52 protein-coding genes and 1 riboswitch (1 of these 53 only partly in view) are annotated in these 57030 nt (G+C 70.8%); of the genes, 18 read left to right on the forward strand and 34 right to left on the reverse strand.

Annotated elements, in window-relative coordinates:
• Positions 1-91: 91 nt before the first annotated feature.
• From ABFX50_RS15350 to mraZ, 18 genes are all read right to left on the reverse strand, one after another.
• Positions 92-2251 (reverse strand): hypothetical protein, encoded by a 2160-nt coding sequence (locus ABFX50_RS15350; RefSeq protein WP_346146920.1) that lies wholly within the window; start codon positions 2249-2251, stop codon positions 92-94.
• 57 nt (positions 2252-2308) lie between these two features.
• Positions 2309-3184 carry a DivIVA domain-containing protein gene (locus tag ABFX50_RS15355; RefSeq protein ID WP_346146922.1) on the reverse strand — a complete coding sequence of 292 codons (876 nt, stop codon included), beginning with the start codon at positions 3182-3184 and terminating at the stop codon, positions 2309-2311.
• A 55-nt stretch (positions 3185-3239) separates the two neighbouring features.
• Positions 3240-3524, reverse strand: coding sequence for a YggT family protein (locus tag ABFX50_RS15360; RefSeq protein ID WP_183659086.1), 285 nt, complete (start codon positions 3522-3524; stop codon positions 3240-3242).
• A gap of 77 nt (positions 3525-3601) precedes the next feature.
• Positions 3602-4105, reverse strand: coding sequence for a cell division protein SepF (locus ABFX50_RS15365; protein ID WP_183659084.1), 504 nt, complete (start codon positions 4103-4105; stop codon positions 3602-3604).
• Between the two features lie 136 nt (positions 4106-4241).
• The gene (locus ABFX50_RS15370) at positions 4242-4943 is read right to left on the reverse strand and encodes a YggS family pyridoxal phosphate-dependent enzyme (protein WP_346146925.1); all 702 of its coding nucleotides are present in this window, start codon (positions 4941-4943) and stop codon (positions 4242-4244) included.
• 143 nt (positions 4944-5086) lie between these two features.
• The gene (gene ftsZ / locus ABFX50_RS15375; protein WP_346146927.1) at positions 5087-6472 is read right to left on the reverse strand and encodes a cell division protein FtsZ; all 1386 of its coding nucleotides are present in this window, start codon (positions 6470-6472) and stop codon (positions 5087-5089) included.
• A 193-nt stretch (positions 6473-6665) separates the two neighbouring features.
• A complete protein-coding gene (locus ABFX50_RS15380; RefSeq protein WP_183659078.1) occupies positions 6666-7328 on the reverse strand; it encodes a cell division protein FtsQ/DivIB in 663 nt (220 codons plus the stop codon).
• Positions 7325-8731 carry a UDP-N-acetylmuramate--L-alanine ligase gene (gene murC / locus ABFX50_RS15385; protein ID WP_346146929.1) on the reverse strand — a complete coding sequence of 469 codons (1407 nt, stop codon included), beginning with the start codon at positions 8729-8731 and terminating at the stop codon, positions 7325-7327. Before murC ends, ABFX50_RS15380 begins: the two co-directional genes overlap by 4 nt.
• Positions 8728-9813 carry an undecaprenyldiphospho-muramoylpentapeptide beta-N-acetylglucosaminyltransferase gene (gene murG / locus ABFX50_RS15390; RefSeq protein WP_183659074.1) on the reverse strand — a complete coding sequence of 362 codons (1086 nt, stop codon included), beginning with the start codon at positions 9811-9813 and terminating at the stop codon, positions 8728-8730. Before murG ends, murC begins: the two co-directional genes overlap by 4 nt.
• Positions 9814-9850: 37 nt before the next feature.
• Entirely contained in the window at positions 9851-11167 is a 1317-nt protein-coding gene (gene ftsW, locus ABFX50_RS15395; protein ID WP_183659072.1) for a putative lipid II flippase FtsW, read from the reverse strand.
• Positions 11164-12522: a UDP-N-acetylmuramoyl-L-alanine--D-glutamate ligase gene (murD, locus tag ABFX50_RS15400; RefSeq protein WP_346146932.1), complete on the reverse strand. Its 1359-nt coding sequence runs from the start codon at positions 12520-12522 to the stop codon at positions 11164-11166. Before murD ends, ftsW begins: the two co-directional genes overlap by 4 nt.
• Entirely contained in the window at positions 12519-13577 is a 1059-nt protein-coding gene (gene mraY, locus ABFX50_RS15405; protein WP_346120800.1) for a phospho-N-acetylmuramoyl-pentapeptide-transferase, read from the reverse strand. The genes murD and mraY overlap by 4 nt, the downstream gene beginning before the upstream one ends.
• Positions 13574-15019, reverse strand: a complete 1446-nt coding sequence (locus ABFX50_RS15410; RefSeq protein ID WP_346146933.1) for a UDP-N-acetylmuramoyl-tripeptide--D-alanyl-D-alanine ligase — start codon at positions 15017-15019, stop codon at positions 13574-13576. Before ABFX50_RS15410 ends, mraY begins: the two co-directional genes overlap by 4 nt.
• Complete coding sequence (locus ABFX50_RS15415) at positions 15016-16548, reverse strand: UDP-N-acetylmuramoyl-L-alanyl-D-glutamate--2,6-diaminopimelate ligase (RefSeq protein WP_346146935.1); 1533 nt, start codon at positions 16546-16548, stop codon at positions 15016-15018. Before ABFX50_RS15415 ends, ABFX50_RS15410 begins: the two co-directional genes overlap by 4 nt.
• 40 nt (positions 16549-16588) lie before the next feature.
• Positions 16589-18319 carry a peptidoglycan D,D-transpeptidase FtsI family protein gene (locus tag ABFX50_RS15420; protein ID WP_487047381.1) on the reverse strand — a complete coding sequence of 577 codons (1731 nt, stop codon included), beginning with the start codon at positions 18317-18319 and terminating at the stop codon, positions 16589-16591.
• A gap of 491 nt (positions 18320-18810) precedes the next feature.
• Positions 18811-19281, reverse strand: coding sequence for a cell division protein FtsL (ftsL, locus tag ABFX50_RS15425; RefSeq protein WP_346146939.1), 471 nt, complete (start codon positions 19279-19281; stop codon positions 18811-18813).
• Positions 19268-20197, reverse strand: a complete 930-nt coding sequence (gene rsmH / locus ABFX50_RS15430; protein WP_346146940.1) for a 16S rRNA (cytosine(1402)-N(4))-methyltransferase RsmH — start codon at positions 20195-20197, stop codon at positions 19268-19270. The genes ftsL and rsmH overlap by 14 nt, the downstream gene beginning before the upstream one ends.
• Positions 20198-20473: 276 nt before the next feature.
• Positions 20474-20905: a division/cell wall cluster transcriptional repressor MraZ gene (mraZ, locus tag ABFX50_RS15435; protein WP_183659059.1), complete on the reverse strand. Its 432-nt coding sequence runs from the start codon at positions 20903-20905 to the stop codon at positions 20474-20476.
• A 459-nt stretch (positions 20906-21364) separates the two neighbouring features.
• On the opposite strand from mraZ, the gene ABFX50_RS15440 reads away from it, so the two are divergent.
• The 3 genes from ABFX50_RS15440 to ABFX50_RS15450 are packed head-to-tail and all read left to right on the forward strand — an operon-like array spanning position 21365 to position 25994.
• Positions 21365-22342, forward strand: coding sequence for an AAA family ATPase (locus tag ABFX50_RS15440; protein WP_183659058.1), 978 nt, complete (start codon positions 21365-21367; stop codon positions 22340-22342).
• On the forward strand, positions 22342-23592 hold the full coding sequence (locus tag ABFX50_RS15445) for a DUF58 domain-containing protein (RefSeq protein ID WP_346147084.1): 1251 nt from the start codon (positions 22342-22344) through the stop codon (positions 23590-23592). The genes ABFX50_RS15440 and ABFX50_RS15445 overlap by 1 nt, the downstream gene beginning before the upstream one ends.
• Positions 23589-25994 carry a transglutaminase TgpA family protein gene (locus ABFX50_RS15450; protein WP_346146942.1) on the forward strand — a complete coding sequence of 802 codons (2406 nt, stop codon included), beginning with the start codon at positions 23589-23591 and terminating at the stop codon, positions 25992-25994. The genes ABFX50_RS15445 and ABFX50_RS15450 overlap by 4 nt, the downstream gene beginning before the upstream one ends.
• Positions 25995-26049: 55 nt before the next feature.
• Here the strand turns inward: ABFX50_RS15450 and ABFX50_RS15455 are convergent, their stop codons facing one another.
• The 3 genes from ABFX50_RS15455 to ABFX50_RS15465 all read right to left on the reverse strand — a co-directional run bounded on the left by ABFX50_RS15455 (position 26050) and on the right by ABFX50_RS15465 (position 28716).
• Complete coding sequence (locus tag ABFX50_RS15455; protein ID WP_183659052.1) at positions 26050-26448, reverse strand: DUF3040 domain-containing protein; 399 nt, start codon at positions 26446-26448, stop codon at positions 26050-26052.
• A gap of 205 nt (positions 26449-26653) precedes the next feature.
• Complete coding sequence (locus ABFX50_RS15460) at positions 26654-27895, reverse strand: DNA polymerase IV (RefSeq protein WP_183659050.1); 1242 nt, start codon at positions 27893-27895, stop codon at positions 26654-26656.
• Positions 27896-27960: 65 nt separating this feature from the next.
• Entirely contained in the window at positions 27961-28716 is a 756-nt protein-coding gene (locus ABFX50_RS15465) for a methyltransferase (protein ID WP_346146944.1), read from the reverse strand.
• A 197-nt stretch (positions 28717-28913) separates the two neighbouring features.
• Between ABFX50_RS15465 and ABFX50_RS15470 the strand changes: the two genes are divergently transcribed.
• Entirely contained in the window at positions 28914-29825 is a 912-nt protein-coding gene (locus tag ABFX50_RS15470; RefSeq protein WP_346146946.1) for a cation diffusion facilitator family transporter, read from the forward strand.
• 16 nt (positions 29826-29841) lie between these two features.
• Here the strand turns inward: ABFX50_RS15470 and ABFX50_RS15475 are convergent, their stop codons facing one another.
• The 4 genes from ABFX50_RS15475 to ABFX50_RS15490 form a co-directional block, all read right to left on the reverse strand.
• On the reverse strand, positions 29842-30180 hold the full coding sequence (locus tag ABFX50_RS15475) for an MmcQ/YjbR family DNA-binding protein (RefSeq protein WP_346146948.1): 339 nt from the start codon (positions 30178-30180) through the stop codon (positions 29842-29844).
• Between the two features lie 101 nt (positions 30181-30281).
• On the reverse strand, positions 30282-30692 hold the full coding sequence (gene nusB / locus ABFX50_RS15480) for a transcription antitermination factor NusB (protein WP_183659042.1): 411 nt from the start codon (positions 30690-30692) through the stop codon (positions 30282-30284).
• Entirely contained in the window at positions 30693-31253 is a 561-nt protein-coding gene (gene efp, locus ABFX50_RS15485; protein WP_183659040.1) for an elongation factor P, read from the reverse strand. It abuts the gene before it with no gap.
• 24 nt (positions 31254-31277) lie between these two features.
• Complete coding sequence (locus tag ABFX50_RS15490) at positions 31278-32309, reverse strand: M24 family metallopeptidase (RefSeq protein ID WP_346146950.1); 1032 nt, start codon at positions 32307-32309, stop codon at positions 31278-31280.
• 132 nt (positions 32310-32441) lie between these two features.
• On the opposite strand from ABFX50_RS15490, the gene ABFX50_RS15495 reads away from it, so the two are divergent.
• From ABFX50_RS15495 to ABFX50_RS15515, 5 genes are all read left to right on the forward strand, one after another.
• Positions 32442-34154 carry a glycoside hydrolase family 9 protein gene (locus tag ABFX50_RS15495; RefSeq protein ID WP_346146951.1) on the forward strand — a complete coding sequence of 571 codons (1713 nt, stop codon included), beginning with the start codon at positions 32442-32444 and terminating at the stop codon, positions 34152-34154.
• 217 nt (positions 34155-34371) lie between these two features.
• A complete protein-coding gene (locus tag ABFX50_RS15500) occupies positions 34372-35238 on the forward strand; it encodes an AAA family ATPase (protein WP_346146953.1) in 867 nt (288 codons plus the stop codon).
• Positions 35231-36310 (forward strand): vWA domain-containing protein, encoded by a 1080-nt coding sequence (locus ABFX50_RS15505; RefSeq protein WP_346146954.1) that lies wholly within the window; start codon positions 35231-35233, stop codon positions 36308-36310. The genes ABFX50_RS15500 and ABFX50_RS15505 overlap by 8 nt, the downstream gene beginning before the upstream one ends.
• The gene (locus ABFX50_RS15510) at positions 36291-37379 is read left to right on the forward strand and encodes an XdhC family protein (protein ID WP_346146956.1); all 1089 of its coding nucleotides are present in this window, start codon (positions 36291-36293) and stop codon (positions 37377-37379) included. The genes ABFX50_RS15505 and ABFX50_RS15510 overlap by 20 nt, the downstream gene beginning before the upstream one ends.
• A complete protein-coding gene (locus tag ABFX50_RS15515) occupies positions 37379-37945 on the forward strand; it encodes a nucleotidyltransferase family protein (RefSeq protein WP_183659030.1) in 567 nt (188 codons plus the stop codon). Before ABFX50_RS15510 ends, ABFX50_RS15515 begins: the two co-directional genes overlap by 1 nt.
• A gap of 89 nt (positions 37946-38034) precedes the next feature.
• On the opposite strand, the gene ABFX50_RS15520 is transcribed toward ABFX50_RS15515, so the two are convergent.
• Positions 38035-38922 (reverse strand): endonuclease/exonuclease/phosphatase family protein, encoded by an 888-nt coding sequence (locus tag ABFX50_RS15520; protein ID WP_346146958.1) that lies wholly within the window; start codon positions 38920-38922, stop codon positions 38035-38037.
• Positions 38923-39026: 104 nt separating this feature from the next.
• Here ABFX50_RS15520 and ABFX50_RS15525 point away from each other — a divergent pair, with 104 nt between their 5' ends.
• The gene (locus ABFX50_RS15525; RefSeq protein ID WP_346146960.1) at positions 39027-40067 is read left to right on the forward strand and encodes an LLM class F420-dependent oxidoreductase; all 1041 of its coding nucleotides are present in this window, start codon (positions 39027-39029) and stop codon (positions 40065-40067) included.
• Here ABFX50_RS15525 and ABFX50_RS15530 read toward each other — a convergent pair.
• Positions 40048-41397: a PIG-L family deacetylase gene (locus ABFX50_RS15530; RefSeq protein WP_346146962.1), complete on the reverse strand. Its 1350-nt coding sequence runs from the start codon at positions 41395-41397 to the stop codon at positions 40048-40050. The genes ABFX50_RS15525 and ABFX50_RS15530 overlap by 20 nt on opposite strands.
• 258 nt (positions 41398-41655) lie before the next feature.
• Between ABFX50_RS15530 and ABFX50_RS15535 the strand changes: the two genes are divergently transcribed.
• The 4 genes from ABFX50_RS15535 to ABFX50_RS15545 all read left to right on the forward strand — a co-directional run bounded on the left by ABFX50_RS15535 (position 41656) and on the right by ABFX50_RS15545 (position 46743).
• On the forward strand, positions 41656-43893 hold the full coding sequence (locus ABFX50_RS15535) for a glycosyltransferase family 4 protein (protein WP_346146964.1): 2238 nt from the start codon (positions 41656-41658) through the stop codon (positions 43891-43893).
• 95 nt (positions 43894-43988) lie between these two features.
• Positions 43989-44051 (forward strand): putative leader peptide, encoded by a 63-nt coding sequence (locus ABFX50_RS51325; RefSeq protein WP_350655493.1) that lies wholly within the window; start codon positions 43989-43991, stop codon positions 44049-44051.
• Positions 44052-44146: 95 nt separating this feature from the next.
• Positions 44147-45436, forward strand: coding sequence for a dicarboxylate/amino acid:cation symporter (locus ABFX50_RS15540; RefSeq protein WP_183659022.1), 1290 nt, complete (start codon positions 44147-44149; stop codon positions 45434-45436).
• A gap of 182 nt (positions 45437-45618) precedes the next feature.
• Positions 45619-46743, forward strand: a complete 1125-nt coding sequence (locus ABFX50_RS15545; RefSeq protein WP_346146965.1) for a hypothetical protein — start codon at positions 45619-45621, stop codon at positions 46741-46743.
• Between the two features lies 1 nt (position 46744).
• Here the strand turns inward: ABFX50_RS15545 and ABFX50_RS15550 are convergent, their stop codons facing one another.
• The 7 genes from ABFX50_RS15550 to ABFX50_RS15580 form a co-directional block, all read right to left on the reverse strand.
• On the reverse strand, positions 46745-47194 hold the full coding sequence (locus tag ABFX50_RS15550) for a PH domain-containing protein (RefSeq protein WP_183659018.1): 450 nt from the start codon (positions 47192-47194) through the stop codon (positions 46745-46747).
• Positions 47195-47241: 47 nt separating this feature from the next.
• Positions 47242-47709: a 6,7-dimethyl-8-ribityllumazine synthase gene (gene ribH, locus ABFX50_RS15555; RefSeq protein WP_183659016.1), complete on the reverse strand. Its 468-nt coding sequence runs from the start codon at positions 47707-47709 to the stop codon at positions 47242-47244.
• Complete coding sequence (locus ABFX50_RS15560; RefSeq protein WP_346146967.1) at positions 47706-48911, reverse strand: bifunctional 3,4-dihydroxy-2-butanone-4-phosphate synthase/GTP cyclohydrolase II; 1206 nt, start codon at positions 48909-48911, stop codon at positions 47706-47708. The genes ribH and ABFX50_RS15560 overlap by 4 nt, the downstream gene beginning before the upstream one ends.
• Entirely contained in the window at positions 48908-49531 is a 624-nt protein-coding gene (pnuC, locus tag ABFX50_RS15565; protein WP_346146969.1) for a nicotinamide riboside transporter PnuC, read from the reverse strand. The genes ABFX50_RS15560 and pnuC overlap by 4 nt, the downstream gene beginning before the upstream one ends.
• A complete protein-coding gene (locus ABFX50_RS15570) occupies positions 49528-50118 on the reverse strand; it encodes a riboflavin synthase (RefSeq protein ID WP_346146971.1) in 591 nt (196 codons plus the stop codon). Before ABFX50_RS15570 ends, pnuC begins: the two co-directional genes overlap by 4 nt.
• A complete protein-coding gene (ribD, locus tag ABFX50_RS15575) occupies positions 50118-51260 on the reverse strand; it encodes a bifunctional diaminohydroxyphosphoribosylaminopyrimidine deaminase/5-amino-6-(5-phosphoribosylamino)uracil reductase RibD (RefSeq protein WP_346146973.1) in 1143 nt (380 codons plus the stop codon). Before ribD ends, ABFX50_RS15570 begins: the two co-directional genes overlap by 1 nt.
• A 103-nt stretch (positions 51261-51363) precedes the next feature.
• Positions 51364-51494: riboswitch (FMN riboswitch) on the reverse strand.
• A 215-nt stretch (positions 51495-51709) separates the two neighbouring features.
• Positions 51710-52519 (reverse strand): oxygenase MpaB family protein, encoded by an 810-nt coding sequence (locus tag ABFX50_RS15580; protein ID WP_346146975.1) that lies wholly within the window; start codon positions 52517-52519, stop codon positions 51710-51712.
• Positions 52520-52742: 223 nt separating this feature from the next.
• On the opposite strand from ABFX50_RS15580, the gene ABFX50_RS15585 reads away from it, so the two are divergent.
• The 4 genes in view from ABFX50_RS15585 to ABFX50_RS15600 are tightly spaced (at most 54 nt apart) and all read left to right on the forward strand, a layout consistent with a single transcriptional unit that may run on beyond the window.
• Complete coding sequence (locus tag ABFX50_RS15585; protein WP_346146977.1) at positions 52743-53735, forward strand: ABC transporter permease; 993 nt, start codon at positions 52743-52745, stop codon at positions 53733-53735.
• A 7-nt stretch (positions 53736-53742) separates the two neighbouring features.
• Positions 53743-55521 carry an ABC transporter substrate-binding protein gene (locus tag ABFX50_RS15590; RefSeq protein WP_346146979.1) on the forward strand — a complete coding sequence of 593 codons (1779 nt, stop codon included), beginning with the start codon at positions 53743-53745 and terminating at the stop codon, positions 55519-55521.
• A gap of 54 nt (positions 55522-55575) precedes the next feature.
• Positions 55576-56556 (forward strand): ABC transporter permease, encoded by a 981-nt coding sequence (locus ABFX50_RS15595; protein ID WP_183659002.1) that lies wholly within the window; start codon positions 55576-55578, stop codon positions 56554-56556.
• Positions 56556-57030, forward strand: the start of a protein-coding gene (locus ABFX50_RS15600) for an ABC transporter ATP-binding protein (protein WP_346146982.1). 518 nt of this gene lie beyond the right edge of the window; only the first 475 of its 993 coding nucleotides appear in the window; it begins with the start codon at positions 56556-56558; the stop codon falls past the right edge of the window. The genes ABFX50_RS15595 and ABFX50_RS15600 overlap by 1 nt, the downstream gene beginning before the upstream one ends.

A 57030-nucleotide genomic window follows, 5' to 3' on the forward strand; every position in this document is an offset into this window, starting at 1 on the left:
GAAATCCGACCGCTGAGGCTGTCGTGAGACGAGGGTCAGTCGTGCGGCGGAGGTCAGCCGTGCGGGGCTGACCTGGCCTGCGAGACCGATGTCAGCTGACCCGCTGGTGGTCGAGCTGACAGACCGCGCACGGGGTGAGCCCCTTCGCCTCCGCCTCCGCCTTCTGCATCGACTGGACGCTGCTCGGCTCCGCCCCCTTGACCAGAGGGCAGGACGAGCTGTGGAAGCGGCGCGTGGCGCCGATCACCTTGACGACGCCGGGACGGTCGAGCCTGACCGTGTCGTTCGCCTCCGAAGGCGTGTCCTCCTCGGAGTCGGCGGGTGCGCCTGCCGTACCCGAGGGCGTGGAGGAGGTGGAGCCGGAGGCGACCGGAGGCCCGGCGCGCCCGGGTGCGGTCGCCTCCGGTTCCACCGGCTCTGTGTCCAAAGACTCCGGACGGTCGAACCACCCGCCGCCGGACTCCGCGGACCGGGCACCGCCGCTGTGGCCCTCGGGGTCGCTCTCCTGGCCGGGGGTGGAAGTTTTGGAGTCCGTCTTCGGCACGGGGGCGGCCATGGGCGGCCGCAGCCTCTGAGTCATCTCGGACGAGGCGGCCTCGGACCCGCCCTCCTCCGAGCCCCCGCCCCGCACACCACCGACAGAAGACCCACCCTGCCCCGGACGAGCAGGAGAACCGCCCTGCGCCGGACTGGAGGGAGATCCGCCCTGCGCCGGACGAGGAGACGACCCGCCCTGCGCGGGACCGGCGGGAGATCCGCCCTCACCCTCGCCGGCTCGCGAGTCGCTCTGGGCGGGATCCGACGGGGAGTCGGCCTGCGCGGCGCCCGGCCGGGAGCCGCCTTGCGTGCCACCCTCCGAGCGGGTAGCGCGCTCGGGGGACGTCTTCGAGGAACCCGCCGCTGTGCTGCTCTTCGTCGTCTCGGGAGAAGGCCTGCCGGCGGACGGGGGCGCTACCGCGCCTGGGGTACCCGCCACGAGCCTGCCGGGCGCGGGCTTCGGCTGCGATCCGCCCGCCGCCTCGGGACGCCGGGCAGCCGCGCCCTCGGAGGGCTCGGTGGATCCGCCCTCGGGGCGCGGGGACGCAGCGCCCTCGGACCGCTGAGCGGCCTGCGCTTCGGAGCGCTGAGAGGGCGTGGGAGCGCCTGCGGGCCTCGCGCCGGGCGAAGGGTCGCCCTTGGGACCGTCACCGGCGGAAGGGGCCCCTGCGCCTGCGGCAGGACGCTGCTCGCGGGTGGGCTCGGCCGAGGTCGCCTCGGCTCGCTTGGCCGCACTCTCGCGTGGTCCGTCCGCCCCTACGCGGGAGCTGTCGTCACGCTCGGAGGAGGACACCGCCTTTGAGGCCGGCGACCCCGGACGGGCGGAGGGCGCGTCACCGCGCGAAGGCGAGGCCTCGGCGCGGGAAGGAGAGGACTCAGGGCGCGAGGACGGAGACGAAGACTCGGCCCGTGAGACCGGGGACTCGGCGCGGGAGGCCGCGGGCGCGACGCCGGAAGACGGCGACTCGGCCCTGGAGGCCTGCGACTCGACCCTGGAGGAGGAAGACCCGGAGGCGCCTGAGATGCCGGAAGGGCCTTGCGGGACGCCGGGCTGGCCGGGGGAGGTGGCAGGGCGGCCGACGGGGTCGGTGTCCCTGCTGGCGGAGGCGGCCGGATAGGGGGCGCGGCCGACACCTGGCTGTTCGGGGGCAGGGGGGACCTGCCGCCCGCCGAGCGCGGCGTCGGGCAGGCACGTCGTGCAGGGCGTGAAGCCCTCCTCGCGCGCCTCCTCGTAGGTGAGCTCCTCGTGATCCCGTCCGCTGAGCTGACGGCAGCCCGCCACGTGGTAGCGCTTGCGTCCGGGGATCACCATGACGATCGCGTCGGGCGAGATGCCGCGCGCCGTGACGGGCCTTGGACGAGGCGCCTGGTTCGGGAGGGTGACCGTCTGCTGCCTCAGCCCCGTGGGGGCGGGGGCCGGCGGCCTGGGCTGGGGGGCCATCGGCTGCGGCGCCGTACCCGCAGGAGCGACGCCCGCAGGCGTCACCGCCGTCGGGGCACCGGGCGCGGACGGCTCCCGCGGCGCCTGCGCCCCGGCACCACCGCCGCCGGGGAACAGCTCGTGACGCCGCAGGAACGCCCCGATCACCAGGAAGAGCGCGGACAGCACGCTGACCACGATCGACCACATGATCAGGAACGGTTCAGCCATGACGAAGCCCGCGATCAGCAGGATGACCGCCGCGAGCACCAGACCAGCGCTGATGAGGATCACAGGGGGCTCTTTCGAGTGACGGATCAGAAGCGAATCTGACCCGTTACCTTACCGGCGTTAGCGGCGGTCGTTGTGCGGGCCGTCGGCACCCTGGAAGGCACCCTGGTGCTGCGACTGGTCGCCACCGAAGGGGTTGGGCCCACCGGCGAGAGGCTGCTGGCCGCCCTGCGGCACCGAGTGGGTCATGGCGGGGGCGCCACCGCCCATCGGAGCGCTGGGGATGACGGGGAAGCCGCCGCTGCCGCCCTCCGCGGAGACGTTCAGCTCGGCGAGCTGGTTCTCCAGGTAGAGCTTGAGCCTGCTGCGGTACTCACGCTCGAAGCTGCGAAGCTCCTCGACCTTGCGCTCGAGCTCGTCGCGGGTCTGCACGAGGGAGCCCATGGCCTGACGGTGGCGCTCCTGGGCGTCGCGCTCCAGCGTCTCGGCGCGGGCACGGGCGTCACCGATGACCTGCTCGGCCTGGCGGCGAGCCTTGGTCAGGATGTCGTCGGCCTCGCGGCGGGCGCGGGTGACGGTCTCGTCCGCCTCGCGGCGGGCGTCGGCGATCGCCTGGTCGGCCGTCTGCTGGGCGAGGGCGAGCACGCGGGCCGCGGTGTCCATGTTGTCCTCGGCGGGAGGCATGCTCATGGCCACGGGAACCGGCTGCTGCTGCGGCGGGGCCTGCATGGGCTCCGGCTGCGGCGGCGCCATCATCTCCGGCTTGGGCTGCTCCTGCACCGGCGCGGAGGCCATCGGCATGCTCATGCCACCCGGCACCTTGCCGCGCAGGCACTCGGCCAGCTTGGCGCGCAGCTCCTCGTTCTCTTGGATCAGGCGGTCAAGCTCAGCCTCGACTTCGTCGAGGAAGGCATCCACCTCTTCCTCGTCGTAACCCGGTCGCAACCGGGTGGTACTGAATTGCTTGTTCCGCACATCAGCGGGCGTCAGCGGCATCTTTTTGGTCTCCTTGGCGCGCTCGGAGTCTGTCCGGAGGGACGGTACCCGGTCACTACAGCGCGGACACGAGTTGGATCATGACCAAGACCACAATGAAGAGCACTGTGAAGCTTAGGTCAAAGGCCACCGTACCCAACCGGAGGGGAGGAATGAAACGGCGGAGAAACTTGAGAGGTGGGTCTGTTGCGGTGTATGTGGCTTCGGCCAGCACCAGAACGAACCCCGAAGGCCGCCACTGCCGGGCGAACGCCTGCACCGTCTCAAAGATCATTCTGCCGATGAGCAACACCAGGTAGAGAGACAGGACAACGACCAAGATCTCGCCAACGATCCCCACAGTCCGGCCGCGCCTCCACTTCTGGGTGCCCCTCCCGGTCTCGAGGACCCGGTCGGGTAGATAGTCATACAGAGACTCTAGCTCTGGTTGAAGAATCCGCGTTCCGCGATTCGGGCCTTGTCCTCGGCGGTCACCTCGACATTGGCAGGGGACAACAGGAACACCTTGTTGGTAACACGTTCGATGCTGCCGTGTAGGCCAAAGACGAGACCTGCCGCAAAATCGACCAGTCGCTTGGCATCGCTGTCAACCATCTCGGTCAGGTTCATGATGACCGGGGTGCCGTCGCGGAAGTGCTCGCCGATCGTGCGCGCCTCGTTGTAGGTGCGCGGATGCAGCGTCGTGATGCGAGCGAGGTCTGTGGTGCGGCGCTCCAGCACGGTCGTCGCCGGCCTGGGCGCGGGGACGCCGGGGTCGGTGTCGTCTTCGCGCTCGTGCACCGCCGGGGTGCGGTCCTGCTCGGCCCGACGCGACTCCTCCTCGTAGTCGTAGTCGTCGTCGGCGTAGGTCTCGTACCTCTCGTAGCGGTCGTCCTCCACGAGACCGAGGTAGACCGCCATCTTGCGCATCGCGCCGGCCATCGCTAAGTCGTCCTCCTGCTCATGGTCGCACTCGCTCGAGCGATCCACACTCGAGGCGGCAGCCGTACCCCCTTGGAGCTCACCGCTGATCGACCTCTACTTCGTCCGCGGACCCCAAGGCCCACTTGAGGGGACATTACCTGACGAAGGGCTTGCGACGACCGAGCAACGCCGTACCGACTCGCACGTGTGTCGCCCCGTGCGCCACGGCTTCGGCCAGATCGCCGCTCATCCCCGCTGAGATTATGGTCGCACCAGGATGCCCGGCCTGTACGGCCAGCGCCAGATCCCGCAGCCTCGCGAACGCCTTGCCCGGTTCCTCCCCGAGCGGCGCGACCGCCATGAGCCCGCCGAGCCGTACGCCCTCGGTGGCCGCGATCTCGTCGGCCAGCCCGAGCACGTCGGCGGGGCGTGCCCCGCCGCGTCCGGGGTCGTCGTCGAGCGCGACCTGCACGAGGCAGCCGATCTCCCGCTCCGCCCTTACGGCCTCGCGCCCGATCGCCGCCACCAGCCTGGAACGGTCGACGGAGTGGACCAGGTCGGCGTAGCCCACCACCGAGCGCACCTTGTTGGTCTGGAGCTGACCGACGAAGTGCCAGGTGAGCGGCAGGTCGGCGCAGGCGAGGGCCTTGTCGGCGGCCTCCTGGTCGCGGTTCTCGCCCACCTCGGTCACGCCGAGCCCGGCCAGGATCCGCACGTCCTCGGCCGGGTAGGTCTTGGTCACCGCGATCAGCGTGACCTCCTCGCGGGGGCGCCCCGCGGCCCTGCAGGCCTCGGCGATCCGCTTCTCGACCTCGGCCAGACCCGCCGCGATCTGATTTTTGCGAGCTATGTCCACAAGAAACCCATCGTGCACCCTTTGCGGTGGGACCGCGAACCCAGGCAGCCCCGAGACGCACCGAACCCCCACCGCGTCGACCCTGAGGTCTCGCAGCGGGGGTGTGATCCCCTCCCCCGGACCCTCGGGCCGGGTGAGGAATCTCACTTCAGGAAGTCGGGCACGTCCAGCTCCTCCTCCTGCTCCTCGAAGACCACCGGACGACGCCGGCCTGGCTCCGACATGCGGGAGGAGATCGGGGTGGGCGGGTTGGTCACCTCGGGCGCGGGCCTCGGGATAGAGACCGGCGGCGCGGGCGGCTCCTCGACCGGCGGCGGCGCGGCGGCCGCGGGCGCGGGGGCAGGAGCGGGAGCAGGCGCGGGCGGGGGCGTCTCGACGACCCGCAACGGCGCGGTGCGCGGCTCGGGCCGTACCGCGAGGCGCGGCTCGGGGCGCGGCTCGGGCCTGGGCGGCTCGAGCTTCACGCTGGGCGCGGGAGCGGGCGCGGGACGCACCGGCGCGGCGACCGAAGGCGCCGCGGGCGGCGCGGCGGCGGGCCTGGGCTGCTGGCGCGGCTGCTGCATCGCGGGCTTCTCGACGGGAGCGATCTCGTCGAAGCCCGCGGCGATGACCGTGACGCGGACCTCGTCGCCGAGGGCGTCGTCGATGACCGTACCGAAGATGATGTTGGCGTCGGGCGCCGCCGCGTTCGAGACGAGCTGGGCCGCCTCGTTGATCTCGAACAGGCCCAGGTCCGACCCGCCGGCGATCGACAGCAGCACGCCGTGCGCGCCGTCGATGGAGGCCTCCAGCAGCGGGCTGGAGACGGCCATCTCGGCCGCGGCGACCGAGCGGTCGTCGCCCCTGGCGTGGCCGATGCCCATCAGCGCCGAGCCCGCGCCCGACATGACCGACTTGACGTCGGCGAAGTCGAGGTTGATCAGGCCGGGCGTGGTGATCAGATCGGTGATGCCCTGGACACCGGACAGCAGCACCTGGTCGGCCGCCTTGAAGGCGTCGAGGACGCTGACCTGCCTGTCGGAGATCGACAGCAGTCTGTCGTTGGGAATGACGATGAGGGTGTCGACCTCGTCGCGCAGGGTCTCGATCCCCGCCTCCGCCTGCATGGCGCGGCGGCGGCCCTCGAAGCTGAAGGGCCTGGTGACGACTCCTATGGTCAGAGCACCGAGAGACCGGGCGATGTTGGCCACGACCGGGGCACCGCCTGTGCCCGTGCCGCCGCCCTCGCCCGCCGTGACGAAGACCATGTCGGCCCCCTTGAGGACCTCCTCGATCTCCTCGCGGTGGTCCTCGGCCGCCTTGCGACCCACATCGGGGTTGGCGCCGGCCCCGAGGCCGCGCGTGAGTTCCCTGCCCACGTCCAGTTTGACGTCGGCGTCACTCATCAGCAGCGCCTGGGCGTCGGTGTTTATCGCGATGAACTCGACGCCCTTGAGTCCCTCCTCGATCATCCGGTTGACGGCGTTCACTCCGCCGCCGCCAATGCCGACGACCTTGATGACCGCGAGGTAGTTCTGCGGTGCTGCCACGACGAGGGGCCTTTCCGCTCGTTGACTTGCCATTTCAATGGTGCTCGAAAACTCTCAACCTCAAGTTGAGATTTAGATTTATGTCAACCTGAGGATTGATACGGACAGTAGGAGTCCCCTACCGGGCGGGTCAACTAACCGCGCCGCAAGCCCGTCCGGCGTGTCGCGCGCTGTCCTATTCGCGACCAGCTTCTCATTTCATGGAGACGACGTCGGGCGAACTGACGTCGTACACCCTGGCCGTGCGCGGGAGCAGCGCCTCGAGGACGCGAGCCTTGTCCTCGCCCCTGTCGGCCCCGCCCCATATGACCGTTCGTCCGTTGGTGAGCCTGAAGGAGATGCCCTCGGGCGAGGTGGCGCGCACCTCGTCGATCTTCATGAGCAACGCCTCGGGCAGCCCGCCGATGACCTTGATCGCGGCCACCGTCGCGGGGTCACCAGGCCCTGGTCGATCCACTCTCAGCACCGGCAGCTCGGGCGGGGCGCTCGGGCGCACCTCGGTGACCACGCCCTTGCGATCGATCAACGCAGCCTTGTCGCCCACGGGGACCACCGCGACCGGCTGGCGCTCGACCACCTCGATCTTGAGCGTGCTCGGCCACGCCCGCTCGACCCTGGCCGAGGCGAGCCGCCTGATCGCCAGCACCCTGCCCTCCACCTCGCCCAGATCGACGGTCGCCAGCGGGTGCAGCGGAGCCACGCCCGCCTGCTTCTCGATCTGGTCGGCGGGCACTGTGAGATTTCCCACGATCTCCACCGACCTGACGCCCAGGACCGGCGAGAAGAACACCAGCCACACCGTGCTGCCCACCACACCGGCGGTGAGCAGCGCAACGAACGCCTGCCTGGCCTTCACCTCGCGGACAGCTCCGCGACGATCTTCGGCCCGAGCTCGGTCACGTCTCCCGCCCCCATGGTCAGCACGATGTCGCCGGCCCTGGCCAGCTTGGCCACCAGGGCAGGCACGGCGGCCTTGTCGGGCGCGTAGGCCACCTGCTCCTCGGTCAGCGGCACCCTGGAGGCCACCATGGCGCCGGAGACGCCCGGCTCAGGGTCCTCCCTCGCGCCGTAGACGTCGAGCACGACCGCCACGTCGGCCAGGCCGAGGGCGGCGCCGAACTCGTCGGCGAAGAACCTGGTGCGGGAGTAGAGATGCGGCTGGAAGACCGCGACCACCCTGCCGTCGCCCGAGTAGGAGGCGACCACGTCACGGGCGGCGCGCAGGTCGGCGGCCAGCTCAGTCGGATGGTGGGCGTAGCTGTCGAAGACCGCCACGCCGCCCGCCTCGCCCTTGGCCTCGAAGCGCCGCTTGGCCCCTGTGAAGGCCGTCAGGCCCTCCCTGATCACCTCGAACGGCAGGCCGAGCTCGTCGGCCACGGCGATGACCGCGGTGGCGTTGAGCGCGTTGTGGGCGCCGGGGACCGACAGGCGGACCTCACCCTTGCCGACCACCTCGAACAGCACGCCGAACCCGTCGGGCCGCACCTCGGCGATCCGGTAGTCGGCGCCCTCGGCCTCGCCGTAGGTGACCACGCGAAGGCCGCGCCCGCGGGCGGGCTCGATCAGCGCGGCGGCGCCCGGGTCGTCGGCGCACACCACCAGCGTGCGCCCGATGCGCTCGACGAAGCGCGCGAAGCTGTCGTAGACGGCCCGCGGATCGCCGTAGTTGTCGAGGTGGTCGGCCTCGACGTTGGTGACGACCGCGATGTCGGGCGCGAGCATGAGGAAGGAGCCGTCGCTCTCGTCGGCCTCGGCCACGAACACCCCGCCCGAGCCCTCGTCGGCGCCGAGCCCCGTGGTGACGAGCTGGCCGCCCACACAGTAGGACGGGTCGGAGCCGCACTTCTGCAGCGCCACCGTCAGCATCGAGGTCGTGGTGGTCTTGCCGTGGGTGCCGGCGATCGCCACGCCGGTGCGGCCCGCCATGACAGAGGCCAGCGCCGCGGCCCTCGGGATGACGCGAAGACCCTGCTTGATGGCCTCGCCCAGCTCGGGGTTGGAGTCGCGGATCGCGGTGGAGACGACCACCGTGTCGATGTTCTTGATGTGGGAGGCGGCGTGGCCGATGTGCACGCTGGCGCCGAGCTCACGCAGCTCGGTCACCATGTCGGAGCCGCGGGCGTCGCTGCCGGACACCTTCACGCCCCGCTTGAGCAGGATGCGCGCGATGCCCGACATGCCGGCGCCGCCGATGCCGATGAAGTGCACCCTGCCGAGCTCCTCGGCCGCCACGGGGGCGACCAGCCGTACCAGGCTCATGAGCGACCTCCCACGATCTCGAGCACCTTGCGGGCGAGGGCGACGTCGGCGTCCCTGCGCCCCATCGCCGCGGCGGCCTCCGACATGGTCGCGACCCGCTCGGGGTCGCGGAGGATGGGCAGCACGTTCTGGATGATCCAATCAGGTGAAAGGTCGGAGTCGTCGATCACGAGCCCACCGCCTCGCTGGGCGATCGGCGTGGCGTTGAGCCGCTGCTCGCCGTTGCCGTGCGGCAGTGGCACGTAGGCGGCGGGCAGACCGACGGCGGTCAGCTCCGCGCAGGTCATCGCCCCGCTGCGGCACAGGGCGAAGTCGGCGGCGGCGTAGGCGAGGTCCATGCGGTCCACGTAGGGCAGCACGACGTACTGAGGGTCGCCAGGAGGCGGCTCCTGCTCCAGGGCGTTCTTCGGGCCGAGCACGTGCAGCACCTGCACGCCCGCCCTGCGCAGCACCGGCCCCGCCGCCAGCGCGGCCTGGTTGAGCGAGCGGGCGCCCTGCGAGCCGCCGAAGACCAGCAGCGTCGGCAGGTCGGTGCGCAGCCCGAACCACGAGCGGGCCTTGTCGCCCATCGACAGCCTGTCGAGCTGGACGATGTCCCTGCGCAGCGGGATGCCGATCAGCTCGGCCTTGGCCATGGTGCTCTGCGGGTGCCCGGTGAAGACGTGGTCGGTCAGGCGCGCGCCGAGCCTGTTGGCCAGCCCGGGACGGGCGTTGGCCTCGTGGACGACGATCGGCAGCCCGCGCCGCCTGGCCGCCAGGTAGGCGGGGGTGGCGACGTAACCGCCGAAGCCGACGAGGATGTCGGCGCTCGTCCTGTCCATGATGGACGCCGCGGCGTTGATGGCGCCCGCCAGCCGCCCGGGAACGGTGAGCAACTGTGGCGTGAGCGCCCGCGGAAGCGGCACGGCGGGCACGAGCTGCAGCTCGTAGCCCCTGGCGGGCACCAGCCTGGTCTCCAGGCCGCGCTCGGTACCGAGACACGTCACGCCGATGCCTGGCTCCAGCCGGCGCAGCGCGTCAGCCAGGGCCAGAGCCGGTTCGATGTGACCGGCCGTCCCGCCACCGGCGAGGACCACCCTCATGTCGGTTACTCCCTACTGATGAGAAACGTGCCGCGCCTTAACGTTCCGCATCTGGCCCGACTCGTCCAGTAGGCACGTTTCTTGTCGGTCGTCTCGGTCGGCCCCGCTGCGCACCCCCCAGGCCCAGCCAGCTTAGAGCCCGCGCGGCCGGTCCGGGGCCACGCGCGGCCAGAGCCTCCCTGGCGCCCGGTTCGCGTTTGGCGAATGACAACAACATGCCAAGCGCGGCGAGCGTCGGCAACAGCGCCGAGCCTCCGTAGGAGACCAACGGCAGCGGGATGCCCGTGATGGGCAGCACGCCGATGACGGCGCCGATGTTGACGATGGCCTGCCCCGCGACCCACGCGACCACGGCCGAGGACGCCAGCCTGATGAAGGGATCGTTGACGCGCATCGCCACCCGCAGGCCCGCGTAGCCGAGCAGGCCGAACAGCGCGATCACCGACAGCGTGCCCATCAGCCCGAGCTCCTCGCCGAGGATGGAGAAGATGAAGTCGCTCTCGGCGTGGGGGATCCAGCTCCACTTCTGACGGCTGCTGCCCAGTCCGAGCCCGAACCAGCCGCCCGAGCCCATCGCGATCTGCCCCTGCACGGCCTGGTAGCCGGCGCCCTGGGCGTGGCCCCACGGGTCGAGCCAGCCGGTGATGCGGTCGGACCTGTAGCCCTCCGTGGTGATCATGAAGATGACCGCCACCGTCATCATCGCGATGATGCCGCCGAACAGCTTGATCGGCGCGCCCACCACCCACAGCAGCGACAGGAAGATCAGCATCAGCACGAGCGTGGTGCCGAGGTCGCGGCCGAGCATGACCATGACGGCCAGGATCGCGGTGCCTGGCAGCAGCGGGATGAGCAGGTGGCGCCACTCGATGCGGCCGCCGCGCGCCTTGCGGGCCAGCAGGTCGGCCCCCCACAGCGCCAGGCCGAGCTTGGCCGGTTCGGACGGCTGCAGGTAGATGGGGCCGACGTCGATCCAGCGCTGCGCGCCGAGCTGCGACTCGCCTGCGAAGATCACGATGCCGAGGCCGATGATCGACAGCGCCATGAGCGGGTAGCCCGCCCATCTGAAGAAGCGGTGCGGCAGCCGGGAGCAGACCCACATCACCGGCACGCCGAGCCCGGCCGACATCGACTGCTTGACGAACCAGTAGAACGGGTCGCCCGTCTTCTGCAGCGCCTCGATGCTGGAGGCCGACAGGACCATCATGAGCCCGAGCGCCAGCAGCAGCGCGCTGCACCCGATGATCAGGTAGTAGGTGGTCAGCGGCCGGTCGAGCAGCTCCCTGAGCGCGGCGGCCTGCTCCTTGGCCCAGCCGGTGGGGCCCTCGACCGGGCTGTCGGCCGCGGTGCTCACGCCTTCTCCTTCAGTTTCCTCACGGCGTGCGCGAAGGCCTCCCCCCGAGCAGGGTAGTTCGCGAACATGTCGAGGGAGGCGGCGGCCGGAGCCAGCAGCACGGTGTCCCCGGGGGCGGCGAGCCTGGCGGCTTCGGTGACGACACGGTCCATCACCCCAGTGTCTCGATCAGCCAGGTCCACCACAGGGACATTCGGCGCGTGTCGCGCGAGTGCCTCGGCGATCCTCGCCCTGTCGACGCCGATCAGCACCACGCCACGCAGTCTCGGCGCCGCCTGGCGGACGAGGTCGTCGACGTCGAGGCCCTTGAGCTGCCCTCCCGCGATCCACACGATCGAGGGGTAGGCGGCCAGCGAGGCGGCGGCGGCGTGGGGGTTGGTGGCCTTGGAGTCGTCGATGTAGTCGACCTCGCCCGTCCTGCCCACATGGGTCATGCGGTGCGGGTCGGGGACGAAGTCTCGCAGGCCCTGCCGTACCGCCTCGGTCGGGACGCCGAAGGCGCGGGCCAGCGCGGCGGCGGCCAGGGCGTTGGCGACGTTGTGCGGGGCGAAGGGGCGCACGTCGTCGAGCGTGGCGAGCTCCTCCGCCTGCCGTACGGGGTCGGCCACGTAGGCGCGGTCGACCAGCAGGTCCTCCACCACGCCGACCTGGCCTGGCCTCGGTACCTGGAGGGTGAAGCCCACGGCCCCCGCGTACGGCTCGGCGAGCGCGGCGGCGATCGGGTCGTCGGCGTTGTAGACCACCGTGCCCGCCCGCTCGAAGATGCGGGCCTTGGCCCTGGCGTACTCCTCGAGGGTGCCGTGCCAGTCGAGGTGGTCGGGGGCGATGTTGAGGATGGCGGCGGCGTGCGGGGCCAGGCTGCTCGACCAGTGCAGCTGGAAGCTCGACAGCTCGACCGCCAGCACGTCGTAGGGGCCGGCCACGGCCTCGACGACGGGCACGCCGACGTTGCCCACCGCCAGCGCCTTGCGCCCCGCGGCCAGCAGCATCGAGGTCAGCATGCGCACGACGGTGGTCTTGCCGTTGGTGCCGGTCAACGCCAGCCACGGCGCGGCCCGCTCGGGGCGCAGCCGCCAGGCCAGCTCCACCTCGCCGACCACCTCGACGCCCGACTCGAGGGCGGCGGCGATCAGCGGGTGGTGCGGCGCCCAGCCCGTGGTGACCAGCGAGGAGGCTTCCGCGGGCAGCTCGGTCGCCCCGAAGCGCACCTCGACACCGAGCTCGGCCAGCTCCGCCGCGACGACGCGCTGGCGCTCCCCCTCGACGCCTTCGAGGACGACGACGCGCTCTCCCCGCGCGGCCAGCACCCTGGCCGCGGCGGTTCCCGAGACGCCGAGTCCGGCTACGACGATCATGACTTGGGCATCCACTCCACGTAGAACAGGCCGAGGCCCACGGCCGCGCACAGCCCTGCGATCAGCCAGAACCTGATCACGATCGTGGTCTCCGCCCAGCCTTTCAGCTCGAAGTGGTGCTGCAGCGGAGCCATGCGGAAGACCCGTTTGCCGGTCATCTTGAAGAAGCCGACCTGGATGATCACCGAGCAGGTGATGATGACGCACATCCCGGCCAGGATGATCAGCAGCAGCTGGGTGCGGGTGGTGATGGCCAGCCCCGCCAGGACTCCGCCCAGGGCCAGCGAGCCCGTGTCGCCCATGAAGATGCGCGCGGGAGGGGCGTTCCACCACAGGAAGCCGATCAGCCCGCCGAGCACGGCCGCGGCGACCACCGCCAGGTCGAGCGGGTCGCGCACCCAGTAGCAGTTGGGTCCGAGGTTGTCGATGCAGTTGTTGCGCAGTTGCCAGTTGCCGATCAGCACGTAGGCGCCCAGCACGGTGGCCGTGGCGCCGGAGGCCAGGCCGTCGAGGCCGTCGGTCAGGTTCACCGCGTTGGAGAAGCCGACGATCATGATGAGCACCCAGAGGGTGAAGAAGAAGATGCCGATCGCCGGGCCGAAGTCGCGCAGGAAGGACAGCTTGTCCTGGGCGGGGGTGATGCCGTAGACGTTGGGGAAGCGCATCACGAGCACCGCGAAGACGGCGCCGACGACGAGCTGGCCGAGCGCCTTGGCGCCGCTGCGCAGGCCGAGGCTGCGCTGCTTGTAGATCTTGATGAAGTCGTCGAGGAAGCCCACGGCGCCGAGGCCCGCCATGAGGAACAGCACCAGCAGCCCCGAGACGGTCGGGGGTTCGAGCGTGGCCAGGTGGGAGGCGGCGTAGGCGAGCAGCGCGGCCAGCACGAAGACCGTGCCGCCCATGGTGGGCGTGCCCTTCTTGCTGAGGTGCGCCGAGGGCCCGTCGTCGCGGACCTCCTGTCCGTAGCCTCGCCGGGAGAAGAGTCTGATCGCCAGGGGGGTGCCGAGCATCGACAGGATCAGGCCCACCGCACCGGCGATGATGATGTTGGTCACTTGGTGGCCCTCCCAAGGACCAGCTCGGCAGTGCGCTGCAGGTTCATGGCGCGCGGCCCCTTCACCAGCAGCACGTCGCCCGGCCTGAGCCAGGCCGAGACCTGCGCCGCGGCGGCCTCGGCGTCGGCCACGTGCACGATCGGCGGGCCCTGCCTGAGTTCCGGCCCGCCGCCCGCGCCCAGGCCCTCCACGGCGGCCTGCTCGGCGGCCTCGACGGCGGCGAAGGCCCCGCGCAGCATGGGTTCGGCCCCCGGCCCCGCGACGACCAGCCCGCTCAGCCCCGAGGCGCCCGCGAGACGGCCGACGCCCTCGTTGAGCTCGTCGCTCTCCTCGCCCAGCTCGCGCAGGGCGGCGATGACGGCGAAGCGGCGCCGGCCCTTGCCGAGCACGTCGAGGGTGTGGAAGGCGGCCCGCATCGAGTCGGGGTTGGCGTTGTAGGCGTCGTTGACGACGGTGACTCCGTTGGGGCTCTCGGTGACCTCCATGCGCCACTTGCTGCGCGGCTCGGCCTCCGACAGCTCCTCCGCGATGGTCGCCACGGGCAGGCCCAGCTCGTAGGCGGCGGCCGCGGCGGCGAGGGCGTTCTCCACGACGTGCTCGCCGTACAGCCTGAGCGCGACGTGGGCGGCGCCCGAGGGGGTGCGCAGGGTGAAGGAGGCGCGCCCGCGCTCGTCGATGACGACGTCCTCGGCGCGGACGGCGGCGTCCTCGCCACGGCCGAAGTAGGTGACCCTGGCGGCGGTACGGGAGGCCATCTGGCGCACCAGCGGATCGTCGGCGTTGAGCACCGCCACCCCGTCGGACGGCAGCGCCTCGACCAGCTCGCCCTTGGCCTGGGCGATGGCCTCCTTACCGCCGAACACGCCGAGGTGGGCGGTGCCGACGTTGAGGACCACGCCGATGCGCGGCGGCGCGACGCGCGCCAGGTGCGCGATGTCGCCCACGTAGCGCGCGCTGAGCTCCAGCACCAGGAACCTGGTCTCGTGGTCGGCCTTCATCACGGTGAGCGGATGGCCGATCTCGTTGTTGAACGAGCCGACGGGCGCGATGCTGGGACCCATCCGCGCCGTCAGCCTGGCCAGCAGGTCCTTGGTGGTCGTCTTGCCCGCCGAGCCGGTGATGCCGATGGCGGTGGCGGCGGGCAGCGCCGCGGCCACGGCCGTGCCGAGCGCGGCCAGCGCGGCGAAGATGTCGGTCACGATCACCGCGGGCACCTCGACCGGCCTGGTCGCCAGCACCGCCACGGCGCCCGCCTTGATCGCCTCGGCGGCGAAGTCGTGGCCGTCGGCGCGAGCGCCCTTGATCGCCACGAACAGGGATCCCGGCTCGACCGCCCGTGAGTCGATCACGACGGGGCCGCGCACCACGGCGCGAGGGTCGGCCATGCCCGACAGAGCGCCCGAGGTGATCTCGGCGACCCTGGCCAATGGCAACGGGATCATAGGTTCTTCCTGCTTTCCTTGCGTGCGTCGATCGCCCCCGCGACGACGGCCCTGTCGTCGAAGGGGATCACCTCACCTGAGATGTACTGGCCCTGCTCGTGGCCCTTGCCCGCCACGACGACCACGTCACCGCGCTGGGCGTGGCCGATCGCCAGGCCGATGGCCGCCGCCCTGTCGGGCTCGACGACCACGTGGGCGCGCTCACCGGGCGGCACCTGTAGCGCTCCGTCCATCATCGCGGCAAGGATCGCCAGCGGGTCCTCGGAGCGGGGGTTGTCGCTGGTGAAAATCGCCACATCGGCCAGCCTCGCGGCCGCCTCGCCCATGAGCGGGCGCTTGCCCTTGTCGCGGTCGCCGCCGCAGCCGAGCACGATGGTCAGCCTGCCCGCCGTGACGGCGCGCAGCGACTCGAGCACGGACTCGACCGCCCCCGGCTTGTGGGAGTAGTCGACCACGGCCTGGAACTCACAGCCGGCGTCGGTGACGCGCTCCATCCTGCCCGGCACGCCCGTCATCGAGCCGACCCCGTGGACGGCCGCGCGCAACGGCACGCCCGCCTCGACCAGGGTGACGATCGCGCCGAGCGCGTTGGCGACGTTGAAGGGGCCCGGCAGCGAGATCGCCACGTCGTCCTCGACTCCGCCTGGGCCCACCACCCTGAAGGCGCTGCCGTCGGCGCCGAGCCTGACGTCGAGCGCGCGCCAGTCGGCCCCGGGGTCGCCCGTGGCGGAGAAGGTGGTCATCGGGATCGTGGCGCGGTGCAGGAGCTCGCGGCCGTGGGCGTCGTCGAGGTTGGTGACGCCCGTCCTGCTGAACTCCGGCTGGAACAGCCTCGCCTTGGTGGCGAAGTAGTCGTCGAGGTCCTTGTGGAAGTCGAGGTGGTCCTGCGAGAGGTTGGTGAACAGGGCCACGTCGTAGAAGACGCCGTCGACCCTGCCGAGCGCCAGCGCGTGGCTGGAGACCTCCATGGCCGCGGCCGTGACGCCGCGCTCTCGCATGAGGGCGAACAGGGCGTGCAGGTCGGTGGCCTCGGGCGTGGTCAGCTTGGGCTCGATGACCACGTCGCCCGCGTGGATCTCCACGCCGCCGACCAGGCCCGTGGTGTGGCCCGCGGCGCGCAGCCCCGCCTCCAGCAGGAAGGTGGTGGTCGACTTGCCGCTGGTGCCCGTCACGCCGAGGACGGAGATGTCGTGGGCGGGCTGGCCGTACACCCAGGAGGCGATCTGGCCGAGCACGAGGCGGGGGTCGGCGAGGACGAGGACAGGCAGGCCGGTGGCGGCGGCGGCCTCACGGCCCGCGGGGTCGGTCAGGATCGCCACCGCGCCGCTCGCCATCGCCTGCGGGGAGAAGTCGGCGCCGTGGGCGGTGTTGCCCGGCAGGGCGACGTAGAGGTCGCCAGGAAGGACCTGGCGCGAGTCGATCGTCACACCTGTGACGGCGGCCAGCGGTGAGCGTGAGCTGCCTGACGGAGCGTCAAGCATGGCCGCCAGCCCGCTCAGCGGGCGCGGCGGGCTGGTCTTGGGACGCATAGACGACGGGGGACGCACGGCGAGAGCGTACCCTCCCTGTTCAGTGTCCGGCGCCGATCCGCGCGGGTGACGCGGACGGGCCTGTGGGCGGAATCTTCCTGCTCTTGATGGCGAACGTCATCACGTCCTTGAACACAGGGGCCGCGATGTGCCCGCCGTAGATGTCCTTGGCCGGCTTCTGCACCACCGCGAGCACCACGAGCTCGGGCTTGTCCGCGGGGGCGAAACCAACGAAGGAGGCGGTGTAGCCGTTGTAGCGGCCCAATTGCTGATCGTATCGGTTCGCGGTGCCTGTCTTGCCCGCCACCCTGTATCCGGGGATGGCTGCCAGGGTACCGGTGCCCTCGGCGCTGACCGCCCCCTCGAGCATGGCGGCGATCTCATCTGCCGTGTTCTGACTGACCACCCTGGTCTGCCTGCCCGGCTTGCCGGCGACGAACCTGCCGTTCTCGTCGGTCATGCCCGCCACGATCTGCGGCTGCACCCTGACCCCGCCGTTGGCGATGGTCTGGTAGACGCTCGCGGTCTGCAGCGCGGTCACCGACACGCCCTGACCGTAGGCCACCGTGCAGCGCTGGGTGCCCGACCAGGTCGTGTGATCGGGCAGCAGCCCCGCCTCCTCGCCCGGCAGGCCGAGGCCGGGCCGCGCGCCGAAGCCGAAGTTCTTGAGCATCGTGTACAGGCCCTGGTCGCCGATCCTGCGCGCGGCCTGGATGGTGCCGACGTTGCTGGAGGTCTCGACGATCTGCTTGAACGTCATCACCTCCGTCTTGTGCGGGTGGGAGTCCTTCAGCGTCTGGTCGGCGCACCTGATGTGGTCGGCCACCTTGAAGGTCGTCTCGGGCGTGACGGCGCCCGCCTCGATCGCCGCGGCGGCGGTGATGACCTTGTTGGTGCTGCCGGGCTCGAAGACCTCGGCCACCGCGCGGTTGACGAAGGACCTGTCGGGCGCCTTCTGCCAGTTGTTCAGGTCGAGTTCCGGAGCGTTGGCCATGGCGACGATCTGGGCGGTCTTGACGTCCATCACGATCACGGTGCCGCTCAGCGCCCCGCTGGCGGCGACCTGCTCGGTGATGGCCTTCTGGGCGGCCCACTGGATGTCGCGGTCGATGGTCAGCCTGACGTCGCGGCCCTCGATCGGGGCCTGGCGCTGGCTGCGGGTCATCGGGATGCGCTGGCCGTCGCGGCCCTGCTCCATGCTCTGCTTGCCGTCACGTCCGGCGAGCACGGAGTTGCGCATCTGCTCGACGCCCTCGAGGCCGGTGCCGTCGTCGCCGACGAAGCCGATCAGCGTGCCTGCGAGGTCGCCCGCGGGGTAGGTCCTGCGGTAGGTCTTCTTGGTGGTGACCGTGGGCAGCTCCTGCTCCAGCAGCCTGTCGGCGACCAGGGGGTCGACGTCGCGGGCCAGGAGCTCGTAGCGCGAGGTGGTCTTGGCCAGCTTCGCCGCGATCTCGGCGGGGGGCTTGTTCAGCTCCTTGGCCAGCACCGCGGCCACGTGGGCGCGCTTGCCCGGGAGCACCTTGCTCGGGTCGATCGCGATCTCGCGCGCCTCGACCGTGACGGCCAGCTCGTGGCCGTTGACATCGGTGATGGAGCCGCGTTTGGCCTTGATGGTCTCGCTGACCACCCGCTGCTGGGCGGCCCTGGCCTCGTAGACCTTGGAGTCGAGGCCCTGCAGCTGGATGAGCCGTCCCGCGAAGATCGACAGGATGAACGTCATGCCGATCAGGCCGATGTTGATGCGCCTGCGCGGATTGCCCAGGCGCAGCACCAGCGGAGGACGCGGGGGGCGGGGCGGCGGCGGAGGCCTGCGCCCCTGCCTGCGCGGGTCGGAGCGCGGCGGGCCCTGGGGCGGGCCCTGCCTGGAGTCCTGCCTGGGGTCCTGGCGAGGGCCGCGCCGCTGGGCGCCCGCCCTCGGCTGGGGCACGGTGTCCTCGGAACGGACGCGCCTGCTCTCCTGCGCCGCCGCCCCTGTGAGCCCTCGGGGCAGGTCGAAGGGGTCGTCCGGGCGCGCCTGCCGTCCTTCTGGGCGGTCGGGCTCGTCCTTGCGGGGACGGGGCGCGTCGTCGGGAGCGCCGCGGCGGCCGGCGTCGTCCGGCCTGTTGCGGCGGGGCGGCTCGTCGGGCGAGGGACGGCCCGCGCCGCCCTGCCGTCCCGGCCTGCCAGGACCCGCGGGCGTACGACGAACGGCGCCGGGCCCTCCCTGAGAGCCGGCGCCGGCGCCGCCACGGCCGGGACCCTGCCCCCGGCCGCCTGACTCCCTCACCTGTCCTGGCCTACCTCGATCGAACCGACCGTCGGGTCCCACTTCTCGCCCTGCAGTTCGGCGTCGCGCGCGAGCTGGGCAGGCTGCTCCTTCTTGGCGTTGGCCTGCCTGAGCGCCTCGTTCTCCCGCTGCAGCTGGGCGGTCTCCTCACGCAGCGTGTTCTGGGTGAAGGAGTCGCGGTTGAGCACCGTGTTGAGCAGCAGCAGGCTGATCAGGCCGCCGCAGAGCAGGCCGACGACGAGCAGCACGAAGGGCGCGCGCTGCTTGCGCGACATCGGCCGCCGCACGCGCGCGGGCTTGGCCGCGCTCGCCTCCGCGGGGCGCGTGCGCGCAGTGGAGGGACGGGTCGCCGTCCGATCCACCGCGGGCGCGCTCGGCCTGCGGGCTCCGGTCCTAGCCGGAGCGGTCCTGGGCGCGCCGGCCCTGGCGGGCGCTCCCCGCCTGATCTCCTGCTCAGTACTCGTCAACACGGATCCTCTCTGCCGCCCTTAGCCGGGCCGAGGCCGCCCGCGGATTGCGGGCGAGCTCTTCGTCAGTCGGGAGCTCGGCTCCCCTCGTCAGGAGGCGGAACCGCGGCTGGTGAGCCGGCAACGGGACGGGCAGCCCCGGCGGGCTCGTGTCCCTGGTTCGCGCCGCGAGAACCTGCTTGGTCAGCCGGTCCTCAAGGGAGTGGTAGGAGAGAACGACGACTCTCCCACCCAGCGCCAGCGCGTCGAGTGAGGCTGGGAGCGCCGTCTCGAAAGCGGTCAGCTCCGCGTTGACCTCGATACGCAACGCCTGGAAAGTACGTTTTGCGGGGTTGCCCCCGGTACGCCGGGTCGCGGCCGGAATCGCTGCACGGACGATGTCGGCGAGCCGCTTAGTCGACGTTATGGCCTCCTTGGCCCTTTCCTTGACAATGAGCGCCGCGACACGCGGCGCGAACCTTTCCTCCCCGTAGTCGCGGAGGATGCGGGTCAGCTCTCCCACGGAGTAGGTGTTGACCACCTCCTCCGCCGTGAGCGACTGCTCGGTGTCCATGCGCATGTCGAGCCTGGCGTCGTAGGAGTAGGCGAAGCCTCGCTCGCCCTCGTCCAGCTGAGGGGAGGAGACGCCGAGATCGAACAGGACGCCGTCGATCACGGGCCTGCCCGCCCTCGCCAGCACCTCGGACATGTCGTCGGAGGAGGCGTGGACCAGCGTGACCCGGTCGGCGAAGGGAGCGAGCCTGCGCGTGGAGAACTCGATCGCGAAAGGATCGCGGTCGATGCCGATGAGGTGAAGGGAGGGATGCGCGGCGAGAAGCGCCTCCGAGTGACCGCCGAGGCCGAGGTTGGCGTCGACCACCACCGGCGAGGGCCCCGCCAACGCGGGGGCCAGGAGCTCCAGCACCCGCTCGAGCATCACCGGAACGTGACCACCCGTGCCCGCAGTGTTGCCATCTCCGTGCATTACTGAAACCCCCCTCCTGCTGAATGCGTCCGTACTCGCGGATGACGCTACGGCCCGCCCCCGGTGTCCCGCTCATGGGTCCCCACCCGTAGCCGTCCGGCCAGGTCCCCATCCGCACCCGCTTCGTGGACGCCTGCCATCTGACACCGGGGAAGGTGCATCAGCTGGCGGGCGAGTGGTTGCGGGTGGAGACCTCGCCGAACGACATCACCGACGGATCGGCCGTGACTAGAGAATCCCTGGCAGCACCTCCTCCGAGAGATCGGCGAAAGCCTGCTCCTGGTCCACCAGATAGGTGTCCCAGGCCTGTTGGTCCCAGATCTCCAGACGGGTGTTGGCTCCGATGACCACGCAGTCACGCTCCAGCCCCGCGTACCGCCTGAGGGCCTGCGGAATCGTGATGCGCCCCTGCTTGTCGGGAGTCTCGTCGGACGCGCTGGCGAAGAAGACACGGCTGTAGTCCCGGACCGCCTTGGCGGTGACCGGGGCAGTGCTGAGAGCCTCGGTAATGCGCTGGAACTCCCCCACGGGAAAGACGTAGAGGCATCGCTCCTGGCCTTTGGTGATCACAAGACCCTCCGCCAGCTCCTCACGGTACTTAGCCGGCAGGAACAGCCGTCCCTTGTCGTCAAGACGCGGTTGATGGGTGCCGAGGAACACCGGCCCCACCTCCCGTGCCTCATGAAGCGCTCAGCGCTGGTGCACCGGCCCTCCACTGCGCACCACCATACTCCACTTCTCCCCACCGTCAACTGATTCGAACTGTCTTCGGCCGCCGTTTCTCACGCGTTTACGCAGGTCAGAGCGGTGGAGTGGGGTGGGGGGCGGTGGGCGGCGCCGAGACGGCGCGGGCGTGTCGAACGCCGAAATGATCGGTGAATACCGGGCGACCGCGCCGGCCGTGGAGGAAAGTGGAGGAGCCGTGTCACCGGATTCGCACCACTATGCGACAAGAACCGGACGGATCGCCTGAACACTGTGGCTGTTCGCCGAATATCCACAAAAGTCGCTCAAGAACCCTCCTCGTCGTAGGGTCGTACACACAATGAAAAGGAATGGCAAGGCTCCCGCAATAGCAGCCCGAGCGGACGGTCGTTGCACTTCTCTCATGGAGGCCTGGTGGCAGTAACCCATGACGTCTCTCCCCAGCTCGACGAGCTGGTCTCCACCGCGCACCGGATTCGGCAGGCGATCGAATCGGTGATCGAGGGGAAGAGCGACGCCGTCCGGCTGACCCTCACCGTGTTGCTGTCGGAGGGCCACCTTCTCATCGAAGATGTCCCGGGCGTCGGCAAGACCATGCTGGCCAAGGCGTTGGCGCGCTCCATCGACTGTCCTGTCAGGCGTGTGCAGTTCACCCCCGACCTGCTGCCCAGCGACATCACGGGAGTGAGCGCCTACAACCAGCAGACGAGGGAGTTCGAGTTCAAGCCCGGCCCGATCTTCGCCAACATTGTGGTCGGCGACGAGATCAACAGAGCCTCGCCCAAGACACAGTCGGCGCTGCTGGAGTGCATGGAGGAGCACCAGGTGACCGTCGACGGCGTCACCTATGAGCTCGACTCCCCCTTCATGGTGATCGCGACCCAGAACCCCATCGAGATGGAGGGCACCTATCCCCTTCCCGAGGCGCAGCGCGACAGGTTCACCGCCAGGGTGGCGATGGGCTATCCCGAGCCCGCCGCCGAGCTGGAGATGCTCGACGTGCACGGCGGCACCTCCCCGCTGGACAAGCTGCAGCCCGTCGCCACCACCGCCGAGGTGCGCGCGCTGATCGAGGCCGTGCGCGGGGTCTACGTCTCCCAGCCGGTGAAGAAGTACGCCATCGACCTCGTGACGGCCACGCGCCACTCCCCCGACCTGCGTCTGGGCGCCTCGCCCAGGTCCACGCTCCAGCTGGTGCGCGCAGCGAGGGCGCACGCCGCGCTGTCGGGTCGCGACTACGTCATCCCCGACGACATGCAGGAGCTGGCCATCCCCGTCCTGGCCCACCGGCTGCTGCCGAGCATCGAGGCGCAGGGTCAGCGCCGCATGCCCGAGCAGGTGGTCACCGAGCTCGTACGGCGGGTGCCCGTGCCGGAGACCCGAGCGTCGTGATGGCCGGACTGCGCGCGCTCACCTCCAGGGGCAGGTCGTTCCTGGCCTCGGGGGTGGCCGCGCTGCTGATGGCGCTGCTGCTCGGTGAGCACGACCTGCTGAGGATCGGCGTGCTGATCATGTCGCTGCCGCTGCTCGCAGCGTTGGTCGTGGCCAGGACCCGCTACCGGCTGAGCTGCGCCAGGCGCCTCGACCCTCCCAGGAGGGAGGTGGGCGGCGAGGCGACCGTCACGTTGCGGCTGGAGAACGTCACCCGCCTGCCGACCGGACTGTTGCTGATCGAGGACACCGTTCCCTACGCCCTCGGCGCCAGGCCCAGGTTCGTCCTGGACAGAGTGGAGTCCAAGGGCGTCAGGGAGATCGACTACCGCGTCCGCTCCGACCTGCGTGGCCGCTACACCATCGGCCCCCTGTCGGTACGGATCACCGACCCCTTCGGCCTGGTCGAGCTGACAAGGGCGTTCACCATCAGCGACACCCTCGTCGTGACGCCCCAGGTGGTCGCGCTGCCGCACGTGCGCCTGTCCGGGGAGTGGACCGGCGGCGGCGACAGCCGTACGAGGAGTGTGGCGGCGGCGGGCGACGACGACGTCGCCCCTCGCGAGTACCGGCAGGGCGACGACCTGCGCAGAGTGCACTGGCGCTCCACCGCCCGCTACGGCGAGCTGATGGTGCGCCGTGAGGAGCAGCAGTGGCAGAGCAGGGGGGCGCTGCTGCTCGACACCCGCAGGCACGCCCACCGCGGCGAGGGTCCCCGCTCCTCCTTCGAGGTGGCCGTCTCCGCCGCCGCCTCGATCGGCCTGCACCTGGCCCGTGAAGGACTGGGCGTGCGCCTGGTCACCGACCAGGGGCCCGAGCACCTGAGCGAGAGCGGGGTCGGCTGGTCGCTGCTCGACACGCTCGCCGTGGTGCGCAACAGCCCCGCCAGGTCGCTGGAGCTGGGCATCAACGCGCTGCGCCAGGGCGGAGGCGACGGCCTGATCGTCGCCGTGCTCGGCGCCGTGGACCCCGAGGAGGCCAGGGAGCTGGCCAAGGTCAGGCACGGCGGCGCGACGGGCGTGGCCGTCCTGCTCGACGTGGAGGGCTGGGAGGCAAGGGAGTACGGCTCGGCCGACCGCAGGCAGGCGGTCGAGGCGGTGCTGGCCGGGTCGGGCTGGCGGATCGTCACCCTGCCCGCGGGCACCTCCCTCGCCACTGTCTGGCCGAGCGCGGGTGTCAAGACCCGCTTCGCCGTGGGAGGTGCGGCATGAGGCTGCCCATCTGGTCGGGTGTCGCCACCCTGGCGGTGTCGCTGACGCTCTATCCGCTGTTCGCAGGCGGCGCGTGGCTGTGGGGCTCGCTCGGAGCGGTCCTCGCCGTCACCGTCGCGGGTGTGGTGAGCAGCAGGCTGACCCTCCCCGGGTGGGCGGCGCCGGTGCTCGGCCTGGTCGCGCTCGGCGTCTACCTCACCGCCGTCTACACGGGTGAGAAGGCGTGGGCGCTGCTGGTGCCGACCAAGGAGTCGGCAGGGGCGCTGCTCGACCTGCTGGCCACGGGCTTCGCCGACATCCAGCGCTTCGCCGCCCCCGTGCCCGACGACCCCCCGATCTCCATGCTCACCACCGCGGGCGTCGGGCTCATCGCGATCGTCGTCGACCTGTTCGTCACCCGCCTGCGCAGGGCGGCACTGGCCGGCCTTCCGCTGCTGGCGCTGTTCACGGTGCCCGCCGCGGTGCTGCCCGACCCGATCGGCTGGCCCGCCTTCATCCTCGGCGCGCTCGGCTTCACCAGCCTGCTGATCGCCGACGGCCGCGAGCGCGTGGGGCACTGGGGCAGGGCCGTCCTGGTACGGCGCAGCCGCGCCGCCGGGAGCGGCAACCAGGAGACGGCCGACACCCGCGGGCTGCGCCTTTCCGGCAAGCGCATCGGGTTCACCGCGATCGCGCTGGCAGTGGTGGTGCCCGCGCTGCTGCCGACGCTCGAGCCCGACCCGCTGTTCGGGTTCGGGGTGGGCGGCGGCGGCAAGGGCAAGGGCGGCACCATCAGCGTGCCGGACCCTGTCGCCAACCTCAGGGGGCGGCTGCAGCTGCCCGAGAACACCGCCGTTCTCTCCTACACCAGCAGTGACGACGCGCCCCGCTATCTGAGGATCTACGCCCTCGACGTCTTCGACGGCGAGCGCTGGACGATGACCAAGATGAAGGGCCGGCCGGAGAACAGGGTCGACCAGGGTCCGCTCCCGCCGCCGCCAGGCCTCGCGCCCTCGACCAAGACCTCGAGGGTCGAGACCGACATCCAGATCAGCGACGACGTCGACCCGCTGGAGTTCCTGCCGCTGCCGTACCCGCCGCAGCTGGTGAGGGCGGAGGGAGACTGGCGCGCCGACGTCGACTCGCTGATGGTCTTCTCCTCGGGCGACCTGGCCAGCGGCCTGCAGTACCAGGTGGTCAGCACCGAGCCGGAGCCGACCGCCGACCAGCTCGACGCCTCCTCGGAGCGTCCCGAGATCGACCCTCGCTACGTGCAGCTGCCCGAGCTGCCCACGCTGATCAGGGAGCTGGCCACGGAGATCGTGGCCGACAGCCCGACGAAGTACGAGGCGGCGGTCAAGCTCCAGCAGTTCTTCACCAGGACCGGCGGCTTCACCTACAGCCTGGAGACCCAGGGGCACAACACCGAGGCGCTGACCGACTTCCTCATCCAGAGCAGGACGGGCTACTGCGAGCAGTTCGCCTCGGCGATGGCGGTGCTGGCCAGGTCGATCGGGATCCCCGCGAGGGTGGCGATCGGCTACACGGGCGGGACCAAGATCGAGAGCCGCTGGGAGGTGCGCACGCACGACTCGCACGCCTGGCCCGAGCTGTACTTCGAGGGGGTGGGCTGGCTGGCCTTCGAGCCGACGCCCGCGGGCAGCGCGGGACAGGGCACCGCCCGCGTCCCCGACTACTCGCTGCCGAGGCCCGCCGAGACCACGCCGAGCACCGACGACCCGAGCACGAGCCCCACCACGGGCTCCGACACCCCCTCGGGCGCGCCCAACAGCCGCGACAGGCTGAGGGAGCTCGACCCCGAGGGCGTCTACAGCGGCCCGATCACGCCGGTGGAGACCACGCCGCTCTGGGTCACGATCGGCCTCGGGGTGGCCGCGCTGCTGGTTCTGCTGCTCATCCCCGCGATGGTCAGACTGGTGATCAGGAACCGGCGGGTACGGGCGCTGACCTGGAAGATCTCAGGACCCTCCGACGAGGTGACGGCCAGGGCGGAGAAGGTGGACCGCTCGGTCGCCGCGGCCTGGGCCGAGCTCGACGACGTGCTGTGCGACTACGGGATGGCGCGGGCGCCGAGCGAGACCCCGAGGGCGCTGGCCCGCCGGCTCACCCAGCAGCACGAGTTCGACGCCGAGGCGGCCGGAGCGATCACCGCGATCGCCTCCGCCGTGGAGCGGCTGCTGTTCGCGCGCGACCCCGGCTCGATCACGCCGTTGAAGAGGGAGCTGCGGATCGTACGGCGGGCGCTGGCGGCCACGGCCTCACGCGGCAGGCGGATCAGGGCGACGCTGCTGCCGCCCTCCACCCTGCTGCGGATGCGCGGCATGGGAGAGAGAGTGCTGGACGGCTTCGACCGCCTGGAGAACATCAGGCTCTGGAGCAGGGCAGCACGAAAGAACGCCTGACCCTCGTATCGTGCGGCCGTTCCTCGGACGGAGCGGCCGCACGATCAGGTAAGGATCAGCGCTCGTCGTGACGACGGCGCCAGCGTTCTTCCATGCGTTCCATGAAACTTCCCCGGTTGCCCCGGCGCTGGCCCTTGCCCGGCGTTGGCACGCCGGACCCGGACGCACCGGAGTCACCGAATCCGTTCATGCGCTTCCAGCTGGACAGACCCCACAGACACGCGGCGAGCATGACCACGAAACCGCCGACGCCGAGCGGGATCTGGGCGATCACGACGCCGACCATCATCACGACGATGCCCAGCGCAAAGCCGATGGAGGCTTTGACCAGGCGTCGCTTGTAATGGCTGCGCGGATCGCTGATCCGAACGGTATTGGCCCACTTCGGGTCCTCGGCGTAGAGGGCCTGCTCGATCTGGTCGAGCAAGCGCTGCTCGTGCTCAGAGAGCGGCACGGCGCCTCCCAAGGACGGCCCCATTTCGGGGAAGACGGCAACGGACGACACGGGGTGTCCGAACCTCGCGGTCGGTTATCCCCAGAATACGAGGCTGTAGACGTAGGCGAAAGAAAACGTCCAACGTAGACCAAACCGGAGGTGACGTCATAGCTCTAGACATGCCTATTCTCCCCCACCCTCCGAGATGTCGCGACATCGGGCGTCATGCCTCCATTTCATCAAGTCGTCCCCGGACTAGTGAAGCCGGGACCACCGCATCGGGGCCGAATCTTCTGATCGCTTTGTCCATCGCTCGTTCGGCCTCCCTCCAGCCGGTCTCCTTCTCACCCAGGCTGAGCTGGTGAGATGCCGACTCGGCCGGCTTGAGGTTCTCCATGCGGACCCCGACAAGCCGGAGCCTGACCCGCTCGAGCCCGGCCGCCGCGAAGAGCTCGCAGGCCGTCGCGTAGATCTCCTGCGCGACGTCGGTAGGCTCACGCAGCGTCCGCGACCTGGTGATCGTGGAAAAATCGGCGCGGCGCAGCTTCACACTTACTGTTCTGCCCACATGGCCGCCCGCACGCACCCTGGCGGCCACCCGTTCGGACAACCGCAGAAGTTCGCGCTTGATCACCTCGGGATCGTCGACGTCGGCGGCGAACGTCTCCTCCGCGCCGATGCTCTTGTCAGGCACGTGCGCGGTCACGGGGCGCTCGTCGCGGCCCCACGCCAGCGCGGCCAGGTGGGTGCCGGCCGCGTGGCCGAGCTCTCGCTGCAGCGTCGTCAGCGGAACCCTGGCGAGATCGCCCACGCTCCTGATGCCGAGGCGCACCAGCGCCTGCTCGGTGCGCTCGCCCACGCCCCACAGGGCGCTGACGGGCAGCGGATGGAGGAAGTCGACCACCTTGTCGGCGGGCACGACGAGCAGGCCGTCGGGTTTGCACTGCTTGGAGGCGAGCTTGGCGACGAACTTGCTGCTGGCCACGCCGACCGAGCAGGTGATGCCGAACCTGTCGAGCACCTCGGCGCGGATCCTGGCCGCGATGTCGGCGGGCGAGCCCAGCCTGCGCCTGGCGCCCGCCACGTCGAGGAAGGCCTCGTCGGAGGCGATCGGCTCCACCAGCGGGGTGATCGAGTGGAAGATCTCCATCACGCCCTTGGAGACCTCGGAGTACTTGCCGTGGCTGGGCGGGATGATCACGGCCTGGGGACACATCCTGCGGGCCCTGCTCATCGGCATGGCCGAGTGCACGCCGTACTGCCTGGCCTCGTAGGTGGCGCTGAGCACCACGCCGCGGCCGGCGGGCGAGCCGACGATCACGGGCCGGCCCCTCAGCTCGGGACGGTCGAGCAGCTCGACGCTGGCGAAGAAGGCGTCCATGTCGACGTGGAGGATCGGGCACGCGCTGTCATCGGCCCCGATCCTGGCGACGGGGCCGACTCCGGTGATCTGCTTGCGCGACACGACGTGATTCTACCCGAACATTCGTTCGACAGACCTCCGCGTGCGGAGGACGTCCGGCGAGGGCCTCACCGGTGGCCCAGGACGTGCAGCTGGGTGGCGATGTCGCGCAGCACGGGATGCGTGGCCGCGGCCTGCTCCAGCGCGATCAGGGCCTCGGCCGCGCCGGGCTCGCCGTCGACCAGGCGGCTCGGCACGAGGTCGGCGAAGACCCTGACGCCGTGCACCTCCCCCACCTGGAAACCGGTCGCCGAGAGGAGCTCAGCGAGCGTCTGAGCGGTGAACCTGCGCGGGGTGGGGTCACGGTCGCCCCAGCGCCCCTGCGGGTCCTCCAGAGCTGCTCTGGCCTCGTCGAAGTGCCCGGCAAGCGCCCTGTGGATGGCGCTGGCGACGGGGTTGGCCGCCAGCACGCTGACCGCGCCTCCGGTGCGCAGCAACCCCGCCACGGCGGTAAGCGCGGAGGTCGGGTCCTCGACGTACTCCAGCACGCTGTGGCACAGCACCAGGTCGGCGCCGTCGCGGGGCAGGAGCTCACCGAGGTCGGCCGCGTCGCCCTGCATGGCCCGCACGCCCACCCCCCGCTCGGCCGCCCTGCGCTCGAGCGCGAACAGCGAGTCGGGGCTCGGGTCGACCACGGTGACGGCGTGGCCCAGTTCGGCCAGCGGGACGGCGAAGCCGCCCGTGCCGCCTCCCGCGTCGACGATGTCGAGCCGCTCGCGGCCCGTCTCCCGCGCCCTCGCGGCCAGCACCGCCCGCAGCGCGTCCCAGACGACGGCGGTGCGCACCGCCGGGGTCGCCTGCTTGGTGATGCTCTCAGCACGCAACGTCGGCTCGCCTCCTCGATTCCTCCGCGCTGGTGGCCCCGAACGCGATGTCCGCAGGGGTCGGCCCCGCGCGGCTGCCGTCCGCACAGGGGTGCTCCCCCTGTCGCGGCCCGCCCCCGCGAGGGAGAGCACCGCGACACGGGCCAGCCTACGCCGTCAGGAGCGGGCTGGGCATACTAGATCACGGGGAGGTCACGGTGGGCGGTGGACACGGGCACGGGCAGGCGAGCGCCACGGCGCGGCACCACGGCAGGCTGCTGGTCGTCGTCGCGATCACCTCGCTCGTCTTCGTCGTGCAGGTGGTCGGCGGCATCGCGGCCAACAGCCTGGCGCTCATCTCCGACGCGCTGCACGTGGCCACCGACATCACCGGCGTCCTCATGGCGCTGATCGCCTCGCACTTCGCCGCGAGGCCCGCCTCCGAGCGGCGCACGTTCGGCTACTACCGCCTGGAGATCCTCGCGGCGATGGTGAACGCGATCGTGCTGTTCGGCATCGCGATCTGGGTCTTCAGCGAAGCGTGGACGCGCCTGTTCGCCCCTCCCGAGGTGTCGTCGGGGCTGGTGCTGGTCATCGCGCTCTTCGGCCTGGCCGTCAACGCGCTCTCCCTCGGCCTGCTGCACAGGGGGCAGCAGGAGTCGCTCAACGTGAGGGGCGCCTACCTGGAGGTCCTGGGCGACCTGCTGGGGTCGGTGGCGGTCGTGGCAGCCGCGGTGGCCATCCAGCTGACCGGCTGGTGGGTCATCGACCCGATCGCCTCGGTCGTGGTGGCGGCGATGATCCTGCCGAGGGCGTGGCGGCTGCTGCGCGAGGCCGTGGAGGTGCTGCTGGAGGCCACGCCGAAGGGCATGGACCTGAGTGAGATCCGCAGGCACATGATGGACAGGCACGGCGTGCTGGACGTGCACGACCTGCACGCCTGGACGCTGACCAGCGGGCTGCCCGTGCTGTCGGCGCACGTCGTGGTGGAGGACTCCCGTCTCAGGGACGCGGGGCGGCTGCTCGACGAGTTGCACGAGACGCTGCTCGGGCGCTTCGACGTCGAGCACTCCACGATCCAGATCGAACCCGTCGGCCACTCCGACCACGAGGGCGCCAGGCACGCCTAGCGACCGACCTGCACACCTACGCGTCGAAGGCGGCCAGGACGCGTTTGGGCGCGCGCAGGCGCCAGGCGTCGGTGAGCAGTTCGGCCAGCTCCTCCGCGTCGACGGCGCCGAAGCGCACCAGCACCGCGGCGTAGCCGTCGTAGTGCGGCAGGGTGAAGAACGTGCCGGGCTCGGCGGCGACCAGCTCGCGCTTGTGCTCCTCCGAGGCCACGGGCAGCACGAGGACGTCGCCCTCCTCCCTGATCCTGGCGAACCACCTCGCCTTGACGTAGAAGGCAGGCGTGCCGTGCATGGGCCGCTCGGCGGTCTCGGGCAGTTCGAGCGCGATCCGCCGCACGTCGTCCTCGGTCACCATGTCCTCATCATGCCGCGCACCCCCGACCGGAACCACCCGGGCCGTCTTGGCCACGCGCCGAGGGTGGCGCGTGACCCGGCCTGCCGTACGGGGAGACGGGTTTACAGGGTGATGCTGGGTTTGAGCTGCTTGAAGCGCGCCAGCAGGCCGTTGATGAACTGGGGCGACTCGTCGGTGGACAGCTCGGAGGCCAGGTGCACCCACTCGCTGATCACCACGCCCTCGGGCACGTCGGGCATCCACAGCAGCTCGTAGGTGCCGCCGCGCAGCAGGTTGCGGTCGACCGCGGGCATGCGCTCCAGCGTCCACCCCTCGGCGTACGTCGTGATGAGCTCGTCGATGCGCGCCGCGTGCCTGGCCACACCCTCGACGATCGCCGAGGTGTACTCGTTGACCGGCGGCTCCTGCCGCTCCACGCGCTCGGCGAGGATCTTCAGCGGGTCTTCCTCACGCGCCTCGGCCTCGAAGAGGATGTCGAGGGCGCGCCTGCGTGCTTTACCTCGGGCGGACACTCAGGCCCGGCCGAGGTATTCGCCGCTGCGAGTGTCGACCTTGACCTTCTCGCCGGTGGTGATGAACAGCGGCACCTTGATCTCGGCGCCGGTCTCGAGCGTGGCGGGCTTGGTGCCGCCGGTGGAGCGGTCGCCCTGAAGGCCGGGCTCGGTGTTGGCGATCAGCAGCTCGACCGCCGCGGGCAGGTCGACGTAGAGCGCGGCGCCCTCGTTGAAGGCGACGGTGGCCAGCGTGTTCTCGAGCATGTAGTTGGCGGCGTCGCCGACGGTCTTGGCGGGCACGTTGACCATGTCGTAGGTCTCGGTGTCCATGAAGACGAAGTCGTCGCCGTCCTTGTAGGAGAACTGCATCTCGCGCTTGTCGACGTTGGCCACGTCGACCTTCACGCCGGCGTTGAAGGTCTTGTCCACGACCTTGCCCGAGAGGACGTTCTTGAGCTTGGTGCGCACGAACGCGCCGCCCTTGCCCGGCTTGACGTGCTGGAACTCCACAACGGACCAGAGCTCACCGCCGTCGAGCTTCAGCACGATGCCGTTCTTGAGGTCGTTGGTCGTCGCCACTCGCTTCTCCCGGATGCGGCCGCTCTACAGGACGAGCAGCTCCTTGGTCGTCTTCGTGAGGAGTTCCGATCCGCCTTCACGCGTCACGAGCGTGTCCTCGATGCGGACCCCACCCCGGCCCGGAAGGTACACCCCCGGCTCGACGGTGATCGGAACTCGATCCTCTAGTCTACCGGTCCGCGAAGGACCCAGGAACGGCTCCTCGTGGATCTCCAGGCCGACGCCGTGTCCCAGGCCGTGGCGGAAGTGCTCGGCGTGTCCCGCCTCGGCGATCATCGACCTGGAGGCGGCGTCGACGTCGCCCGCCCCTCCGCCCGGTCGCACGGCCTCGCGTCCGGCCCGCTGGGCCTCGCGGACGAGGTCGTAGACCTCCCGCTGCCAGCCGTCGACGTGGCCGAGGGCGACGGTGCGGGTCATGTCGGCGTGGTAGCCCTTGTAGAGGGCGCCGAAGTCGAGGGTGACCAGGTCGCCCGCGCGCAGCTCGCGGTCGGTCGGCGCGTGGTGCGGGACGGCGCCGTTCTCGCCGGCGGCCACGATGGACTCGAAGGCGGGCCTGTCGGCGCCGAGCTCGACCATGCGGGCCTCCAGCACGCGGGCGACCTCGCGCTCGGTCACGCCCGGCCTGATCCTGTCCTGGATGTCGGCGAAGGCCTGGTCGGAGATGGCGCAAGCGGTGCGCAGCAGCTCGATCTCCTCCTCGTCCTTGACCATGCGCAGTCGCTCGACGAGGGGCTCCAGCGCGACCAGGCCGTCGCCCAGCCGGTTGTAGACCGCCACGGTCATGTGCCCCGCCTCGATGCCGACGCCCTTCGCGGCCAGCTCGCCCGCGACGTCGGTGGCCTCCACGACCTCGACGTCGAGCTCGCGCGTCTTGTCGATGTAGCGGGAGTCGGTGGCCAGGCGCGCCGAGCCGTCCGCCCTGACCAGGACGGCGGCGTTGGAGCTGTCGAGCCCGGTGAGGTAGCGGACGTTGACCGGGTTGGTCACGAGGACGGCGTCGACGCCGTGCGGCAACGCGGCGAGGGCGGCCCTGCGCCGGGCGAAATCCATGGGCATTTCACCAAGTATTGACCACGTTCGCGGCAGGCGGCTACGGTCCCCTTGAAGGTTAGGAAGGTTTACTAACTCGTGGAGCAGCCGATGCGGATCGTCTTAGCCCTCGCCCTCGCCCTCACAGGAGCGCCAGCCATGCAACCGAGTGGCCACATCCGCGTCGACCAGGTCGGCTTCGCGCCGGGCGAGGCCAAGCACGCCTACCTCATGACCAGCGGCAAGCCCGCCGCCTTCACGGTGGTGGACAGCAGGGGCAGGCCGGTGCTGAAGGGCACGGCGGGCCGCGACCTCGGCGCGTGGAACGCCGCCTACGCCCACGTCTACGACCTCGACCTGACCGGCCTGAAGCGTCCGGGCAGCTACCGGATCAAGTCGGGCGGCCTCACCTCCGCCGAGTTCGCGATCGCCCCCTCTCCCCTGCTGGCGCTGCCCGCCTCCAAGATCGTGACGTTCTTCGGCGGCCAGCGCGACGGCGGCAGGCGGCACTCCACGGACAAGGCGGCCGACGTCTACGACTGGCCCGTCTTCACCGGGCCCGACACCGACCAGATCAAGGGCGAGCTGACAAAGGTCGGCGGCCCCGTCGACGTCGAGGGCGGCTGGTTCGACGCGGGCGACTACCTGAAGTTCACCCACATCCTGGCCTACGTCGACACGCTGATGTGGGCGGCAAGGAGGGACGGAGGGCCGGTCGCCGACCCACGTCTGCGGTCCGAGGCCGAGCACGGCCTGAAATACCTGGACAAGATGTGGGACGGGAAGTCCAGGACCCTCTACATCCAGGTGGGCGTCGGCGCGGGCAACGCCGAGGGCACCTTCGTCGGCGACCACGACATATGGCGCCTGCCCGAGAGCGACGACTCCTCGAAGGAGAAGTACATCCGTAACCGCCCTGTCTTCAGGGCCGCCCCGCCCGGCGAGCCGATCAGCCCCAATCTCGCCGGCCGTACGGCGGCGGCCTTCGCGCTGGCCGCCCAGGTCGAGCCCGACAGGCGCAAGGCGCGGGCATGGCTCGACCAGGCCGCGGAGATCTACGCCATGGCGAAGACCACGGACGTCGGCCCGCTGGTCACCTCCCTGCCGCACGCCTTCTACCCCGAGAGCGTCTGGCGCGACGACATGGAGCTGGGCGGCGCCGAGCTGGCGCTGGCCGCCCAGCGCCTCGGCGACCCCAGGGCGGCGCAGTGGCTGGCGCAGGCCTCCCACTGGGCGGAGGAGTACATCGCCAACGACACCGGCGACACCCTGAACCTCTACGACGTGAGCGCCCTGGCCCACGCCGACCTGATCAGGGCGGGGGCGGCCATGAAGGACGCCCTGGCCGCCGACCTGAAGGCGCAGCTGGAGATCGGCGCCTCCCGCGCCGCGAAGGACCCGTTCAGGGCGGGAGCGCGCTACGACCAGTTCGACTCGGTGCCGCACGCCTTCGGCCTGGCCGCCACCTCCAGGCTCTACAGGTCGGTGACGGGTGACCGCTCCTACGACGCCTTCGGCACCCAGCAGCGGGGGTGGGCCTTCGGCGCCAACCCGTGGGGCGTCTCCTTCGTCCAGGGCGTCGGCGACAACTCGATCGCCTGCCCGCACTACCAGATCGCCAACCTGACGGGCAGGCCCGCGACCGGCGCCGTGGTCAACGGGCCCAACGCGGCCTCGCTGTTCGACGACGGGCTCGGCGGCCACTTCGAGGAGATGGCCAAGTGCCCCGCCGACGGCGTGGACCGCTACGAGCAGTTCACCGGGCGCGGCAGCAGGTTCGTCGACGACGTGCGGTCGTGGCAGGCCTCCGAGCCCGCCGACGACTTCGCCGCGATCGCGCTCTACGCGCTCACCCTGATGGCCAGGGACTGACCCGCCCGTACGGCGGGGCCGGCGCTTCCTGCCGGCCCCGCCGTACTGGTCGACCTCGCGGTCGGTGCACGCCGTGGGAGACGACCGGGTAGCTGCCTGAGGCCCGGCCTCGGGCAGGGCGCTCAGCGTGGCGTGGACCTGCTCGTCCTCGTGGCGCGTGTCCCGAATTCACGCTCGGCCGTAGCCTGAAGGGGTGCTGCGGCGGACAATCAAGGCAATGGACATCGAGTCGCCCGCGAAACTGGCCGACCTGCTCGACCAGCACGCCTACCTCGCCGACGAGGGGCTGTCGACGGCCGCCTTCCTCGCCCTCAGGATGGGACGGCCACTGTTCCTCGAGGGCGAGGCGGGGGTCGGCAAGACCGAGCTGGCCAAAACCATGGCCCTGCTGCTCGACGCCCCGCTGATCCGCCTGCAGTGCTACGAGGGACTCGACGCCGCCCAGGCGCTCTACGACTGGGACTTCGCCCGCCAGCTGCTCCACCTCAAGGCGGCGGAGGCGGCGGGGATCACCGACGCGGGCAGGCTGGAGGGCGAGATCTACGACCGCCGCTTCCTCATCGCGCGCCCGCTGCTCAGGGCGATCGAGACCGATCCCGCGGTGCTGCTGGTGGACGAGATCGACAGGGCCGACGACGAGTTCGAGGCGTTCCTGCTCGAGGTGCTGTCGGACTTCACGATCTCCGTGCCCGAGCTCGGCACGATCAGCGCGCGCACGCCGCCTGTCGTGGTCGTCACCTCCAACCGCACCCGCGAGGTCCACGACGCGCTCAAGCGCCGCTGCCTCTACCACTGGCTCGAGCATCCGAGCTTCGAGCGGGAGGTGGCCATCCTGCTGCGCAGGCTGCCCGAGTGCACCGAGGCGCTGGCCCGCCAGGTGGCGAGTACGGCCGCGCGGCTGCGCGAGCACGGCCTGGTCAAGCCGCCCGGCATCGCCGAGACACTCGACTGGACCGAGGCCCTGCTCACGCTCGGCGCCCGCGACCTCGATCCGGGTCTGGCCGCCGTCACGCTCGGCGCGGCGCTGAAGTACAGGGAGGACGTGGAGAAGGTACTCGGCAGCGGGGTCCTGGGCCGTGCGTGACCTGGCAGCCACCATGACCGGGTTCGCCCGCACGCTGCGGGCCGCAGGGGTGGGGGCCGACCACGAGCGCACCCAGAACCTGCTGAAGGCCCTCGGCCACCTCGACGTGGCCCGTCGCGAGGACGTCTACTGGGCAGGCCGCCTCACCCTGTGCGCCACGCCCGACGACCTGCCCCGCTACGACCGCTGCTTCGCCGCCTACTTCGGCGGCATGCGGGCCGTGCGGGGCCTGAGGAGAGCCGCGACGGTCACCAGGCACCTGGCAGGCGGCGAGGGAGAGGGCGAGCGGGGCCAGGAGGCGGTTCTCGCCACCGCCAGCCCCCTCGAGGTGCTGCGCCAGAGGGACGTGGCGGCGCTGAGCGAGGCCGAGCGCGCCGAGGTGCACCGCATGCTGGCCCTGCTGCGCGCCCGCAGGGAGCGGCGGCTCTCACGCAGGCTCGTGCCCTCCCGCAGGGGCAGGCTCGACCAGCGCAGGACCGTCCGTGAGGCGCTCAGGAAGGGCGACGTCGCGCGCCTGCGCCACCGCGACCGGACCACCAGGCCGCGCAAGGTGGTGCTGCTGGTGGACGTCAGCGGCTCGATGGCCCCCTACGCCGAGACGGTGCTGCGCTTCGCGCACGCCATGGCCAGGACCGAGCCCAGGGCCACGCGGGTCTACTCGATCGGCACCAGGCTCACGCCGATCAGCGTCGAGCTGCGCCACCGCGACCCCGGCACCGCGCTCGCCGAGGTCTCCAAGGCGATCCCCGACTGGAGCGGGGGCACCCGGCTCGGCGAGGAGCTGCGCGAGCTGCTGAACAGGACCAGCGTGCGCGGCGCCATCGTGGTCGTCGCCTCCGACGGCTGGGAGCGCGGCGACCCCGCGCTGCTCGGCGAGCAGATGGCGCGGCTGGCCCGCCAGGCGCGGCGGGTCATCTGGGTCAACCCGCACAAGGGACACGAGGACTACCAGCCGCTCACCGGGGGGATGCGCGCGGCGCTGCCGTTCATCGACGACCTGGTGGCAGGCCACAGCCTGGCCGCCTTCGAGGAACTCTCCGAGAGGCTTTCAGATGCGCGACGTCCTGCCTGAGATCATGCGGTGGTGGGAGTCCGGGCTGCGCTTCGGCCTGGCGACGGTGGTGCGAACCTTCTCCAGCGCGCCCAGGCCTCCTGGCGCGGCCATGGCGGTGCGCGGCGACGAGGTCGTGGGCAGCGTCTCGGGCGGCTGCGTCGAGGGCGCGGTCTTCGAGCTGGCCTCCGAGATCGAGACCCCCGTGCTCCAGAGGTACGGCGTCAGCGACGACGACGCCTTCTCCGTGGGGCTGACCTGCGGCGGCACCATCGACATCCTCGTCGAGCCGATCTCGATCGAGTCCTATCCCGAGATGGGTGAGATCTTCGCCTCCGTCAGGGCGCACGAGCCTGTGGCCGTCGCGACGGTCGTGGCGGGCCCCGGCGTCATCGGCGCGCGCAGGGTGATCTGGCCAGGCCGCGCCTCGGGCTCGCTCGGCGTCGAGCGGCTGGACGAGGCGGTGGACGACGACGTGCGCGGCATGCTGGCCCAGGGCCTGACCGGGATCAGGCACTACGGCCGGCACGGCGAGCGCCGCCTGGACGACCTGTCGGTCTTCGTGCAGTCGTTCGCGCCGCCGCCGCGCATGCTGGTCTTCGGCGCCATCGACTTCGCCGCCGCCGTCGCGCGCATGGGCAAGTTCCTCGGCTACCACGTCACCGTCTGCGACGCCAGGCCCGTCTTCGCCACCGCCAAGCGCTTCCCCGAGGCCGACGAGGTGGTGGTCAGGTGGCCGCACGACTACCTGGCCTCCATCCAGGTCGACGAGCGGACGGTGATCTGCGTGCTCACCCACGACCCGAAGTTCGACGTGCCGCTGCTGGAGGTGGCGCTGCGCACCCCCGCGGGCTACGTCGGGGCGATGGGCTCGCGCCGTACGCACGAGGACAGACTGGCCAGGCTGCGGGAGGTGGGCCTGAGCGAGCGGGAGCTGAGCCGGCTGCGCTCGCCCATCGGGCTCGACCTGGGCTCGCGCACGCCCGAGGAGACCGCCGTGTCGGTGATGGCGGAGCTGATCCAGCTGCGCTGGGGTGGGAGCGGTCGCCCGCTGAGCGAAACCGGCGGGCGCATCCACGGGGAGGTCTGATGACACAGGTGGTGGGGCTGCTCCTGGCGGCCGGGCGCGGGGCGCGCCTCGGCAGGCCCAAGGCGCTGCTGGAGTACGAGGGCGAACGGCTGGTCGACAGGGGCGTGCGGCTGCTGCACGAGGGCGGCTGCCACCCGGTGATCGTCGTGCTGGGCGCGGCGACCGTGCAGGTGCGCGGCGCGGTGGTGGTGCGCAACCCCTCCTGGCGTGACGGCATGGGCTCCTCGCTGCGCGTGGGCCTGGCCGCGCTGCCCTCCGACGCCACGGCGGTGGTGGTCGCGCTGGTGGACCAGCCGTTCGTCGAGCCCGCCGCGGTGCGGGCGCTGATCGACAGCGGGGCCGAGCTCGCCGTCGCCACGTACGGCGGGCGCCGCCGCAACCCGGTGCTGATCGCCAGGCGGCACGTCGAGCGGGTGGCGGAGCTGGCGGTGGGCGACGTCGGGGCCAGACCGTTCCTGAAGGCCCACCCCGAGCTGGTCACCGAGGTGGAGGTGCCCGGCGACCCTCGCGACATCGACACGCCCGAGGACCTGGCCCGTCTGGTGACCGGCGAGGCCCCCGGCTGACCGGGGCGGGTCAGGGCGCGCCGGGTCAGGGGCGCGCCAGGTCATCGGAGGCGCGCCAGGTCATCGGAGGCGGGCCGGGGCGGGCCGGGTCAGAGGCGGAAGGAGGCCGTCGCGGCGCGGTGGTCGCTGCCCGTCGCGGGGGCCACTCCGGCGCGGGTGGGCTTCAGCCCCTTGTAGAGGATGTGGTCGGGCCTGGTGATCGGGAAGCTCGACGGCCAGGTGAACCCGAACCCCTCCCCCACCTCCTCCTGCGCGTTGAGCAGCGGCGGGGTGAGGTTGCTGAGGCCCCTGTCGTAGGTGGCGGTGTTGAGGTCTCCGAGCAGCAGGATGCGCTCGCTCTTGTCGGCCTCGATGAGCTTGCGCGCCTCCGCCAGTGTCCTGTCGCGGGTCGCGGTGTGCCCGGGACGGGCGGAGGCCAGGTGCATCACGTAGACGGTGACGTCGCCCTCGGGGGTCTTGGCCACCGTGCGCAGGGCGCGCTCCCAGCCGAGGCCGACGTCGAAGTAGTCGGGTTCGGACAGCGGGAACCTGCTCCACAGCCCGACCGTGCTGACGTTCCGGTGGAACTTGAAGATCTTGTTGAGCGCCTTGGCGGCGGGCCCTCCGGGTGTGAGCTCCTGCGCGGCGACCATGTCGAGGCCCTCGGCGATGGCCCGCACCGCCGAGCCCGAGGAGTTGTTGCGCACGCCCACGTTGACCGTGGCCACCGACAGGTCGCTGGCCCCTCCAGGGGAGGAGCGCAGCACGTCGGGACCGAACATCACGCCCCACACCAGGGCGGGGAGCAGGACCGCCACGGCGGCCACCGCCGAGCGCGCCAGCAGCGCCAGGAGCAGCAGCACCGGTATCGCGAGCCCCAGCCAGGGCAACAGACTCTCCATGATGGGGGTGAACCCACCCAGCGCGGGAATCAGACGGTGTCCCGCCAGAATCGCCGCCAGGACGATCGCCCCCGCGATCACCGCACGCTTCAGCACGCCGCTCCTCTCGCCCCCTGAGTTGACCAGGGTAGGCGGTCGCCGAGCGACACGCGAGGCGCTAACCTGAGGCCGAACATAGTTCGGTTACTAGGGAGTTCGGCATGCGGATCGGGATGGCGCTCAACTACTCAGGGGGCTTCAAGGAGACGGTCGCCGAGCTGGCCGACTACGAGAAGGCCGGGCTCGACATCGTCTTCGTGGCCGAGGCCTACTCCTTCGACGCCGTGAGCCAGATGGGCTACATCGCGGCCAGGACCGAACGGCTGGAGATCGCCTCCGGCATCCTGCCGATCTACTCGCGCACGCCCACCCTGCTGGCCATGACGGCCGCGGGCATGGACTACGTCTCCGACGGGCGCTTCACGCTGGGCCTCGGCGCCTCGGGCCCGCAGGTGATCGAGGGCTTCCACGGCGTGCCCTACACCGCTCCGCTGGGCCGTACGCGCGAGGTCATCGAGATCTGCCGCAAGGTCTGGGAGCGCGAGCGCGTCACCTACGAGGGCAAGCACTACACGTTGCCGCTGCCGGCCGACAAGGGCACGGGGCTCGGCAAGCCGCTCAAGCTGATCAACCACCCCGTGCGCTCGCGCATCCCGATCGTGGTGGCCGCCATCGGCCCGAAGAACGTCGAGCTCACCGCCGAGATCGCCGAGGGCTGGGAGCCGATCTTCTACATGCCGGAGAAGGCCGCCGACGTCTGGGGCCCCTTGCTGGCGGCCGGCAAGGCCAAGCGCGACGCGTCGCTGGGCGAGCTCGACGTCATCGCGCAGGCCGCGCTCTACATCGGAGAGGAGGGCGCGGGGCTGCTGGAGCTCGGCAGATCGATGGCCGCGCTCTACATCGGCGGCATGGGCGCCAAGGGCAAGAACTTCTACAACGAGCTGGCCTGTCGCTACGGCTACGAGAAAGAGGCCGAGCAGATCCAGGAGCTTTACCTCGCGGGCAGCAAGAAGGAGGCCGAGGCGCTGGTTCCCCAGGAACTGCTGGAGAAGATGTCGCTCATCGGCTCCGAGGGGTTCGTGCGCGACCGGGTGCAGGCGATGAGGGAGTCGGGCGTCACCACGCTCAACGTCACGCCGCTCGGCCGTACCCACGAGGAGCGCATCAGGCTCCTGGAGAAGGTCAAGGAGCTGGCGGCCTAGCCCGTCCCACTGCGTGGAACCACCGCTGCCCCGGCTCTCGCCTGTCGCAGGCGACCACTCTGAGCCTGGCACGCAGGCGGAGCAGGTCGTCCTGGCGCAGGCAGCCTCTCGCGGTGCTCACCTGGCCGGCGTTGGTGAGGCTCCAGCGCTGCCGCCTGCTCCCGTCGCAGGCGGCCACCCTGGGCACACGGCCTGCGGCCGTCAGGCAGCGTCCGTCCATGGCGCTGCGCAAGGTGGCCCCCCTGGTGTACCAGCTCTGCGCGCGGGTGCCGTCGCAGGCGTAGGTCCGCACGACGTCCCTCGCCGAGGGCCCTTCGCGGACGGCCAGGCAGCGCGCGGTGGCCGAGTCGTCGTTCGGCGCGCTGGTGGAGCCCGCCCACGACACGATCGTGTCCTCGACAGGCGCGGGATCCTGCCGCCGGTACTGCCTGGCCACCCAGGCGCTCTCGGTTGCCCCCATCCTGGGCGGCGCGGTCGCGCAGCCGCCGGGTCCGCAGGTCACCTGCACCACGTATGCCTCGAAGATCGTCCTCTTGCGGGTGTGCTCGTCGAGAGTGAGATTGGCGGGCAGCGACGAGATGCCGTACGTCCGGTAGAAGGCGAGCTCGGGCCGCAGACCCGGCGTGGCGGCCATGGCGTGGCGCGCGGCGAGCAGCGTGTAGCGGGCGGTCACGGCGTGGTCGCTGTGGTCGACCGACTGGGTGGTGCTGTAGCCGAGGCGGGTGCTGTGGTGGTCGAGCGTGCGGATGACGTCGGGCCTGAAGCGCTGGATCAGCCCGCGCAACGCGGCTATCAGGGTCCTTTCGTCGTAGCGGGCTGAGCCGTCCACGGTGGTCAACCGGCCGTGGCCGCCGCGGAACAGCTTGAGCAGGCTCTCCCTGCCGTACGCCGGGGTTCCGCCTCCCTTGGGAAAGCCGTCGGGCAGGCCCATGAAGATCAGCTGGATGTCGCCGCGACCCTCGGGGGGCTTGACGAGGGAGTAGGCGCGCAGTCTGCGCCCGCCCGCTCGCAGGTCGGACCTCTTCCACGTGTTCGACGCCTCCGCCATGACGGCGTAGGCCGCGCGGACCCCGTTCTCCCTGCTGCGGACGTAGTCGCCCGTCTGCCCCGCGTCGCCCGCGGTCAGGTAGACCACGCGCAGGCAGGCGCCCCTGTCGTAGTCGCGGCTGAGATCGGGGTTGACGAAGAGCAGGTCGTCGTCCTGATGCGCGACGGACACGAGTGTCGTGCGCGCGCACGACACCCTCGCGCCCCCCACGGCGGCGGGCGCCACGGTGAGGGCGCCCATCAGGCCCAAGCAACTCAACAGCGCGGTCACGGCTCTTTTCACGACGCTAGATTGCCGCTCTTTCCGCAGCTGACCTGGCACCTTTCCGTTCCGTTGCGAAGATCTTACAGCGCGTGGCGGCCCTCGGACGGCGGCACGCCGCGCGTCAAATCCCCGCCAACAACACCCCATGCGTTGCCTGGCGCGCGTCGCGCCGCCGCCGAAGGCGGGCACGCTTGGCGAGCCGTCGCATCATCCGGAGTCCGGCGCGGAACGGCTAGCAGCACACCAGGTCATTCCCTTCGTGGTGACGGAGAACCGATGAAGATCGTCTTTCTGATCCAGAACCTGTACGGCATCGGCGGGACGATCCGTTCCACCGTCAACCTCACCGCGGCGCTGGCCGAGCGGCACGAGGTGGAGGTCGTCAGCATCCTGAGGACCGCCGACCAGCCTTCGTTCGACATCGACGCCCGCGTCAGGGTGCGCGACCTGGTCGATCTGCGCGAGAGCTCCCCCGACTTCGCCGGAGACGACCCACGGCAGGCCCAGCCTTCGGAGGACGCCGCCAGGGGCGACACCAGGGGCCACCACCACTGCTCCCTGCTGACCGACCAGCGCATGGCGGCCTACCTGGCCGAGTGCGACGCCGACATGGTCATCGCGACCAGGCCGGCCCTGATCGCCTACCTGGCCAAGTACGGCACCCGCCGCTACCTGAAGGTCGGCCAGGAGCACTGGATCCACAACGGCCACAGCCAGAGGCTGCGGGCGGACCTGCGCGAGCTCTGCCCCGACCTCGACGTGCTCGTGACCGTCTCCGAGGGCGACGCCGAGGTGTACAGGACGAAGATGCCCTTCGCGGACACGGCCGTCGTGTCGATACCCAACAGCGTCCCCCAGCCGAAGGTGGGGCCTTCCACCCTCGACACCAAGACGATCGTCGCCGCGGGGCGGCTGATCACGGTCAAGCGCTACCCGCTGCTGATCGAGGCCTTCGCCAAGGTGGCCGCCGAGCGCCCCGACTGGAGGCTGCGCCTGTACGGCAAGGGCCCGGAGGCCCCTCACCTCCAGCAGGTGATCGACGATCTCGGGTTGAACGGCCGCGCCCTGATGATGGGCCCCCGCTCCCCCATCGAGACCGAGTGGGCCAAGGGCTCCATCGCCGCGGTGTCGTCCCAGCTCGAGTCCTTCGGCATGACCATCGTGGAGGCCATGCGCTGCGGGGTCCCCGTCGTCAGCGTCGACTGCCCCTACGGCCCCGGCGAGATCATCAGCCACGGCACCGACGGGCTGCTGGTGTCCGAGGCCACGCCGTCCGCCCTGGCCGACGCGCTGCTGCGGTTGATCGAGGACGAGCCGCTGCGCCACGCGATGGGCGCCGCGGCGCTGCGCAACGCGCAGCGCTTCGATCCCGCCGAGATCGCACTGCGCTACGAGCGGCTGTACGCCGAGCACATGCCGGCGCGCCGGATGAGGGGGCTCGCCCGTCTCAGGGATCTGGGCGCGAGAACGATCGCGGGCGCGCGGTCACTGGTGCCGCGGAAAGCGGCCGACCAGCCGCTGGCGGCGCAGGCGCCCGTCACCACGCACTGCCTCGTGCGCCAGGACGGCGGCCTGACCATCCGGCTCATCAGGGAGCCGTGGGCCACCGGCGCCCTCGCCACGAAGGCGCTGGCGCTGCGGCACCGCGGCACGGCGACCACGATCGAGCTGCCGCTCGTGCCGGCCGAGGACGGGGCGATGGAGGCGCGGCTCGACCGCGGGGCGCACAGGCTGGCCGAGGGACGCTGGGACGTCTACCAGGTCAGGCCCGGCAAGCGGCGCAGGCGGCTGGCCGCGGGGCTGTGCGACAGCCGCGCCCTGGTCAACGCCTTCCCCGACCTGCGCAGGCCGCTGGAGACCTGGACGCCCTACGCCACCGACACCGGCGAGCTGTCGCTGGCCGTGCGCGCCAGGACGATGCACGCCGAGGTGACCGACGTGGTGTCCGCCTCCACCGGGCTCACCGTCCACGGGCTGCTGATCAACCTGCCCGAGGGGCGACCGGCCCTGACCCTGCTGGCCGTACGGCGCGTCGCGCGTCGCGCGGCTGCATCCCTCGACCAGGACGAGCTCACGGCTCCCTCCCTCGACCAGGACGAGGAGACGGCTCCCTCCCTCGACCAGGGCGAGGAGACTGCTCCACTCCTCGACCAGGGCGAGGAGGCGGCCTCTTCACTCGACCAGGACGACGTGCCTGGCGCGCGGATCGCCCTGCGGGCCCAGTCGCACCTCGACGGCCGCTTCAGCTGCTCGGTGCCCTACCAGCGGCTGTTGGAGGCGCGCAGCCACTCCCACGAGGTGTGGGACCTCTATCTGCGCCCCGGCGAGGAGGGCCAGGAGGGCGAGCCGATCCGACTCGGCCGGTTCTGCGACGACATCGCCGAGCGCAAGGGGGTGGAGCGCTACCCCCATCAGCAGGTGGAGGACGCCCTCATCCGTCCGTTCTACACGGCGGGCAACGAGCTCTCCGTTCGCGTCACCCCTCCCCCTGTCGAGGACGAGAGCGCGGTCTGACAGAGCGGTGATCTGTGAGGCAGATCACATGTAAGATCGGAATACTGTCCGTTTCACTACGGTTTACTGATTTCGTGAGGTTTTCTGTCCTGTCTGTGTGGCTCGTTGAGCGGCTGCACATCGATCTCTGTCGTCTGACCGGCTCCCTGTGTCGCTGATCGCGCTCTGACGAGCGCTCGATCGCCCATCCCCTCACCCACCCCCCTTCCGCATGCCTTCTTTCGGCATGCCGTAGTACGGAGCCCTCCTCATCGTGAAGAGATTCTCGTTCTCCCTGCAGTTGCTGCTGGGCCTGGTCGTGGGCGTCGCCCTCGGCTTCGCGGCCCGCCTCTGGGACCTCGCCTGGCTGGCGACGACACTGACCGAAGTCGGAAAGATCTTCGTCCAGCTGCTCAAGCTGGCCGTGCCTCCGCTGGTGTTCACCGCCGTGGTGGTCAGCGTGGCCAACCTGCGCAACGTCAACGGCGCGGCCAGGCTGGCCGGCAAGACGCTGCTGTGGTTCCTGGCCACCGGGCTGATCGCCGTCATCGTCGGCATCGGCCTCGGCCTCATCCTCAACCCCGGCAGGGGCGTCACGCTGGCGACCGAGGGCGCCAAGGCGCCCGAGAGCGTCGGCACCTGGGTCGACTTCCTCACCGGCATCATCCCGACCAACATCGTCACGGCGTTCACCGAGCTCAACGTCCTCCAGATCGTCTTCCTGGGAGTCGTCCTCGGCGCGGCGGCCATGGCGATCGGCGAGAAGGCCGAGCCGTTCCTCACCTTCAGCCGTTCGATCCTCGAGCTGGTCCAGAAGGCGCTGTGGTGGGTCATCCGCCTGGCCCCCATCGGCACCGCGGGCCTGATCGGCAAGTCCGTGGCCACCTACGGCTGGGACCTGCTCGCGCCGCTGGCCAAGTTCAGCCTCGGCGTCTACGTGGGTTGCTTCATCGTCCTGCTGGCCGTCTACCCGACGCTGCTGGCCGTGGTCGCCAAGGTCAACCCGATCACCTTCTTCCGCAACGCGTGGCCCGCGATCGAGCTGGCCTTCGTCTCCCGCTCGTCGGTCGGCACGCTGCCGCTGACGCAGAAGGTCACCGTCGAGCGTCTGGGCGTCGACCGCGACTACGCCTCCTTCGCCGTGCCGTTCGGCGCGACGACCAAGATGGACGGCTGCGCCTCGATCTACCCGGCGCTGGCCGCGATCTTCGTGGCGCAGGTCTTCGACATCCCGCTGGGCATCGGCGAGTACCTGCTGATCGCCTTCGTCTCGGTGGTCGGCTCGGCCGCGACCGCCGGCCTGACGGGCGCGATCGTCATGCTCACGCTGACGCTGAGCACGCTGGGCCTGCCGCTCGAGGGCGTCGGCCTGCTGCTGGCGATCGACCCGATCCTCGACATGATCCGCACCGCGACCAACGTGGCGGGGCAGATCGTGGTGCCGGTGCTCGTCGCCCGCGGCGAGGGCAGGCTCGACGAGGCGGTGCTCAACGCCCCGCCGCAGCCGCTCGACGAGGCGCCCCCGGTGCGCGTGAACCGGGCGCCTGAGCCGACGCCTGCCTGATCCTTTCCATCACGCGTGTGGGCGGGGAGCCGTGACTGCTCCCCGCCCACACGCGTGTCAGGGGAAGATCCACTGCTTGCGTGCCGATCTGTGACCCTGGGAGGGGCTCTCCATCCGGACCAAACAGGCCGAATTCCGATACATTCGTCCGACCCATATCTGTAAAAATCCGGAGTACGCGCATGGCCCACCTGCTGGACACCTTGGACGACGAGGTCCCCATCACCTATGGGCAGTTCCTGCTTCGCGGCGTGAGCGGGCTTCAAGGCGTGCACAACCGGGTCCACCTGGCCGAGCTCGACCGGCAGGTCTACCTCTACGCCAGCGCCGAGCACAGCCGCGTGAGGGTGGAGGTGTGGGACGGCGAGCCGCCCCCATGGGAGGGACACGGCAAGCTCGTCGCCGACGCCAGCTGCGTCGCCGAGACCGGGGTCGTCGCGGTCACGCCGTACATGTTCGCCGGCTCGGGCCGCAGCGTGCTGATCGGTCCGGCCTTCTTCGAGTACGGCCTGCACCTGTACGCCCACAACGCCGAGCGTCTGCTGCGCTTCTGGCCGATCAAGGACGTCTTCGACCCCGCCCAGCACCTTCGTCCCGACGGCGTCGAGGCCGAGGCCAAGCCGCAGGAGGCCGTGGAGACCCGCTCCGCGGCCGGCGACTGGGTCTCGATCAGGGTGCCCGGCTCGGGCGAGCAGCCCGCCCCCGCCTCTCCCGCCAAGGGCGAGGAGGAGTGGCCGCTCGACCACGAGCACGAGGTCAGGCTGGCCGAGCTGCTCGGCGACCTTCGTCCCCGGCTGCTGACCAGGCCGCCCACCTGGCTGCTCGACACCGACGAGGGCAACCGCCGCCGCTACCTGAACGAGCTACGCAGCTCGGTGGCCGGCGCCAGGCGCCTCAACCCCGACGGGCTGCCGACCTTCCAGCTGGCCTCGGGCGAGCTGGGCGAGCGGCCCTCTCCAGGGCTCAGCTACCGGCTGTGGCAGTGGCGTCCGATCGAGGAGCCGCAGGAGGCCACGCTCGCAGAGCGCGCCCCGATCGACGCCGAGCCCACCGCTCAGGACGCCGCCCCGGACGGACCCGCCCAGGACGAACTCGCCTCCCGGCCACCCGCCTTGGCCTCGTCCGCTCCCGAGACCCTCACCGCCGAGCGCGAGGTGCGGGCGCTCGACGTGCTGCGGCGGCGCAGGCTCGTGACGGGGATCGTGACCGTGCTGCGCGAGGAGAACGGCGTCGTGGAGGTGCGTGACGCGCTTCCTCCCGAGGTCGCCAGGGTGCTGGCGGCCGAGCGGGCCTGGGCGCTGGACTGACCTACTCCCCCGCCTCGCCCTTGGCCTTGATCAACGCCGCCAGCTCGGCGGTGGCGCGGCGGGCGCGGGCCTTCTCGCTGCCCTGGATGCCCATCGCGCCCACCGTCAGCCCGTCGGAGAAGTCGATCTTCGGCCACGGGTCGCTCTCGAGCAGCGTGACGTCGAGCACCTCAGGCCAGGTGTAGCGGTGGGTGCGCAACGCGTTGACCACGGTGATGCCCTGCTCGTCGGCCTCGACCCTGACCCTGCCGAGCAGGTGCAGCACCCACGCCACCCCGCACCCGAAGGCCACGATCATGATCTTGTCGGGGAGCTGGAAGGGCTCCGAGATGAAGATCGCCATCACGATCGCGCCGAGCACGATGAACCCCGCGAAGCCGTAGGCCACCCATCTCCCCCTCCGCGGCCGCCAGGTCAGGGGCAGGGGCGGAGGACTCACGGGCTCAGGCATGTCGGCTTCTCGCTGTGTCGGTGGGTGTTGTCTTGATCAAGTGAAAACTATCGCAGTCCTCGCAGGAGCAGCGCCGTCTCCATCGCCGCGACCGTGGACTCGTATCCCTTGTCCTCGACGCTGCCGGGCAGCCCGCTCCTGGCGATCGCCTGGTCAAGGGTTTCACAGGTGAGCACCCCATTGCCGACGGGGGTCTCCTCGTCCAGCGAGATCCTGGTCAGCCCCGCAGTGACCGAGTCGCACACGTAGTCGAAGTGCGCGGTCTCGCCGCGGATCACCGCGCCGAGCGCCACCACCGCGTCGTGCCTCCTGGCCATGGCCTGGGCGATCACCGGGATCTCCAGCGAGCCCGCGACGCGCACCACGGTGGCGTCCGCGCCGCTGTCCTGCGCGGCCTGGACGGCCCTCGCCACCAGCTGGTCGGTGATCTTCCCGTGCCAGCTGGCCGCCACGATCCCCACGCTGAGCCCTGTCGCGTCGACCACCGTCGCCGCGGGCCTGCCCGCTCCGCTCACAGCTGGTGCCCCAATCGCTCTCTCTTGGCCTTCAGGTAGGCCTCGTTGTGCGGGTTGGCCGCCACCGGCATCGGCTCGCGGCCCAGCACCTTGATGCCGTAGCCGTCCATGCCGCGCAGCTTGGCCGGGTTGTTGGTGAGCAGTCTGACCGACTTCACGCCGAGGTCGGCCAGGATCTGCCCTGCGTTGGAGAACTCTCTCGCGTCCACGGGCAGGCCGAGCTCCAGGTTGGCGTCGACGGTGTCGCTTCCGTTGTCCTGCAGGCTGTAGGCCTTGAGCTTGGCCAGCAGGCCGATGCCCCTGCCCTCGTGGCCCCGCAGGTAGACGATCACGCCGCGGCCCTCCTCGGCGATCGCCTCCATGGCGTTCTCCAGCTGCACGCCGCAGTCGCAGCGCAGCGAGCCGAACACGTCGCCCGTCAGGCACTCGGAGTGGGCCCGCACCAGGACGTTCTCGCCGTCGCCCAGCTCGCCGAGCACCAGCGCGACGTGCTCGCCGCCGTCGAGGGCGCTGGCGTAGCCGTACGCCTGCCAGAGCCCGTAGACGTTGGGCAGCCTGGTCTCGGCGACCCTCGTGACCATGCTCTCGGTGCGCCGCCTGTGGTCGACGAGCTGCTCGATGGAGATCAGCGCGAGATCATGCTTGTCGGCGAACTCCCGCAGCTCGGGCAGCCTGGCCATGGTGCCGTCGTCGTTGACGATCTCGGCGAGCACGCCCGCGGGGCTCAGGCCCGCCAGGCGGGCCAGGTCGACGGCGGCCTCGGTGTGGCCCCTCCTGGCCAGCACCCCGCCCTCGTGGTAGCGCAGCGGGAAGATGTGGCCCGGCCTGACCAGCTCCTGGGGCTCGGTGGCCGAGTCGGCCAGCGTGCGGATGGTCCTGGCGCGGTCGGCGGCCGAGATGCCGGTGGTCACGCCGTCGCGGGCGTCCACGCTGATCGTGTACGCGGTGCGCATGCGCTCCTTGTTCTGGAACACCATGAGCGGCAGGCCGAGCCTGTCGAGCTCGCGCCCCTCCATCGGCACGCAGATCACCCCGCTGGTGTGGCGGATGGTGAAGGTGAGCAGCTCGGGCGTGGCCCTGGCCGCGGCGAAGATGATGTCGCCCTCGTTCTCGCGGTTCTCGTCGTCGACGACCACGACGGGCCTGCCCTCGCGGATGTCGTGGATGGCCCGTTCGACCGAGTCGAGCGTGATGTCGCTCATGCCGGCACCGCCGCGGTGGAGCGGTACTGCTTCAGCCAGCTGCGGAAGCCGAGGATGACCAGCACGAGGAAGACGGCGTAGACGACGCCCGAGACCACCAGGCCCGAGGTGAAGGCCAGCGGCACGCCCACGAGGTCGACGAGCACCCAGATCCACCAGAAGTCGAGCAGCGCCCTGCCCTGCGCGAAGGTGGCCACCGCCGAGCCGACGAAGATGTAGGCGTCCGGCCACGGCGCCCACGAGATGTGCAGGCCCAGGGAGTTGAGCCACGTGAACAGCAATGCGATCACGACGGTGCCGACCACCATGGCGCCGATCAGCGCGGTGCGCTCCCTGCCCGTCGCGGGCCTGACGGCGAGGCCGCCGTCGTCGCGCCTGCCGTGCGTCCACTTGTACCAGCCGTAGACGGCCAGGGCGCCGAAGAGCACCTGCTTGAGCGCGTTGCCGGTGATGTGCGCGTTGACGGAGGCGATGAACAGCAGCACCGCGCCCGTCAGCTGCACCGGCCACGTCCACACCGACCTGCGCATCGCCAGCACGACCGTCGCGAGCGCGGCGACGTTGCCGATGAGGTCGGTCCAGAAGACCGGCGTGCCGAAGACGGTGAAGTCGCCGTTCACTTGGTCACCACCAGCTTCTCCACGTACTTCGCGATCACGTCCACCTCGAGGTTGACCAGGTCGCCCTGCCGCCTGGCGCCCAGCGTGGTGAGCTCGAGCGTCGTGGGGATCAGGCTCACGCCGAAACTGTCCTCGTCCACGCTGGTCACGGTGAGGCTGATCCCGTCGACCGCGATCGAGCCCTTCTCTGCCACGTAGCGGTTCAGCTCACGCGGCAGGGAGAAGCGCACGTCGTCCCACAGCTCGCCCGGCTCACGCGAGAGCAGGGCCGCCGTGCCGTCCACGTGGCCCTGCACGATGTGCCCGCCCAGGCGCTGGTCGGCCCGTACGGCCCGCTCCAGGTTGACCCGCGCGCCCGCCTGCGCGCTCTTGAGCGAGCTCCTGTTCAGGGTCTCCCGCATCACGTCGACGGTGAACACCTCGTCCTCGACGTCGACGACGGTCAGGCAGACGCCGTTGACGGCGATCGAGTCGCCGTGCTTGGCGTCGGAGGTGACGACCTTGCCGCGCACGGCCAGCCTGGCGGCCTCGCCGTGGGGTTCGAGCGAGACGATCTCGCCCAGCTCTTCCACTATTCCGGTGAACATCAGCTCTCCTCACTCGCGGGGCGGGCGGTGATCCGCAGGTCCGTCCCGATGGGGGTTACATCCTCGAAGACCAGCCGGTGGGTGTCGGTGATCGTCCGCACCCCCGCCGGTCCCAGCGCGGCGGCCCCCGATCCGAGGAGCGCCGGAGCCAGGTAGGCGACGACGCGGTCGACCAGCCCTTCCCTCAGGAAGGAACCCGCGAGGGCCGGTCCGCCTTCCAGGAACACGCTGACGATCTGCCGCCTGGCGAGCTCGGTCAGCAGCGCGTGCAGGTCGAGGCCGTCCGGGTGGGCTCTGGGCAGGCGCAGGAGGGGTGCCTGCAGGTCGGTCTTGGCGTCGTCGGCGATGGCGATGAGGGTGGGGGCCTCGGACGACAGCACCCTGGCGCCGGGCGGGGTCCTGGCCTCGGAGTCGACCACCACCCGCAACGGCGCCCGGCGCGGGGTGGCCGGATGGGGACTCTGGTGGAAGGACTGCCGGGGGTCCGGGCGGGCGGTCAGCCGGGGGTCGTCGGCCAGGACGGTGCCGATCCCCGCGACGACGGCGTCGGACTCGGCGCGCAGCCTGTGCACGTCGGCCCTGGCCTCGGGGGAGGTGATCCACTGGCTGGTGCCGTCCTGCGCCGCCGACCTGCCGTCGAGGGTGGCGGCGAACTTCCACGTCACGTGCGGCCTGCCGAGCCGGACGAAGGTGAGCCACTCGGCGTTGCCGCGCTCGGCCTCCTCGGCCATCAGGCCGCTGTCGACGCGCACGCCGTGGGCGCGCAGCCTGCTCATCCCGCCCGCGGCCTCGGGATTGGGGTCGAGGACGGCCACCACCACCCTCGCGACGCCCGCCTCCAGCAGGGCCTGCGAACAGGGCCCCGTGCGGCCGGTGTGGTCGCAGGGCTCGAGGGTGACGTAGGCGGTGCCGCCTCTGGCCCGCTCGCCCGCCTCGCTCAGCGCCACGACCTCGGCGTGCGGGCCGCCCGCGTAGGCGTGGAAGCCCTCGCCCGCGTGCGCTCCCGCCGCGTCGACGACGACGCAGCCGACGACGGGGTTGGGACTGGTGGTGCCCCGGCCGAGCGCGGCCAGTCTGATCGCCCTCGCCATGTGCAGGGCGTCGCCATCCGGTACGGCACCGGCCGGGCTGGGTTCGTCCACCCCCGGACCTCCTACTCGCCAGTAGCTTGCAGCTACGGCGGGCCCCGGGGATGACAGGGTGCGGCAAACGCACCACAGAGGCGCCCGGCTGGACACCGGACACCCGCGCGCTTCCTCCCATCCGGACTTTCACCGTCGGTCCCGGAATTTCACCGAGTCAACCGGCCGATGGCATCGGCCGGGTCGCGGACTGTCACCGCCGGTTCGGACTTTCACCGACCCCGGAGCACGCTAGCTCTGTTCGCTACCAGTTTGCCATGCCCGAAAAGCCGGACGCGACCACCCCCGGTGAAATTTTTGAACGAGCGCTTGGTTGTTGCGTTTTCGCAGGTGAGCGGTTTCGCCGTTCGGGCGGCCGGCCGTCATCGCACGAGGAGCGTCCCTTCGGAGGACGGATCCACGTGCCGGGCGGAGGCGCGCTGCCGTGCGTGCCGTACCGGGGGGGAGGATCAGGCGGCCATGATGCGGCGCGCCCTGCGGACGTCGGGGGCGTAGCGCACCTGGGCGGGCACGAAGCCCAGCCCCGCGTGCAGCGCCCGCAGCGACGCCGTGGCCCACAGGTCGCCCACCGGGGTGGCGGGCAGCCCGTACAGGCGGCGCGCCCACCGGGGCAGCGTCGCGAAGGCGAGCAGGGTGAGCGCGGGCAGCGCGGCCTTGACCGGCGCGAGGTAGAACGGCAGCGGCGCGTTGAGCGACAGCCGCAGCGGATGGGAGGCCTCGGGCACGAACCGCAGCCCAGGGCGCTGCGCCTCGATGTAGTCGCGCATCTCGGCCACCGACCCCGGCACCTCCGACGGCGAGAGGCCGACGACCTCGGCCGCCGCGCGCCACTCGGCCACGAACCGGTCGGCGTCGGCGTGCGACAGGCCGATGCCCGCCCTACGGGCGACCGACAGGTAGGAGTCGACCTCGCCGACGTGCACCCAGCGCAGCGCCTCAGGCTCGTCGAGACGGAATCGCTCGCCGGTGTCGGGATCGAGCGCGGTCAGCGTGGCGTGGATCTTCCTGACCCTGGCTCCCGCCCGGGCCACCTCGGCCTGCGAGCCGTAGGTGCGCACCCTGACGAACTCGGTCGTGCGCTGGAAGCGCGACCACGCCTCGGCGGGGTCCATGAGCGCGGAGTTCTGCAGCACTCCGCGCATCGCCCTGGGGTGCAGGCCCTGCATGAGCAGAGCGCGGAAGCCGCCCACCAGCAGGATGGGCTCCCCCATCACCCGCCAGGTCACCGAGTGCGGCCCGAACAGCCCGTGATCCTCCATAAGTAATCAATTACCCCACAACCATGGACCCATGTCCGGAATTCGTGGAGTTCGTGTCGCGATCTGGTGACCGATCCAGGCCACACGCCGCCGATTGTCACTCGGATCAGTCGACGAACACGTCGGAATCGCGCGACAGAATCGGCAAGGAACGCGCATTGAATTGACGGTCCCGCGGCTGCGAACGTGCGAGCAAGGCACGACAGACACGGGAGCAGCCCCCATGACGATCCCGACCTCCACGCTGGACGCGACCGCCGTGACCCCGCTGCCCGAAGCCGTCGGGCGCTCGCCCGGCCAGCTCATGTGGCTGCGTTTCAAGCGCGACAGGGCCGGGGTCGGGGCCGCCGTGATCGTGCTGTTCTTCTTCCTCGTCGCCATTCTCGCGCCGGTCATTTCCATGGTCTACGGAAAAGATCCCTACACGCTCTACGGCCAGGAGAATCCGGGACTGCTGAACGACTTCGGCTATCCCGTGGGGGCCAACGGAGGGGTGAGCTCGCAATTCTGGTTCGGCATCGAGCCCGGCCTCGGCCGCGACGTGTTCACCCAGCTCGTCTACGGCATCAGGACCTCCCTGCTGATCGCGGTCGTGGCCACAGTGCTCACCTCCCTGCTCGGCGTGGTGCTCGGCATCGTGGCCGGCTACGCGGGAGGGCGGGTCGACTCGCTGATCGGCCGGGTGATCGACATCGTGCTGTCCTTCCCCGCGGTGCTGTTCACGATCGCGTTCATGCCCGTGGTGGAGAACCTGTTCGTCAGGCCCGACGAGCAGACGCCCGTGTGGCTGCGCGCCGTCACGCTGGTGATCGTGCTGAGCGCCTTCGGCTGGGCGGGGCTGGCCAGGCTGCTGCGCGGCCAGGTGCTGACGCTGAGGGAGCGTGAGTTCGTCGAGGCCGCCAGGGTGACCGGCGCCTCCCCCGCCAGAGTCGTGTTCAAGGAGCTGCTGCCGAACCTCTGGACCCCGATCCTCATCCAGTCGACGCTGCTGCTGCCCGCCCTGGTGACGGCGGAGGCGGCGCTGTCCTTCCTCGGCGTCGGCATGATCGAGCCGATCCCCGACTGGGGGCGGATGTTCCTGCGCGGCACCGAGGTCTACCAGAACGACATCACCTACCTCGTCTTCCCCGGTGTCGCCCTGCTGGTCTTCGTCATCGCGTTCAACCTGCTCGGCGACTCCGTCAGGGACGCCTTCGACCCGAAGATCAAACGATAGGAGAGTCATGCCATCCGTCCGCACGGTCATCGCCTTACTCGCCGCCGGGGCCCTGGGGCTCACCGGCGCCTGCGCGCCCGCCAACCAGGGCGCTCCCCCGCAGGGCACGAGCCCGCAGGCGACGCCCTCGGCCGCCGCCTCGTACAGCCCGCCGAAGATCTCGGTGGGCACCGCCGAGGACAGCAGGGGTCCAGCCATCGCGCCCGACGGCGTCGTCAAGGGCGGCACCGTCACGATGATCGACAGGGACGACTTCTCCCACCTGGACCCCGCCCAGATCTACGTCAACACCGAGGCCAACTTCGCGCTGCTCCTGCATCGCGGGCTGACCGGCTACAAGCGGGTCGCCAAGGGCGAGTACAAGCTCGTCGGCGACCTGGCCACCGACGCGGGAACGGCCTCCGACGGCGGCAGGACGTGGACCTTCACCCTGAAGGACGGGGTGAAGTGGCAGGACGGCACGCCGATCACCTCGGCGGACGTCAAGTGGACGATCGAGCGGATGTTCGCGCCCTTCATCACCCAGGGGCCCACCTACATCCAGCAGTGGCTGACGCAGGAGGACCACAGGGCGGCCTACAAGGGGCCATACGACGGCAAGGGACTCGACGCCATCGAGACCCCTGACGACAAAACCGTCGTCTTCAGGTTCAAGGCGCCGCACGCCGACGCCAACTACGCGTTCGCGATGGCCGGCTACAACATCGTGCCCAAGGCCAAGGACACCAAGGAGCAGTACGACAAGCAGCCGGTCTCCAGCGGGCCGTACATCATCAAGTCGCACGTGGTGGACAAGTCGTACCAGCTGGAGCGCAACCCGCAGTGGGACGCGGCCACCGACCCGATCCGCGGCGCCTACCCCGACGTGTGGAAGCTGGAGTTCGGCCAGGAGGCGCTGCAGATCACCGACAGGCTCGTCGCCGACGCGGGGGCCGACCAGCAGGCGTTCACCTTCTACGTCCTCACCCCGCCCGAGCGGCTGCAGCAGGTGCTCAGCGACCAGAGCCTGGCGCCCAGGCGCATGATCAGCCCCTCGCCCTACGGCAACTACTACTACTTCAACCTCGACAGGGTGAAGGACATCAAGATCCGTCAGGCCGTCAACCACGCCTGGCCCGGCAGGCAGATCCAGCAGATCATGGGCGGGCCCCAGGCCGCCGCGCTGCCGACGACCATCCTGAACGAGAACACCACGATCGGCTACGAGTCCTACGACCTGTTCGGCAAGGCCGCCAAGCCCGACGGAGACATCGAGAAGGCCAAGCAGCTGCTGGCAGAGTCGAGCGACCCGACGCCGACCATCGTCTACGCCTACAACCAAACGCCCGTGCAGGAACGTGTCACCGTCGCGATCAAGAACGCGCTCGAGAAGGCGGGGATCACGGTCGTCACCAAGCCCATGGACCGCAAGACCTACTACGACTCCATCGGCCTGGTGGACAACGCCTTCGACCTCTACTGGGGCGGATGGGGCGCCGACTGGGCCTCGGGCTCGACGGTCCTGCCGGTCATCTTCGGCCCCGTCGCCGACGGCGCCCCCAACTACTCGCACCTGAACGACCCCGCGCTCAAGGCCGAAATGAAGAAGATCGCCGAGATGCCCGACTTCGACGAGCAGAACGCGGCCTGGATGCGCCTCGACAGGAAGATCCAGGAGACCATCACCCCGCTGGTCGTGGCGGAGAACCGCATCGCGACCATGCTGCACGGCTCCAAGGTGGGCGGGGCGGAGATCGACCCCCAGCAGTGGATCGTCTCCCCCAACACCATCTTCGTGAAGCCATAGCGACCCCGGCCCCGGACGGTCGCCGTCCGGGGCCCCTCCGCCGCGGGAGATCACGTGCTCCGTTTCGCCGTCCGCCGTACCATCGCCACCGCGATCACGCTGGTGACCATCTCGGCGGTGACGTTCTTCCTGTTCTTCGCGCTGCCGTCGGACCCCGCCCTGCTGGCCTGCGGCAAGGTCTGCCCGCCCGAGCTGCTCGCCCTCGTCAGGCGTAACCTAGGCCTCGACCAGCCGGTGATGGCCCAGTTCGTGGCGTGGTTGGCGGGGATCTTCGCGGGCCGCGACTACCCGGGCCTCGGCTACTGCCCCGCGCCCTGCCTCGGCTACTCCTTCGTCAACCGCGCCCCGGTCTTCGAGACGATCATGGACAGGCTGCCCGTGACGCTCTCGCTCACGATCGGCGCCGCGGTGATCTTCCTGACCTTCGGCGTGGCCACCGGCATCCTCGCCGCGCTGCGCCAGGGCCGTCCGCTGGACAAGGTCGCGAGCGTGGCCTCGCTCGTCGGGGCGTCGGTGCAGATCTACTTCGTCGGCACCCTCGCCCTGTACTTCCTGGTCTACCAGGGCAAGCTCCTGCCCAGCCCCTCGTACGTGCCGCTCACGGAGAACCCGCTCGGCTGGGCGACGGGGCTGCTGCTGCCCTGGGTGGTGCTGGCGATCATCTTCACCGCCAACTACACCAGGATGACGCGCTCCACGATGGTGGAGAACCTGAGCGAGGACTACGTCCGCACGGCCCGCGCCAAGGGCATGCCCGCCCGTACGGTCATCCTGCGCTTCGCGCTGCGCGGCACGCTGATCCCGATCGTCACGATCTTCGGCGTGGACCTCGGCACCCTCATCGGCGGCGCGATCATCACGGAGACGACGTTCGGCCTGCAGGGCATCGGCCGCCTGTCGGTCCGCGCCGTCACCTACTCCGACCTGCCCACGCTGATGGCGACCGTCCTGGTCGCCGCGGGCGCGATCGTGGTCATGAACGCCGTGGTCGACGCCCTCTACGCCGTCATCGACCCCAGGGTGAGGCTGACCTAGTGTTCCTTCACGTCAACGATCTGACCGTCGACTTCACGACCGAGGACGGCGTCGTCCACGCCGTGGACGAGCTGTCGTTCGAGGTCGGGCGCGGCAGCACGCTCGGCGTCGTGGGCGAGTCCGGCTCGGGCAAGTCGGTGACCAGCCTGGCCGTGCTCGGCCTGCACGACCCCCGCACCTCCACCATCTCGGGCAGCGTCCTGTTCGAGGGACAGGAGCTGCTCGGCGCGCCCCGCACGGCGATGGAGCGGCTGCGCGGCGACAGGATCGCCATGATCTTCCAGGACCCGCTGACCTCGCTGTCGCCGTATCACACGGTGGGGGCGCAGATCGCGGAGGTCTACCGCAGGCACAGGGGCACTTCCAGGTCGGCCGCGTGGGAGCGGGCGATCCAGATGCTGGACAGGGTCGGCATCCCGCAGCCGAAGGCGCGCGCGGAGGACTACCCGCACCAGTTCTCCGGCGGCATGCGGC

Source organism: Nonomuraea recticatena, from assembly GCF_039533245.1.
Taxonomy (GTDB): Bacteria; Actinomycetota; Actinomycetes; order Streptosporangiales; family Streptosporangiaceae; genus Nonomuraea; species Nonomuraea roseola.

What these genes read in the sequence shown, in the direction of transcription:
- ABFX50_RS15475 (WP_346146948.1), bottom strand. Translation starts at nt 30,180, where the DNA reads ATGGTGACCGAGGACGACGTGCGGCGGATCGCGCTCGAACTGCCCGAG.
- ABFX50_RS15535 (WP_346146964.1), top strand. Translation starts at nt 41,656, where the DNA reads ATGAAGATCGTCTTTCTGATCCAGAACCTGTACGGCATCGGCGGGACG.
- ABFX50_RS15545 (WP_346146965.1), top strand. Translation starts at nt 45,619, where the DNA reads ATGGCCCACCTGCTGGACACCTTGGACGACGAGGTCCCCATCACCTAT.
- ABFX50_RS15445 (WP_346147084.1), top strand. Translation starts at nt 22,342, where the DNA reads ATGGCCGGACTGCGCGCGCTCACCTCCAGGGGCAGGTCGTTCCTGGCC.
- ABFX50_RS15590 (WP_346146979.1), top strand. Translation starts at nt 53,743, where the DNA reads ATGCCATCCGTCCGCACGGTCATCGCCTTACTCGCCGCCGGGGCCCTG.
- ABFX50_RS15495 (WP_346146951.1), top strand. Translation starts at nt 32,442, where the DNA reads ATGCAACCGAGTGGCCACATCCGCGTCGACCAGGTCGGCTTCGCGCCG.
- ABFX50_RS15500 (WP_346146953.1), top strand. Translation starts at nt 34,372, where the DNA reads ATGGACATCGAGTCGCCCGCGAAACTGGCCGACCTGCTCGACCAGCAC.
- murG (WP_183659074.1), bottom strand. Translation starts at nt 9,813, where the DNA reads ATGAGGGTGGTCCTCGCCGGTGGCGGGACGGCCGGTCACATCGAACCG.
- rsmH (WP_346146940.1), bottom strand. Translation starts at nt 20,197, where the DNA reads ATGCTCGAGCGGGTGCTGGAGCTCCTGGCCCCCGCGTTGGCGGGGCCC.
- ABFX50_RS15580 (WP_346146975.1), bottom strand. Translation starts at nt 52,519, where the DNA reads ATGGAGGATCACGGGCTGTTCGGGCCGCACTCGGTGACCTGGCGGGTG.
- murD (WP_346146932.1), bottom strand. Translation starts at nt 12,522, where the DNA reads ATGATCGTCGTAGCCGGACTCGGCGTCTCGGGAACCGCCGCGGCCAGG.
- ABFX50_RS15365 (WP_183659084.1), bottom strand. Translation starts at nt 4,105, where the DNA reads ATGGCCGGCGCGATGCGCAAGATGGCGGTCTACCTCGGTCTCGTGGAG.
- murC (WP_346146929.1), bottom strand. Translation starts at nt 8,731, where the DNA reads ATGAGCCTGGTACGGCTGGTCGCCCCCGTGGCGGCCGAGGAGCTCGGC.
- ABFX50_RS15415 (WP_346146935.1), bottom strand. Translation starts at nt 16,548, where the DNA reads ATGCGTCCCAAGACCAGCCCGCCGCGCCCGCTGAGCGGGCTGGCGGCC.
- ABFX50_RS15355 (WP_346146922.1), bottom strand. Translation starts at nt 3,184, where the DNA reads ATGCCGCTGACGCCCGCTGATGTGCGGAACAAGCAATTCAGTACCACC.
- ABFX50_RS15410 (WP_346146933.1), bottom strand. Translation starts at nt 15,019, where the DNA reads ATGATCCCGTTGCCATTGGCCAGGGTCGCCGAGATCACCTCGGGCGCT.
- ABFX50_RS15490 (WP_346146950.1), bottom strand. Translation starts at nt 32,309, where the DNA reads ATGCCCATGGATTTCGCCCGGCGCAGGGCCGCCCTCGCCGCGTTGCCG.
- ABFX50_RS15585 (WP_346146977.1), top strand. Translation starts at nt 52,743, where the DNA reads ATGACGATCCCGACCTCCACGCTGGACGCGACCGCCGTGACCCCGCTG.
- ABFX50_RS15515 (WP_183659030.1), top strand. Translation starts at nt 37,379, where the DNA reads ATGACACAGGTGGTGGGGCTGCTCCTGGCGGCCGGGCGCGGGGCGCGC.
- ABFX50_RS15510 (WP_346146956.1), top strand. Translation starts at nt 36,291, where the DNA reads ATGCGCGACGTCCTGCCTGAGATCATGCGGTGGTGGGAGTCCGGGCTG.
- ABFX50_RS15560 (WP_346146967.1), bottom strand. Translation starts at nt 48,911, where the DNA reads ATGAGCGACATCACGCTCGACTCGGTCGAACGGGCCATCCACGACATC.
- ABFX50_RS15570 (WP_346146971.1), bottom strand. Translation starts at nt 50,118, where the DNA reads ATGTTCACCGGAATAGTGGAAGAGCTGGGCGAGATCGTCTCGCTCGAA.
- ABFX50_RS15450 (WP_346146942.1), top strand. Translation starts at nt 23,589, where the DNA reads ATGAGGCTGCCCATCTGGTCGGGTGTCGCCACCCTGGCGGTGTCGCTG.
- ABFX50_RS15550 (WP_183659018.1), bottom strand. Translation starts at nt 47,194, where the DNA reads ATGCCTGAGCCCGTGAGTCCTCCGCCCCTGCCCCTGACCTGGCGGCCG.
- ABFX50_RS15525 (WP_346146960.1), top strand. Translation starts at nt 39,027, where the DNA reads ATGCGGATCGGGATGGCGCTCAACTACTCAGGGGGCTTCAAGGAGACG.